General features: G+C 61.7%; 55 protein-coding genes (1 of these 55 cut by a window edge). 23 read left to right on the forward strand and 32 right to left on the reverse strand.

What is annotated here, in order from left to right:
- The coding region (locus DBR46_RS30425; RefSeq protein WP_218569330.1) for an AlgP family protein at window positions 1-482 on the reverse strand (482 nt) is incomplete at its 3' end.
- Between the two features lie 192 nt (window positions 483-674).
- On the opposite strand from DBR46_RS30425, the gene DBR46_RS15340 reads away from it, so the two are divergent.
- Entirely contained in the window at window positions 675-1,352 is a 678-nt protein-coding gene (locus DBR46_RS15340; protein WP_124526879.1) for an FKBP-type peptidyl-prolyl cis-trans isomerase, read from the forward strand.
- A gap of 54 nt (window positions 1,353-1,406) precedes the next feature.
- On the opposite strand, the gene DBR46_RS15345 is transcribed toward DBR46_RS15340, so the two are convergent.
- The 7 genes from DBR46_RS15345 to DBR46_RS15370 form a co-directional block, all read right to left on the reverse strand.
- Entirely contained in the window at window positions 1,407-1,865 is a 459-nt protein-coding gene (locus tag DBR46_RS15345; protein WP_017736974.1) for an Rsd/AlgQ family anti-sigma factor, read from the reverse strand.
- A 215-nt stretch (window positions 1,866-2,080) separates the two neighbouring features.
- The gene (locus DBR46_RS15350) at window positions 2,081-2,596 is read right to left on the reverse strand and encodes a disulfide bond formation protein B (RefSeq protein ID WP_124526880.1); all 516 of its coding nucleotides are present in this window, start codon (window positions 2,594-2,596) and stop codon (window positions 2,081-2,083) included.
- A 237-nt stretch (window positions 2,597-2,833) separates the two neighbouring features.
- Window positions 2,834-4,075, reverse strand: a complete 1,242-nt coding sequence (locus DBR46_RS15355; protein ID WP_124526881.1) for a heme biosynthesis protein HemY — start codon at window positions 4,073-4,075, stop codon at window positions 2,834-2,836.
- A 5-nt stretch (window positions 4,076-4,080) separates the two neighbouring features.
- Window positions 4,081-5,196, reverse strand: a complete 1,116-nt coding sequence (locus DBR46_RS30555) for a uroporphyrinogen-III C-methyltransferase (protein ID WP_256659311.1) — start codon at window positions 5,194-5,196, stop codon at window positions 4,081-4,083.
- Between the two features lie 18 nt (window positions 5,197-5,214).
- Entirely contained in the window at window positions 5,215-5,973 is a 759-nt protein-coding gene (locus DBR46_RS30560) for a uroporphyrinogen-III synthase (protein WP_256659312.1), read from the reverse strand.
- Window positions 5,970-6,911, reverse strand: coding sequence for a hydroxymethylbilane synthase (gene hemC / locus DBR46_RS15365; protein ID WP_017736979.1), 942 nt, complete (start codon window positions 6,909-6,911; stop codon window positions 5,970-5,972). The genes DBR46_RS30560 and hemC overlap by 4 nt, the downstream gene beginning before the upstream one ends.
- A 138-nt stretch (window positions 6,912-7,049) precedes the next feature.
- Entirely contained in the window at window positions 7,050-7,796 is a 747-nt protein-coding gene (locus DBR46_RS15370) for a LytTR family DNA-binding domain-containing protein (RefSeq protein ID WP_124526882.1), read from the reverse strand.
- A gap of 502 nt (window positions 7,797-8,298) precedes the next feature.
- On the opposite strand from DBR46_RS15370, the gene argH reads away from it, so the two are divergent.
- A complete protein-coding gene (gene argH / locus DBR46_RS15375) occupies window positions 8,299-9,693 on the forward strand; it encodes an argininosuccinate lyase (RefSeq protein ID WP_124526883.1) in 1,395 nt (464 codons plus the stop codon).
- 110 nt (window positions 9,694-9,803) lie between these two features.
- Here argH and DBR46_RS15380 read toward each other — a convergent pair whose 3' ends face one another.
- Window positions 9,804-10,463, reverse strand: coding sequence for a glutathione S-transferase family protein (locus DBR46_RS15380; RefSeq protein WP_124527118.1), 660 nt, complete (start codon window positions 10,461-10,463; stop codon window positions 9,804-9,806).
- Between the two features lie 127 nt (window positions 10,464-10,590).
- Here DBR46_RS15380 and DBR46_RS15385 point away from each other — a divergent pair, with 127 nt between their 5' ends.
- The 3 genes from DBR46_RS15385 (at window position 10,591) to DBR46_RS15395 (ending at window position 14,236) form a co-directional block, all read left to right on the forward strand.
- Entirely contained in the window at window positions 10,591-10,875 is a 285-nt protein-coding gene (locus DBR46_RS15385; RefSeq protein WP_010207441.1) for a hypothetical protein, read from the forward strand.
- Between the two features lie 96 nt (window positions 10,876-10,971).
- Complete coding sequence (locus tag DBR46_RS15390; RefSeq protein WP_003195403.1) at window positions 10,972-11,226, forward strand: TIGR02647 family protein; 255 nt, start codon at window positions 10,972-10,974, stop codon at window positions 11,224-11,226.
- A 169-nt stretch (window positions 11,227-11,395) separates the two neighbouring features.
- Window positions 11,396-14,236: a class I adenylate cyclase gene (locus DBR46_RS15395; protein ID WP_124526884.1), complete on the forward strand. Its 2,841-nt coding sequence runs from the start codon at window positions 11,396-11,398 to the stop codon at window positions 14,234-14,236.
- On the opposite strand, the gene rnk is transcribed toward DBR46_RS15395, so the two are convergent.
- The 3 genes from rnk to cyaY form a co-directional block, all read right to left on the reverse strand.
- Window positions 14,233-14,646, reverse strand: a complete 414-nt coding sequence (gene rnk / locus DBR46_RS15400; RefSeq protein WP_124526885.1) for a nucleoside diphosphate kinase regulator — start codon at window positions 14,644-14,646, stop codon at window positions 14,233-14,235. The genes DBR46_RS15395 and rnk overlap by 4 nt on opposite strands.
- Before the next feature lie 131 nt (window positions 14,647-14,777).
- The gene (locus tag DBR46_RS15405; RefSeq protein WP_124526886.1) at window positions 14,778-14,996 is read right to left on the reverse strand and encodes a DUF1289 domain-containing protein; all 219 of its coding nucleotides are present in this window, start codon (window positions 14,994-14,996) and stop codon (window positions 14,778-14,780) included.
- Window positions 14,997-14,998: 2 nt separating this feature from the next.
- Entirely contained in the window at window positions 14,999-15,331 is a 333-nt protein-coding gene (gene cyaY, locus DBR46_RS15410) for an iron donor protein CyaY (RefSeq protein ID WP_124526887.1), read from the reverse strand.
- Between the two features lie 238 nt (window positions 15,332-15,569).
- On the opposite strand from cyaY, the gene DBR46_RS15415 reads away from it, so the two are divergent.
- From DBR46_RS15415 to DBR46_RS15440, 6 genes are read left to right on the forward strand one after another with little or no spacing between them, the layout of a single operon-like run.
- Window positions 15,570-15,737 carry a lipoprotein gene (locus DBR46_RS15415; RefSeq protein ID WP_017845169.1) on the forward strand — a complete coding sequence of 56 codons (168 nt, stop codon included), beginning with the start codon at window positions 15,570-15,572 and terminating at the stop codon, window positions 15,735-15,737.
- Between the two features lie 9 nt (window positions 15,738-15,746).
- Entirely contained in the window at window positions 15,747-16,994 is a 1,248-nt protein-coding gene (gene lysA, locus DBR46_RS15420) for a diaminopimelate decarboxylase (RefSeq protein ID WP_124526888.1), read from the forward strand.
- Window positions 16,995-16,997: 3 nt separating this feature from the next.
- On the forward strand, window positions 16,998-17,828 hold the full coding sequence (gene dapF / locus DBR46_RS15425; protein ID WP_124526889.1) for a diaminopimelate epimerase: 831 nt from the start codon (window positions 16,998-17,000) through the stop codon (window positions 17,826-17,828).
- A gap of 13 nt (window positions 17,829-17,841) precedes the next feature.
- Complete coding sequence (locus tag DBR46_RS15430) at window positions 17,842-18,558, forward strand: DUF484 family protein (protein WP_124526890.1); 717 nt, start codon at window positions 17,842-17,844, stop codon at window positions 18,556-18,558.
- A 2-nt stretch (window positions 18,559-18,560) separates the two neighbouring features.
- Window positions 18,561-19,460: a tyrosine recombinase XerC gene (xerC, locus tag DBR46_RS15435; RefSeq protein WP_124526891.1), complete on the forward strand. Its 900-nt coding sequence runs from the start codon at window positions 18,561-18,563 to the stop codon at window positions 19,458-19,460.
- On the forward strand, window positions 19,457-20,152 hold the full coding sequence (locus tag DBR46_RS15440) for an HAD family hydrolase (protein WP_124526892.1): 696 nt from the start codon (window positions 19,457-19,459) through the stop codon (window positions 20,150-20,152). Before xerC ends, DBR46_RS15440 begins: the two co-directional genes overlap by 4 nt.
- 195 nt (window positions 20,153-20,347) lie before the next feature.
- Here the strand turns inward: DBR46_RS15440 and sutA are convergent, their stop codons facing one another.
- The 3 genes from sutA to glnK form a co-directional block, all read right to left on the reverse strand.
- The gene (gene sutA / locus DBR46_RS15445) at window positions 20,348-20,683 is read right to left on the reverse strand and encodes a transcriptional regulator SutA (RefSeq protein ID WP_017736991.1); all 336 of its coding nucleotides are present in this window, start codon (window positions 20,681-20,683) and stop codon (window positions 20,348-20,350) included.
- Between the two features lie 348 nt (window positions 20,684-21,031).
- On the reverse strand, window positions 21,032-22,369 hold the full coding sequence (locus DBR46_RS15450; protein WP_017736993.1) for an ammonium transporter: 1,338 nt from the start codon (window positions 22,367-22,369) through the stop codon (window positions 21,032-21,034).
- Window positions 22,370-22,403: 34 nt separating this feature from the next.
- Window positions 22,404-22,742, reverse strand: a complete 339-nt coding sequence (gene glnK, locus DBR46_RS15455; RefSeq protein WP_002555808.1) for a P-II family nitrogen regulator — start codon at window positions 22,740-22,742, stop codon at window positions 22,404-22,406.
- A 422-nt stretch (window positions 22,743-23,164) separates the two neighbouring features.
- On the opposite strand from glnK, the gene DBR46_RS15460 reads away from it, so the two are divergent.
- Window positions 23,165-23,428: an accessory factor UbiK family protein gene (locus DBR46_RS15460; protein WP_124526893.1), complete on the forward strand. Its 264-nt coding sequence runs from the start codon at window positions 23,165-23,167 to the stop codon at window positions 23,426-23,428.
- A gap of 218 nt (window positions 23,429-23,646) precedes the next feature.
- On the forward strand, window positions 23,647-25,155 hold the full coding sequence (locus tag DBR46_RS15465) for a YifB family Mg chelatase-like AAA ATPase (RefSeq protein ID WP_124526894.1): 1,509 nt from the start codon (window positions 23,647-23,649) through the stop codon (window positions 25,153-25,155).
- 10 nt (window positions 25,156-25,165) lie between these two features.
- Here DBR46_RS15465 and DBR46_RS15470 read toward each other — a convergent pair whose 3' ends face one another.
- On the reverse strand, window positions 25,166-26,395 hold the full coding sequence (locus tag DBR46_RS15470) for a benzoate/H(+) symporter BenE family transporter (RefSeq protein WP_124526895.1): 1,230 nt from the start codon (window positions 26,393-26,395) through the stop codon (window positions 25,166-25,168).
- Between the two features lie 105 nt (window positions 26,396-26,500).
- On the opposite strand from DBR46_RS15470, the gene DBR46_RS15475 reads away from it, so the two are divergent.
- Window positions 26,501-28,000 carry a PLP-dependent aminotransferase family protein gene (locus DBR46_RS15475; protein ID WP_124526896.1) on the forward strand — a complete coding sequence of 500 codons (1,500 nt, stop codon included), beginning with the start codon at window positions 26,501-26,503 and terminating at the stop codon, window positions 27,998-28,000.
- A 41-nt stretch (window positions 28,001-28,041) separates the two neighbouring features.
- Here DBR46_RS15475 and DBR46_RS15480 read toward each other — a convergent pair whose 3' ends face one another.
- Window positions 28,042-30,018, reverse strand: coding sequence for a methyl-accepting chemotaxis protein (locus DBR46_RS15480; RefSeq protein ID WP_124526897.1), 1,977 nt, complete (start codon window positions 30,016-30,018; stop codon window positions 28,042-28,044).
- Between the two features lie 180 nt (window positions 30,019-30,198).
- On the reverse strand, window positions 30,199-31,116 hold the full coding sequence (locus tag DBR46_RS15485) for a LysR substrate-binding domain-containing protein (protein ID WP_124526898.1): 918 nt from the start codon (window positions 31,114-31,116) through the stop codon (window positions 30,199-30,201).
- Window positions 31,117-31,268: 152 nt separating this feature from the next.
- On the opposite strand from DBR46_RS15485, the gene DBR46_RS15490 reads away from it, so the two are divergent.
- Entirely contained in the window at window positions 31,269-32,672 is a 1,404-nt protein-coding gene (locus DBR46_RS15490; RefSeq protein ID WP_124526899.1) for a NorM family multidrug efflux MATE transporter, read from the forward strand.
- 138 nt (window positions 32,673-32,810) lie between these two features.
- Here the strand turns inward: DBR46_RS15490 and DBR46_RS15495 are convergent, their stop codons facing one another.
- The gene (locus DBR46_RS15495) at window positions 32,811-34,475 is read right to left on the reverse strand and encodes a bifunctional diguanylate cyclase/phosphodiesterase (RefSeq protein ID WP_124526900.1); all 1,665 of its coding nucleotides are present in this window, start codon (window positions 34,473-34,475) and stop codon (window positions 32,811-32,813) included.
- Between the two features lie 255 nt (window positions 34,476-34,730).
- Here DBR46_RS15495 and rep point away from each other — a divergent pair, with 255 nt between their 5' ends.
- Entirely contained in the window at window positions 34,731-36,740 is a 2,010-nt protein-coding gene (rep, locus tag DBR46_RS15500) for a DNA helicase Rep (RefSeq protein ID WP_124526901.1), read from the forward strand.
- Between the two features lie 57 nt (window positions 36,741-36,797).
- Window positions 36,798-37,370, forward strand: a complete 573-nt coding sequence (locus DBR46_RS15505) for a xanthine phosphoribosyltransferase (RefSeq protein ID WP_124526902.1) — start codon at window positions 36,798-36,800, stop codon at window positions 37,368-37,370.
- 123 nt (window positions 37,371-37,493) lie between these two features.
- On the opposite strand, the gene DBR46_RS15510 is transcribed toward DBR46_RS15505, so the two are convergent.
- From DBR46_RS15510 to dadA, 6 genes are all read right to left on the reverse strand, one after another.
- Window positions 37,494-39,416, reverse strand: coding sequence for an acetyl-CoA hydrolase/transferase C-terminal domain-containing protein (locus DBR46_RS15510; protein WP_124526903.1), 1,923 nt, complete (start codon window positions 39,414-39,416; stop codon window positions 37,494-37,496).
- 137 nt (window positions 39,417-39,553) lie between these two features.
- Window positions 39,554-39,964 (reverse strand): cytochrome c5 family protein, encoded by a 411-nt coding sequence (locus DBR46_RS15515; protein ID WP_026136673.1) that lies wholly within the window; start codon window positions 39,962-39,964, stop codon window positions 39,554-39,556.
- Window positions 39,965-40,145: 181 nt separating this feature from the next.
- Window positions 40,146-40,694, reverse strand: a complete 549-nt coding sequence (locus DBR46_RS15520) for a cupin domain-containing protein (protein ID WP_003176893.1) — start codon at window positions 40,692-40,694, stop codon at window positions 40,146-40,148.
- A gap of 116 nt (window positions 40,695-40,810) precedes the next feature.
- Window positions 40,811-41,884, reverse strand: a complete 1,074-nt coding sequence (gene alr, locus DBR46_RS15525) for an alanine racemase (protein WP_124526904.1) — start codon at window positions 41,882-41,884, stop codon at window positions 40,811-40,813.
- Window positions 41,885-41,960: 76 nt separating this feature from the next.
- Window positions 41,961-42,314, reverse strand: a complete 354-nt coding sequence (locus DBR46_RS15530; RefSeq protein WP_017135862.1) for a RidA family protein — start codon at window positions 42,312-42,314, stop codon at window positions 41,961-41,963.
- Window positions 42,286-43,587, reverse strand: a complete 1,302-nt coding sequence (gene dadA / locus DBR46_RS15535) for a D-amino acid dehydrogenase (RefSeq protein WP_124526905.1) — start codon at window positions 43,585-43,587, stop codon at window positions 42,286-42,288. Before dadA ends, DBR46_RS15530 begins: the two co-directional genes overlap by 29 nt.
- Window positions 43,588-43,742: 155 nt before the next feature.
- Between dadA and DBR46_RS15540 the strand changes: the two genes are divergently transcribed.
- Window positions 43,743-44,231 carry an Lrp/AsnC ligand binding domain-containing protein gene (locus DBR46_RS15540; RefSeq protein WP_003176896.1) on the forward strand — a complete coding sequence of 163 codons (489 nt, stop codon included), beginning with the start codon at window positions 43,743-43,745 and terminating at the stop codon, window positions 44,229-44,231.
- A 144-nt stretch (window positions 44,232-44,375) separates the two neighbouring features.
- Here DBR46_RS15540 and DBR46_RS15545 read toward each other — a convergent pair whose 3' ends face one another.
- Window positions 44,376-44,729 (reverse strand): YkgJ family cysteine cluster protein, encoded by a 354-nt coding sequence (locus DBR46_RS15545; RefSeq protein WP_016975913.1) that lies wholly within the window; start codon window positions 44,727-44,729, stop codon window positions 44,376-44,378.
- Window positions 44,730-44,844: 115 nt separating this feature from the next.
- Between DBR46_RS15545 and DBR46_RS15550 the strand changes: the two genes are divergently transcribed.
- Window positions 44,845-46,137, forward strand: coding sequence for an FAD-binding oxidoreductase (locus tag DBR46_RS15550; protein WP_124526906.1), 1,293 nt, complete (start codon window positions 44,845-44,847; stop codon window positions 46,135-46,137).
- Here the strand turns inward: DBR46_RS15550 and DBR46_RS15555 are convergent, their stop codons facing one another.
- Window positions 46,138-46,362 (reverse strand): DUF1127 domain-containing protein, encoded by a 225-nt coding sequence (locus tag DBR46_RS15555; RefSeq protein ID WP_124526907.1) that lies wholly within the window; start codon window positions 46,360-46,362, stop codon window positions 46,138-46,140.
- Window positions 46,363-46,528: 166 nt separating this feature from the next.
- Here DBR46_RS15555 and DBR46_RS15560 point away from each other — a divergent pair, with 166 nt between their 5' ends.
- Together DBR46_RS15560 and DBR46_RS15565 are read left to right on the forward strand one after the other, a co-directional pair.
- Window positions 46,529-47,953 carry a PLP-dependent aminotransferase family protein gene (locus DBR46_RS15560; RefSeq protein WP_124526908.1) on the forward strand — a complete coding sequence of 475 codons (1,425 nt, stop codon included), beginning with the start codon at window positions 46,529-46,531 and terminating at the stop codon, window positions 47,951-47,953.
- Between the two features lie 62 nt (window positions 47,954-48,015).
- Window positions 48,016-49,575 carry a phospholipase D family protein gene (locus tag DBR46_RS15565; protein WP_124526909.1) on the forward strand — a complete coding sequence of 520 codons (1,560 nt, stop codon included), beginning with the start codon at window positions 48,016-48,018 and terminating at the stop codon, window positions 49,573-49,575.
- Window positions 49,576-49,700: 125 nt separating this feature from the next.
- Here DBR46_RS15565 and DBR46_RS15570 read toward each other — a convergent pair whose 3' ends face one another.
- Window positions 49,701-50,843, reverse strand: a complete 1,143-nt coding sequence (locus DBR46_RS15570) for an MFS transporter (protein WP_124526910.1) — start codon at window positions 50,841-50,843, stop codon at window positions 49,701-49,703.
- A 157-nt stretch (window positions 50,844-51,000) separates the two neighbouring features.
- A complete protein-coding gene (locus DBR46_RS15575; protein ID WP_124526911.1) occupies window positions 51,001-52,494 on the reverse strand; it encodes an aldehyde dehydrogenase in 1,494 nt (497 codons plus the stop codon).
- 230 nt (window positions 52,495-52,724) lie between these two features.
- On the opposite strand from DBR46_RS15575, the gene DBR46_RS15580 reads away from it, so the two are divergent.
- On the forward strand, window positions 52,725-53,087 hold the full coding sequence (locus DBR46_RS15580) for a cupin domain-containing protein (RefSeq protein WP_124526912.1): 363 nt from the start codon (window positions 52,725-52,727) through the stop codon (window positions 53,085-53,087).
- A 71-nt stretch (window positions 53,088-53,158) separates the two neighbouring features.
- On the opposite strand, the gene rpmG is transcribed toward DBR46_RS15580, so the two are convergent.
- A complete protein-coding gene (rpmG, locus tag DBR46_RS15585; RefSeq protein ID WP_003176906.1) occupies window positions 53,159-53,314 on the reverse strand; it encodes a 50S ribosomal protein L33 in 156 nt (51 codons plus the stop codon).
- An 11-nt stretch (window positions 53,315-53,325) separates the two neighbouring features.
- Window positions 53,326-53,559, reverse strand: a complete 234-nt coding sequence (gene rpmB, locus DBR46_RS15590) for a 50S ribosomal protein L28 (RefSeq protein WP_019410280.1) — start codon at window positions 53,557-53,559, stop codon at window positions 53,326-53,328.
- Window positions 53,560-54,017: 458 nt separating this feature from the next.
- Here rpmB and DBR46_RS15595 point away from each other — a divergent pair, with 458 nt between their 5' ends.
- Window positions 54,018-55,610 carry an ABC transporter substrate-binding protein gene (locus DBR46_RS15595; protein ID WP_124526913.1) on the forward strand — a complete coding sequence of 531 codons (1,593 nt, stop codon included), beginning with the start codon at window positions 54,018-54,020 and terminating at the stop codon, window positions 55,608-55,610.
- A 28-nt stretch (window positions 55,611-55,638) separates the two neighbouring features.
- Here the strand turns inward: DBR46_RS15595 and radC are convergent, their stop codons facing one another.
- A protein-coding gene (gene radC, locus DBR46_RS15600) for a DNA repair protein RadC (RefSeq protein WP_124526914.1) crosses the window boundary here: on the reverse strand, window positions 55,639-56,190 show its 3' portion. It continues 123 nt past the right edge of the window; the window shows 552 of its 675 coding nt (coding positions 124-675); its start codon lies off the right edge, out of view; the stop codon is at window positions 55,639-55,641.

A 56,190-nucleotide genomic window follows, 5' to 3' on the forward strand; every position in this document is an offset into this window, starting at 1 on the left:
GCTGGTTTTGCAGCAGCAGTTTTGGCAGCTGGCTTGGCAGCAACTTTAGCTGGCGCCTTTGCCGCAACGGCTTTTGCAGGTGTACGAGCACCCAATACTTTCGCCACGGCTTCCTTCACACGACCAACGCCCTGGGCCAGTTTCAGGCTTTCTTGAGCGTCTTTTTTGAGTTGGGAAATGTAGCCGCGAGTTTCAGCTTGGCGATCCTTGAGGGCGTCCAGCAGGTCCTCGAGTTCTTTGACAGCGTCTTTGGCTTTGGCTTGTGCCTTGGCCTTGCCGGCAGTGGCGGCGTCTTGCAGTTTGGTGCGGGATTTGTGCAGCTTTTCTTGCGCTTTACCGCGTTGTTTTTCCAGCTTGGCGAGCAGTTTTTCTGCATCGGCCAGGGCTTGGGAACAAGCGCTTTCCAGATGTTCGAGCAAGCTGCCCGACAGTTGTTGGAGTAAATGCAACGGGGTATTTACAGGCTTCTGTTTGGCCGACATGGTTTACCTCCTGGCTGACGTGGGTGCGGCTCATACTAGCCCTCTGCTCTTACCGCCGCTAGGGCATGTTGACAGTATCGTTTGCCTGGCGTTGCACCGTGCGAAAATTCTTATCGTTATAACGAAAATACGCGGCACTTTTTACCCACTCACACTGGCATAATCCGTCGCACTTTCGGCGGGAGGATGCCCATGTCGCGTTACCTTTTTCTTGTGCTTGGCCTGGCGATTTCGGTGGCCAATGCGAGCGAACAATCGCCGCCCAAAACCCCTGACCAGAACAGACACGACCTCGCCTACAGCTTGGGCGCCAGCCTCGGTGAACGCTTGCGCCAGGAAGTCCCCGACCTGCAGATCCAGGCTTTGATCGACGGCCTCAAGCAAGCCTACCAAGGCAAGCCGCTGGCGCTCGACAACGCACGCATCGAACAGCTTCTCGCCCAGCATGAAGCTCAGAGTGAAGCCGATGCACAGGCGCCGCAAAGTGAAAAAGCACTTGCCGCAGAACAGCAATTTTTAGCCAAGGAAAAAACCGCCAGCGGCGTACGCGAATTAGCCGATGGCATCCTGCTCACAGAGCTGGCACCCGGCAGTGGCGCCAAGCCGCTGGCAACGGATGAGGTGCAAGTGAAGTATGTGGGACGGCTGCCCGATGGGACGGTGTTCGATCAGAGCGCGCAGCCCCAATGGTTTCGCCTGGACAGCGTGATCAGTGGCTGGTCCAGCGCACTGCAACAAATGCCTACCGGCGCAAAATGGCGGCTGGTCATCCCTTCGGCCCAGGCCTATGGCGCCGACGGTGCCGGCGAGTTGATCGCGCCTTACACACCCCTGGTCTTCGAGATCGAACTGCTCGCCACCCGCCATTGAGCCAATAAAAAACGGTGCGCCATGCGCACCGTTTTTTTGTCTCGCCATCCGGGATCAAGCCTGGGTAGCAGGCTCTTCCTTGTGGGCGTTGTGCAGCACTTCGATCAGGCAGTCTTCCAGTTCGAAACGCTCGTGAAGCAGGCCGCCCAACTCTTTGAATTTCTCGGCCACGCAGTTGCCGGCATCACACAGGTCGGTGAACACCAAGAGCTTCTCGGTGATCACATCGATGCGTGGGTAGATCGTTTCAGCGAGATCCAGGCCACGCTGATCGTCGAAGGCTTCCGCCTCCTTGGTCAGTTGCTCGTAGACGCCGAAATGGCCGGCGGACACGTAGTCCACCAACACACCACAAAAGTCCTGCAACGGTTCGCGGTTCTCAGCCAGCGCCTCGGGCTTGGCACCAAGCGCATCAAAGGCCCGAACCAGTTCATGACGTGCCTTCAACCAGCTGTCGATCAGCTTGTGCACCCCACCCCAGCGTTCCTGAGCATTCTGACAACTTTCCAGCATGATGATCTCTCTTCCCTATAGGGGCGCTGCCGCCTGGTGCCCGCGCAACACTTCAAGGATAAAGCCGCAGCCGGACAAGGCCGCATCGGACAAACGGTTTCGATAATGCGTGCGGGCCAGATTATGCCCGCATGACTATGGCTTCAAGGTACGCAGGAGAGAAAGTTCATACAAGTGTTTAATCCCGTCCTACAACCATTGAACTGATTCAGGTGCTAGCCCTGCCGCAAATGCAGGCTGGGCAATAGCCGCGAAAATGGCATTAAACCCAGGATAAGCATCACGATAAAGAACAACAGGCTCCACTCCGGGAGGCTCAAATCGAACAGCGTCCAGTTGATTTCCACGCAATCGACTGTGCCATTGAAAATAGCCTGGACTGCCTCCCACATGGACAGCCGCTCCAACATGGCCTGCAGGCTCGGCCAACACGCTGGAGCCGCGCCCGACGGACTACTTTGCAGCAACACCTGGCGCGCAGCAGTGAAGGCCCCCAGCAAGGCGCAGCCCATGCCCGCCAACCCGTAAAGTCCAGCCCCGGAGCGTTTGGGGTTGTGGATGGCTGCGATCAAGTTGATCAGCATGAACGTGGCAAGAAACACCCGCTGTACCTGGCACAGGAAGCAGGGGCGCAGCAGCGCACCATATTCCAGGTAAAAAGACACACCCAACGTCAGCGCGCCAGCGATGAACGCCAGGAAAAACAAGGTGCGTGAGGGGGCCAAAGACATTACTTATCCGTACCGCAGAAGATAGGTCGCTACGGTAGAGGAAAGGCCTGACCCCTTTCAATACGCACTAGAGCAGACGATTCCGCGAAAGCGTGAAGACATTCCGCCAGAGCGTGGAGGACATAACGAAGTGCCACGTAGGAGTTTGTTACGAATCCCGCTGCGCCGAGGAATTACGCTGGTTTGAAGGGTTGGCTGTCAGAAGCATCTGCGCCAACCCTTACATCCGTTCCTACATCAGACCCGAGCAGGTACGGGCAGCGGCGAGGCCAGCAAGCGATTGTCCAAAAGGCCCAGGCCTTCCTGGAACAGCTGGTTGCTGCGCTCGGTGTCACCCAGTTGGGCCAACAGGCGCGCGAGCTCGGCACAGGCTTCGGGATTGCGCTGCACCTGCAGACTGCTTTCCAGATAGTCGCGCGCCTTGCCCCACAAGCTGTTTTGCAGACACAGGCGGCCCAGGGTCAGCAGCAGGCTGGCATCGCCCGGATGGTCTTTGAGCCAGCCTTCGGCAAACTTCAGTTGCCGCGCCGGGTCGCTGCCACGCAGCAAGCCATAGAGCCGGATCAGGTGGCTGTCGTAACCGCGCTTGATCGCGCCACGCAACGCTTCTTCGGCCTTGGCATCGGCGCCCAACTGACGCAGTTGCTCGGCATAGGCCAGCACCAACTGCGGCTCCTGGCGCTGGGCGGAGGTCAATTGCTGCCAGGCTCGCTCAAGGGATTGCAAGCCAGCTTCGCCCTGCTCTTCACGCTGGGCTGCCAGGCTGAGGTTCTCACCCCAGGCACGACGCTCCAGCTCGGCCAGTTCGGCGGCAGGCAACACTTTGTCCTTGCGCAACTCAGGTAGCAGGCGGATCACCGACGACCAATCGCCACGCTGCTGATGCAAGCGCTGCAACTGACGCAGCACCTGGGCATTGTGCGGGTGACGCTCGTGCATGGCCTGCAAGGTGACGAGGGCGCCCTCGGTGTCGCCACGGTCCAGTTGCAATTGCGCATGGCTCAAGGCGACGGCCAGTTCGGCCTGGGGCTGGCGCTCCAGGGCGCGCTCCAGCAAGCCGTCGGCCTCTTCATAGCGGCCCTGCTCGTTTGCCGCACGCGCGGCACCCACGTAATAGAGCAATGGTTGGCGTTCCGCTTCGGCAGCACGGTGCAAGTGGCGCTCGGCACTGGCCCAACGGCCTTCGGCGAGGTCCATCTGGCCTTGCTCGATGGCGATCTGCACACGGCGGCTGCGGTTACGGCGCGACCATGGGTTGACCACGCCACCGGAGGTGGTCACCAGACTCAACAGCAGGCGCACCAGGTAGATCGCCAGGCCGATGACAAATACCGCCACCAAGGTCGCCCACAGGCTCGATTCGTAATGCAGCACGTGGGGATAGGTAATCAACACGTAGCCGGTGTGTTTCGAGATGCCCACCGCCAGTGCCAGGGCGATTGCAATCGCCAGCACGAGGACCACATAGAAACGCTTCATCGGCTTTACTCCTGGGTGGCCGGTTTGCCTGCCGACGCCTTGGCTTCGTCAGCAGACAAGTGGCGACGCTCAAGGTAAGCCTGCACCGCTGCCAGGCTCGCCGCCAGGTCGGGTGTCACCACCGACACGGCCTTGGGCTCAAGCTCGGCGATACGCGCCAGCATCGCTTTGCTTTGCGGGTTGTCCTGGTTGAAGTTGTCTTGCAGCACGCTGCGCGCCTCACCCAGCGAGCGGCTGTAGACCGCCGTCTCGCCGTTGAGCGCAGCCCATTGCGCCTGCTCCAGCGCCAGGCTCAGGGCCAGGCGGACCTGGTTCAAGCCTTGGCCGGTCAGCAATGGGCGGATGTTGTCGTCAGGGTTGAAGTCGATGCGGAAGTAGCGCGAGATCTGCTCCCACCATTGGCTCCAGCGGCTTTCGGTATCGGTGGTCGGACGCCCTTGGGAGGCCGGCTCGGTGAGCTGGTATTCCGGTGCAATCGCGGCCAATTGCACCACTTGGTCGCGCAGTGCCGCCAGTTGCAGGTACAACCCGGTGCGATCCGGCTGCTCGGTGCTGCGCAGTGCCGCAAGGCTCTTGGCCAACTGTTCACGCGCGGCGTAGGAGCCCGGATCACTCTGCTCGCGCAGGATCTCGTCGGCACCCTGGACCAGCGACTGGGCACTGTTGATGTCCTGCAAGGCCGACAAGCGCAAGCTGGCCAGGCGGATCAGGTGCTCGGCTTCCGCCAGGCGCCAATCCTGGCGGCTGGCGCCCAGGACGGTTTCCAGGCGCTGGCTGAGGCGCTGCTGATCGCCCTGCAACTGGGCCACCAGGCGGCGGCGCTCTTCAAGCTCCTCCGCGCCAGGCAACTGCGCCAGGCGTGCGGCCAACTGTTGCTGGCTCTGCTTGAGGGATTGGGCCTGGTCATCCAGCGTGCGCACCTGGCTCAGCTGTTGCTGGCTGCTGGCTTGCAGGGCGCGGACCTGCCAGATCCCCCAGCCACCAGCGGCCACCCCGGCGGCGCCGAGCAACAAGGCCACGATCGCCAGGCCATTGCCACGGCGTGGCGCGGTGGCCGCTGACTCAACCGGCGCATCAACTGCGGGTTGGGTTTCTTCTTTGGGCAAGGCTGTTTCGCTCACGTATCCGTCCTTTGCGTATCAGAGAGTGGTCGCGCGATGGCTGCGCAGTGCCACTAACAAAGCCGCGGCGCTCGCACCGCGACAATCCACAACTTTTTCTGCGCCGGCAACCCGCGCCATCTCATAGACTCGCGGGCTCGGCACGAACAACGGTAACTGTGCCACCTCTGGCCAATCGGTACCGGCCAGGGCTTGCAGGTGCAAAAAACCCTGCCCACTGCTGACCACCAGGCCGTTCAAGCGTTCCAACTGGATGCGTTGCATCAGCGTCCCGGCGGCATAGCTCGGCAGGAAGCGACGGTACAACTCCAGATAGACGACACTAGCACCTTGCTCGCGCAAACGCTCAGCGAGCAACTCGCGACCGCCTTCGCCGCGCAGGATCAGCACGCGGGCATCGGGCCGTGCAACAGCCTCGCGCAAGGCCGGCAGTGCAAGCAAGGCCTCACTGTCGTCGCCGGTTTCGGGATAGTGAACGTTGAGCCCGTGATCGGCCAGTACCTGGCCCGTGGCCGCGCCGACGCTGAACCACGGCAACTGCGGCCAGGCTTGGCCCAGCTGTTGCACCGCCAGGCGTGCAGCGGGCTTGCTGACTACGATCACCGCGCAAAAGCGGCCCAGGTCACGAAAGATCGCCTGTTGCTCAGCGCTAACGGGTAACGCCTCAATGTCCAGCAGCGGCAGGCTGCTGCTGAAGATACCCGCCTGGGACAACGAGGCCGCCAGGGCCATCGACTCCTCGGCAGGCCGCGTCAGCAGCACACGCCAGTCGGTCACTGCGGGCCGGCCTCGCCGTAGACTTTTTCGAGGATGGCGCCGGCGCCTTTGTCCAGCAGCGCTTCGGCGACCTGAATACCCAGCGCCGCCGCGTCACGTTGCGGGCCACGCACCTCGGCGGTCAGCAAGGTGCCGCCATCCGGGTCGCCCACCAGGCCGCGCAGCCACAGGTTTTCCCCTTCGAGCACGGCGTAGCAGGCGATGGGCACCTGGCAGCCGCCATTGAGGTGCTTGTTCAAGGCACGTTCGGCGGTGACGCGCACTTCGGTATCGTGATGATCAAGGGGCTTGAGCAGTGCGTGAATCTCACTGTCGGCGGTGCGGCATTCAATGCCCACAGCACCCTGGCCACCGGCTGGCAAGCTGTCTTCGACGCTGATGGCCGAGGTGATGCGGTCTTCGAAGCCCAGGCGGATCAGCCCGGCGGCGGCCAGGATGATCGCGTCATATTCGCCGGCATCCAGCTTGGCCAGGCGCGTGTTGACGTTGCCGCGCAGGAAGCGGATCTGCAGGTCCGGGCGACGGGTCAGCAACTGCGCCTGGCGACGCAGGCTGGAGGTGCCGACGATGCTGCCCAGGGGCAATTCATCCAGGGATGCGTAAGTATTGGAAACGAAGGCATCGCGCGGATCTTCGCGCTCGCAGATACAAAAAAGGCCCAGGCCTTCGGGGAAGTCCATGGGCACATCTTTCATCGAATGCACGGCGATGTCGGCTTCGTTTTCCAGCAGCGCGGTTTCCAGTTCCTTGACGAACAGGCCCTTGCCACCGATCTTCGACAGCGGCGAGTCGAGCAGCTTGTCGCCGCGACTGACCATGGGCACCAGGGACACCACGAGGCCTGGGTGGGCCTGCTCAAGGCGTGCTTTGACGTATTCGGCCTGCCACAAGGCCAGGGCACTTTTACGGGTGGCGATGCGGATTTCGCGAGAGGACATGGATCAATCCGTACTGAATAGATACGGCAGATAATAACAGCTCAGGCAAATACGCTTTGATTTGAATCAGCAAGTGCGGGGCCTCCCTGGCCGCGTCGCACCGGGATATGGGATGCAGGCAGCGCCAAAGCCCTTGGGCTAAAGCTGCTGCATCATCTTGCGCACGCCGGCGACATGGCGTCGGCTGACGATCAAGGCATCGCCATTGAGCCCCTTCAGGAACAACTGAAAGTGCCCAAGCGGCGTGCGTTGCAGCCGCTCGATACGGTCACGGGCGACCAGCGCGTTGCGGTGGATACGCACAAAGCGGTCACCAAACTCATCTTCCAGGGCCTTGAGCGGCTCATCGAGCAGCACCTCACCGGCCTCGTGACGCAGGGTCACGTACTTATGGTCGGCAATGAAGTACACCACCTGATCCAGGGGAATGAGTTCGATGCCTTTGCGGGTACGTGCACTGATATGGCTGCGCGGCCCGTTGCCGCTTTGGGCGGCAGGCTGGGTCAAGGCGGTGAGTTGGCTGCGGTTGGGGCGCTCGGCCTTTTTCAGGGCCTTGAGCAGGGCGCCTGCTTCGACCGGCTTGGCCAGGAAGCTGACACCACTGGCTTCCAGGGTCTGCGCGGGGAAATCTTCTGGCGCCGCGCACAACACCAACGCCGGCGGCGACTCGCGTTCGCTCAGGCGGGCGGCGACTTGCAGGCCATCGAGGCCCGGCAGGCGAATATCGAGCAAGACCACATCTGGCTTGAGGCTGTCGATCAGCGTCAACGCTTCTTCGCCCGTGGTGGCGCTCGGTTCAAGGACTGTATAACCCTCGAGTTCACTGACCAAACGGCTCAGTCGCTCGCGGGCTTGGGGTTCGTCTTCAACGATCAGGACATTCATATTGCGCTGGATTCCTGCGTGAGTCTCGCACAAGGATAGCGTAGACAGGTGCGGTGACTTGCGTCACAGCGATCCACGCTAAGACTAGCGCGAGCGGCAAAAAGTGCCCTGAGAGTGGCACCCATATTTACCCGGACCTGTTCAATTGCGCCCAAGACCTTCTGACTTCGGGCATCGTCGTAGGGTTTGCTGATACACAATCCGAATACCCCCCTTCTGAATGAATAGCCTGGGCTCTGACCGCATCACCCGGCTTTGGTGCATTCACGCTCTATCAGTGCAACTGTAGACGCTCACTGCGACGACATTGCTCTATCGTCAAATATCGTTTCAATAAACACCCGAGTCCAGTCTCTTCCCGGACGCGTCCGGCGGCAAGGCACTTTGCCATCCTTCGTGCAAATAAAAATGCCGACCACCCGTAGCACCGCCTCCACGGGCAACCCTGTTATTATCGCCGGCACACCTCCAAGCCTCTTTAAAGCAGATCACGAGCGAATCCATGAGCACCGACAAGACCAACCAGTCCTGGGGCGGCCGCTTCAGTGAACCCGTCGACGCCTTCGTCGCGCGCTTCACCGCCTCCGTCACCTTCGACCAGCGCCTGTACCGCCACGACATCATGGGCTCGATCGCCCACGCCACGATGCTGGCCAAGGTCGGCGTGCTGACCGACGCCGAGCGCGACAGCATCATCGATGGCCTGACCACCATCCGCGGTGAAATCGAAGCCGGTACGTTCGACTGGCGCGTCGACCTGGAAGACGTGCACATGAATATCGAGGCCCGCCTCACCGACCGTATCGGTGTGACCGGCAAGAAACTGCACACCGGCCGTAGCCGCAACGACCAGGTCGCGACCGATATCCGCCTGTGGATTCGTGATGAGATCGACCTGATCCTGGCCGAGATCACCCGCCTGCAAAAAGGCCTGCTGGAACAGGCCGAGCGTGAGTCCGGCACCATCATGCCCGGCTTCACCCACCTGCAAACCGCACAGCCCGTGACCTTCGGCCACCACCTGCTGGCCTGGTTCGAAATGCTCAGCCGCGACTATGAGCGCCTGGTGGATTGCCGCAAGCGCGCCAACCGCATGCCGCTCGGCAGCGCCGCACTGGCCGGCACCACGTACCCGATCGACCGCGAATACACCGCGCAACTGCTGGGCTTCGACGCCGTGGGCGGCAACTCCCTGGACGGCGTGTCCGACCGTGACTTCGCCATCGAATTCTGCGCTGCCGCCAGCATCGCGATGATGCACCTGTCGCGCTTCTCCGAAGAGCTGGTGCTGTGGACCAGCGCGCAATTCCAGTTCATCGACCTGCCGGACCGCTTCTGCACCGGCAGCTCGATCATGCCGCAAAAGAAAAACCCCGACGTACCTGAGCTGGTACGTGGCAAGAGCGGTCGCGTCTTCGGCGCGCTGATGGGCCTGCTGACCCTGATGAAAGGCCAACCCCTGGCCTATAACAAGGACAACCAGGAAGACAAAGAGCCGCTGTTCGACGCCGCCGACACCCTGCGCGACTCGCTGCGCGTGTTTGCCGACATGATCCCGGCGATCAAGCCCAAGCACGCGATCATGCGTGAAGCGGCGCTGCGCGGGTTCTCCACCGCGACCGACCTGGCGGACTACCTGGTGCGCCGTGGCCTGCCGTTCCGCGACTGCCACGAAATCGTTGGCCACGCTGTGAAATACGGCGTGGACACCGGTAAGGACCTGGCGGAAATGAGCCTGGAAGAACTGCGCCAGTTCAGCGACCAGATCGAGCAAGACGTGTTTGCCGTGCTGACCCTGGAAGGTTCGGTGAATGCGCGTGACCATATCGGCGGGACTGCGCCGGCGCAGGTGAAGGCTGCCGTTGTGCGCGGTCAGGCTTTGCTCGCCAGCCGCTAAAAGCTTCGCAGGCAAGCCCGCTCCCACATTCGACTGCATTCCAAGGATGGAACTCGGTCAACTGTGGGAGCGGGCTTGCTCGCGAATGCGGCACATCAGGCGCCTACTCTTTATCTCTTGGCAGCAATCATCGCCATAAACGCCGGCATCGCCGCCTCCCTGTCCGCCGCAACCTTCTGGGCATTGGGCAGTGCATGCAGCTTGTCCAGCAACGCCTTGGCCGCCGGCATATCAGCCAGCAAATCCAGGCCAAACAGCTTCTCGCCCACCCCGCAGGCGAGATTCACGCTGTACATGAAATACAGATCCGCAATCGTGAAGCTCTCCCCCGCCACATAAGGCGCGAACTTGCCGTGCCGACCTAAAGCCCCCATCCCCAGCAACAGCTCGGCCTTGGATTTGTCCTTGATCGCCTCCGGTACCGGCATGCCAAAAAACGCCTCGGCGAAACACGCACGGGCGGGCAACTCGATGTACAGCTCGATTTCCCGGCACAGCGCCAGCACCTGGGCACGCTGGAACGGGTCCGCCGGCAGCAGCGCCGGGCCTTCCTGGGTTTGTTCGATGTATTCGAGGATCACACTGGTCTCGTTGACAAAGCCCTGCTTGACCCCCAGCACGGGCACCTTGCCTCGGGGGCTCACGGCCAGTGCTTCAGGCGTCTGGCCCGCGTAGAAAGGCACCTCTTCAAAAGCCAGGCCTTTCTCCAAGAGCGCCAGCTTGACCATGTTGTAGTAGTTGCTGACCGAAAATCCGTAGAGCTTGAGCATTGCGACTGCCTCCAGGCCGAGTGTGGGGGTTGGCTGCATGAGTTATAGATCCGAAGGCCCCACCTGACCAGCAGCATCACCCGCCTGAATGGGGGTAGACTGATGCCCTTTCCTTGAGGAGCCTGCCATGAGCGAGCCGACCGATATCGACAACGACGAAGAAGAATTCGCCGAAACCACCCTGATCGAAGCCATCGAGAACCAGATCGAAAGCGAAAACCCACCCGCGGCCAAGGCCACCTTCAACAAGCTGACCCTGGTCGGCTACGAGCGTGAAGAAATCCTGCAACTGATGGCCCACGTGCTTGCCGTCGAGATTGATGCACTGCTGGAAGAGGACCGCGCCTTCAATACCGAATGGTATGAAACTGCGCTGCGCGCTCTGCCGGAACTGCCGCCCGAAAAGCAATAAATCCAACACGCGGCAACACACTGGACAGTTCGGCAAAGTGCGTTCACCTTATGGCCTGCTAGCCTCTAATAAATTCTTAGAAAGTCTGGAGTCCGTATGTCGTATACCCCTGAGTTGGTTGCCGAACTGGAAATCCTTGTACTCTTCCCATTAGACAGCACCAAGGAAGGTCTGAAAGTCCACCAGACCGCCGCCCCCACTGCTATCGCCGCTGCCAAGCGCCTCCACGCGAAAGGTCTTATCGACCAGCCGGACGGCGGCTACCTGACCAGCCTTGGTCGTGACGCTGCGGAGCAGGCCCAAACCCTGCTGACCATCCTCACCACTGCCAGCACCAAAGAAGCCGCCTGACACCTGATCCCGCCCATGGAGTCCGCCCAACGCGGATTCCGGGGGCGTTGCTGTGAAATGGTTAAAGTTCTGACGCCAAAAACCGATTACCTTCTAAACCTCCTACGCTACTGGCTGTAAACTCCAACACGGCCGCCCACGTCGGGCCCTGCGCGCCACCGAGTCCGACATGACCCGCACCCACGAAATCCGCCCAGACCTGGACGAAGGCATCGACCGCAAGGTGCTGGCCCAACTGCGCGCGCGTTTCATGGCCCTCAACGCAGGCCGCATGACCCGGGCCGTCGAAGGGCTGACCCCACGCCAACAAAGCGTATTGACCCTGCTGCCGCTGTTCTTTCACGTCAATCACCCGCTGTTGCCCGGCTATGTCTCCGGCAGCACACCCGCCGGGCTGTCGAATTTCGAACCCGACGCCCAGGCCCTGACCGAAGCCCAGCGCCTGACCCGCTCGTTTTCCTACAAGCCGCGCCACGGCAACCCACCGCAACCGATCCACGGCCTGTTCCTGATGGGCAGCCTCGGCACCCTGGCCCAGGCCGACCAGAGCGATATGGACGTGTGGGTGTGCCACGCGCCGGACCTCGGCGAACACGAACTGGCCGAGCTGCGCAAGAAATGCCAGTTGCTGGAAACCTGGGCCCTGAGCATGGGGGCCGAGGCGCATTTTTTCCTGATCGAGCCGACCCGCTTTGTGCTCGGGGAACGCGACGCCCAGCTCAGTTCCGACGACTGCGGCACCACCCAGCACTACCTGCTGCTGGACGAGTTCTACCGTACCGCCATCTGGCTTGCCGGGCGCACGCCGATCTGGTGGCTGGTGCCGGTGTACGAAGAAGCCCGCTACGCCGAGTTCACCCACACGTTGATCTCCAAGCGGTTTATCCGTGCCGATGAAACCCTCGACCTCGGCCACCTGGCGCGCATTCCCCCAGGAGAATTCATCGGCGCCGGGCTGTGGCAACTGTTCAAGGGCATCGAATCGCCCTACAAGTCCGTGCTCAAGCTGCTGTTGACCGAGGTCTACGCCAGCGAACACCCCCGCGTGCACTGCCTGAGCCTGCGCTTCAAGCGGGCGGTGTTCGCCAACCAGATGGACCTGGATGAGCTCGACCCGTACATCGTGGTCTACCGCCGCATCGAGGAATACCTCAAGTCGCGCAACGAACCCGAGCGCCTGGAACTGGTCCGCCGCGCCCTCTACCTCAAGGTCAACCGCAAGCTCAGCGCCGGCCAGCGCACCACCAGTTGGCAACGCCTGCTGCTGGAGCGCCTGGCCCAGGAATGGGGCTGGGACCAGCGCCAACTGGCCCTGCTGGACAGCCGCAGCCAATGGAAAGTGCGCCAGGTCGCCTCCGAGCGCCGCGCCCTGGTCAGCGAGCTGAACTACAGCTACCGCTTCCTCACCCAGTTCGCCCGCACCGAACAAACCGCCAGCCTGGTCAACAAACGCGACCTCAATGTGCTGGGCCGCCGCCTGTACGCGGCCTTTGAGCGCAAGGCCGGCAAAGTCGAGTTCATCAACCCCGGCATCGCCCCGGACCTGGCCGAAGACACCCTGACCCTGGTGCAATCGCCCAACCGCAAGGAACCCGGCCAGCACTATTGGGGCCTGTACAACGGCAACCTGACGGCCCAGGAGTCGGAACACTTCGCGCCGATCAAGCGCAGCCGCGACCTGCTGGAAATGCTCACCTGGTGCCATCGCAACGGCGTCATCGACAGCAGCACCCGCCTGGCCCTGCACCCAGGCACCAGCGACATGACCGAATTCGAGCTGTTCAACCTGCTGGGCAGCCTGCAACAGAGCATCGCCCTGCCCCTGGCCAGCGTCGATGAAGAACGCCTGCTGCGCTCGGCAGTACCGGAAGAAGTGTTGTTGCTGATCAACGTCGGCGTCGACCCGCTCAAGCATCACCGTGACTTGAATATCCTCATGACCACCGAGCGCACCGACTCCTTGAGCTACGCCGGGGTGCGCGACAACCTGGTACTGACCCTGGACCAAGTCACGCTCAATAGCTGGAACGAAGTGCTGGTCAGCCGCTACGACGGCCCCCACGCCCTGCTCGATTGCCTGCGCGACTACCTCAATCAACTGCCACCGGACCACCTGCCGCGCCTGCGGGTGCGTTGTTTCTGTCACAACCGTGCGCAGTTCATTGCCCAGCGCGTCGAAGAAATCTTCGACACCGCACAGAACCTGCTGCTCGGCCAGGGCAACCACCGCTACCTGTTGCAGGTTCAGCAGCACTACCACGTGATGGAGCTGGTCCCCGGCCAGGCCACTCACGTATCGCTGCCGACCCAGGACGCGCTGATCACCTACCTCAGCGAAGAGTTGGCTAGCTACAGCCCGCTGCACCTGGACGCCATGGCCCTGCAAGACCACGACCTGGCCTTGCTGCTGCCCATGGGCATGGCCGATTGCGTGCAAGTGTTCTACCGGATCAACGAAGGCGTGGCCGAGTTGTATGTGCTGGATGAGTTCAATGCGCTCTGGCAGCAGCGCTTGCCGTTCCATGATGAGCAGAGCCTGCTGGCGCCGTTGCAGCGTTTCCTGCAATCGATCCTCTTCCGCCGCGAAGCACTGGCGCCGCTGGACACCCAACAACCCTTGGGTGAAGTGCAGGTCTTGTACTACCAACTGTTGCCGTCGGGCAGCAACCGCGCGCGCACCGTCGAGCCCCGGCCGGCACCGCAGAACTCGGCGAACAAACCGTTCTATGACGTGCAGGCAATTATCGGCAAGGCCGCACCCGGCCAGGTGGGCGTGACCCTGTACTGCAATCAGCGGGAGTTTTGTGAACTGGAATTTGGCGACCAGCTGTTTGCGGTGGTCGCCCAGGAGATCATCGGGCAGCGCCGGGAAACCGAGCGCTACCGCTGCTACATCACGGATCTGGACCTGTCAGGCCTGCTCGGCGATGGGCAAAGCCCGAGCAACCTGTACCTGCGCTACAAGGCCGAGTTGGAGCTGTCGCTCAACGCGGCGCTGAACCAGGTTTAGAGCGGGAAAGGGCCGCCGTCTTTAGGCTGGCCTTCAACGCTGAGCAATTCCAGCTTGAGGGTCTTGCCACCCGGTGCCGGCCAATCGATGTGCTGGCCCACTTGCAGGCCGAGCAACGCGCTGCCCACCGGCGCGAGGATCGAGATCTTGCCTTCATCGGCATTCGCGTGTTTCGGGTAGACCAGGGTCAGGTGGTAGTCCTTGCCGCTGCCTTGCTCACGGCAATGCACGCTGGAGTTCATGGTCACGACACCCGCAGGCACTTCATCGTGGCCAACCACGTCTTCGGCGCGGTCGAGTTCGGCTTGCAACGCGGCGACGCCAGGAGACTCGTCGCCCAGGCGGTCGATCAGTTGCTCCAGACGCTGCACGTCAAGACGGGTGAGGATGATGGACGGTGCGGTGGTCATGATTCAGGCAGACTCCTTTTTTCTGCACAAAAAAGCAAAACCCCGCCAGAAAAAGGCGGGGTTCTCACGGGCCTCGATGAGTTGAGGCGTAGCCGGACACTACCACAGCGTCACAAATAAACAAGACGACCTCAGGCGCTGGCCCTGCGCTGCTCGGCCTGGGCGCAGATCACCCGGCGCCGGGCATCGTCGGCAGAGCGCCATTCACGGATGTCTTCGACGTGGCGGAAGCAGCCGCGGCAGACTTTTTCCTCGTCCAGGCGACACAAACTGATACAAGGTGACGGCACCGCCGGGCTGACATTACTGAACAGCGGCTTGGGCGGGCGTACGGGTGTGGGCTGCGTCACGATCAAATCTCGTCGAAATCCAGGTCAGCGCCGGTATATTCGCTGACCAGCCGCGCAAGCATTTCGCCCAACAGCTCTTCGCTCTTGTCGCACTGCCATTTGCCGCTTTCTTCGTCGTAGTCGAAGTGCACGCCACCGGAACGCGCGGCCAACCACAGTTGGCGCAGAGGCTCCTGGCGGCTGAAGATCAGCTGTTGGCCGCTCTCGAATTTGACGGTCAGCACGCCCGCCGAGTTTTCCAGGTCCACGTCCAGGCCGCTGTCGTCGAAAATATCTTCCAGCGCCTGCTGGGTAGCATCCACCAAGTCGTGAAAACGGGCTTCGGTCAAACTCATTGTGGCAACCTCAAAAGTGTCTGGTTTTGCTCAAGCGCCGCACGATACGGGCGAGCCCCGCCGATTGCAAAGGATACCGATCCCATCGCGATTGGCGGTATGAAATATCCCCAGCCAGCGTAGCCCGCTTCACAACCATCTCGGCAAACCCCCGTCGGACGGGTATTTCAGCGCATAGGCAAGCTGGCAGGTGGTCGGTATACTCGGGCGCAATTAATGCATATTCAAGGATTTCGCCATGAAGCGCCTGATCTCTTCCCTTGCTGCGCTCGTCGCGGTCGCTTGCCTCGTTAGTGCCTGTGGTCAAAAAGGCCCGCTGTACCTGCCCGATGACAGCAAAGACCCGAATGAACAGGCGCAATCGTCGCAAAAGCCTGCCAAAGCGCATAAGCACGACACCTACTAAGGGAAATCCATGGACGCTTTTAACTACCGGGACGGCGAGCTGTTCGCGGAAGGCGTGGCGCTGTCCGCGATTGCCGAACGTTTTGGCACCCCGACCTACGTGTACTCCCGTGCGCACATCGAAGCCCAATACCGCAGCTTTGCCGACGCGCTGGAAGGCACGCCGAGCCTGGTGTGCTACGCGGTCAAGGCCAACTCCAACCTGGGTGTACTGAATGTCCTGGCGCGTCTGGGCGCTGGTTTCGACATCGTCTCCCGTGGCGAGCTGGAGCGTGTACTGGCCGCCGGCGGCCAGGCTGACAAGATCGTATTCTCCGGCGTCGGCAAGAGCCGCGAAGACATGCGTCGCGCCCTCGAAGTCGGCGTGCATTGCTTCAACGTCGAGTCCACCGACGAACTGGAGCGCCTGCAAGTAGTTGCCGCCGAGATGGGCGTTCGCGCGCCAATCTCCCTGCGCGTCAACCCGGACGTCGATGCCGGCACCCACCCGTACATTTCCACCGGTCTCAAAGAGAACAAGTTCGGCATCGCCATTGCCGACGCCGAGGACGTGTACATCCGCGCCGCCCAACTGCCGAACCTGGAAGTACTGGGCGTCGACTGCCATATCGGCTCGCAATTGACCACCCTGCCACCGTTCATCGACGCCCTCGACCGCCTGTTGGCGCTGGTCGATCGTCTCGGCGAATGCGGCATCTACCTGCACCACATCGACCTCGGTGGCGGCGTGGGCGTGCGTTATCGCGACGAAGAGCCGCCGCTGATCGCCGACTACATCCAGGCCGTACGCGAGCGCATCGAAGGCCGCGGCCTGACGCTGATGTTCGAGCCAGGCCGCTATATCGTCGCCAATGCCGGCGTACTGCTGACCCAGGTCGAGTACCTCAAGCACACCGAGCACAAGGATTTCGCTATCGTCGATGCGGCGATGAACGACCTGATCCGCCCGGCGCTGTACCAGGCCTGGATGAATGTCACCGCCGTGGCGCCGCGCGACAGCGCAGCCCGCGCCTACGACATCGTCGGCCCGATCTGCGAGACCGGCGACTTCCTGGCCAAGGATCGTCAGCTGGCCCTGGAAGAAGGCGACCTGCTGGCCGTGCATTCGGCCGGTGCCTACGGGTTTGTCATGAGCTCCAACTACAACACCCGCGGTCGTACCGCCGAGGTGCTGGTGGACGGTGATCAAGCGTTTGAAGTGCGTCGCCGCGAGACGGTAGCCGAGTTGTATGCTGGCGAAAGCCTGCTGCCGGAGTAAGCCATGCTGCTGCGTTTTACCAAGATGCACGGGCTGGGCAATGACTTCATGGTCCTCGACCTGGTCAGCCAGCACGCGCACATCCTGCCCAAGCACGCCAAACAGTGGGGCGACCGACATACCGGCATTGGTTTCGACCAGTTGCTGATCGTTGAAGCGCCGAGCAACCCGGAGGTGGATTTCCGTTATCGGATCTTCAACTCCGACGGTTCCGAGGTGGAACAGTGCGGCAACGGTGCGCGCTGCTTCGCCCGCTTTGTGCTGGACAAGCGCCTGACCGCCAAACGCCAGATCCGCGTCGAGACCAAGAGCGGCGTGATCGAGCTGGACATCCGCAGCGACGGCCAGATCAGCGTCAACATGGGCGCGCCACGCCTGGTGCCGGCGGACATTCCGTTCCAGGCCACCGAGCAGGCTGCCAGCTACGCACTGGACGTTGATGGCAAGACCGTCGATATCGCCGCCGTGTCCATGGGCAACCCCCATGCGGTGCTGCGGGTCAACGACATCAATAACGCGCCCGTGCATGAATTGGGGCCGAAGATCGAACACCACCCGCGCTTTCCCGCGCGGGTCAACGTAGGCTTCCTACAGGTGATCGACCGTTCCCGCGCGCAATTGCGCGTCTGGGAGCGCGGCGCCGGCGAAACCCAGGCTTGCGGCACCGGTGCTTGCGCCGCGGCCGTAGCCGCGATCAGCCAGGGGTGGATGGATTCACCGCTGCTGATCGACCTGCCCGGTGGACGTTTGTCCATCGAATGGGCAGGCCCAGGCCACCCGGTGCTGATGACCGGGCCGGCCTCGCGTGTATACGAAGGACAGGTCCGTCTATGAGTGAGCCCAGCAAATGACCGATAAGCCTCAAGTACCCGCACAAGCATCCCCGAGCGACAGTCTGGAGGCCGCTGCCGTCGCGGCGTACCTTGAGGCTAACCCGGACTTCTTCGTCCAGCACGAAGAACTGCTGCCGGCCCTGCGCATCCCCCACCAGCGCGGCGACACCGTGTCGCTGGTGGAGCGACAGATGAAGATCCTGCGCGAGCGCAATATCGAAATGCGCCACAAGCTCTCGCACTTGATGGACGTGGCCCGCGACAACGACCGCCTGTTCGAGAAAACCCGTCGCCTGATCCTCGCGTTGATGGACGCCACCAGCCTGGAAGAAACGGTGATCGCCGTGGAAGACAGCCTGCGCCAGGATTTCCAGGTGCCCTTTGTCAGCCTGATCCTGTTCAGCGACAACCCCATGCCGGTGGGCCGTTGGGTCAGCGGCAGCGATGCGCAAACCGCGATTGGTGGCCTGCTGTCCGAAGGCAAGACCATCAGCGGTACCTTGCGCGAGCATGAGCTGGACTTCCTCTTCGGCGCCGAACAGCGCCAGCAGATCGGCTCCACCGCCGTCGTCGCCCTCAGCCATCAAGGCCTGCATGGCGTGCTGGCCATCGCCAGCCGTGATCCGGCGCACTACAAAAGCTCGGTGGGCACGTTGTTCCTGACCTACATCGCCGAAGTGCTGGGCCGCGTCCTGCCACGTTTCACCAGCGCCCTGCGCGCGGTGCGCTAGCCATGGAACGGCAACTGGACGCTTATTGCGCTCACCTGCGCAACGAGCGCCAGGTGTCGCCCCATACGCTGGAAGCCTACCGACGGGACTTGAACAAGGTCCTGGCGTTCTGCGAAAAACAACAGATCAGCAGCTGGAAAGCCCTGGATATCCAGAGCCTGCGCAGCCTGATTGCACGCCTGCACCAGGCCGGCCAATCGTCTCCCAGCCTGTCGCGCCTGCTGTCGGCGGTGCGCGGTCTCTATCACTACCTCAATCGCGAAGGCTTGTGCGACCACGACCCGGCCAACGGCCTGTCGCCGCCCAAGGGCGAACGGCGCCTGCCCAAGACCCTCGACACCGACCGCGCCCTGCAATTGCTTGATGGTGCGGTCGAAGACGACTTCCTCGCCCATCGCGACCAGGCGATCCTGGAGCTGTTCTATTCCTCTGGCCTGCGCCTGTCGGAGCTGACCGGCCTGAACCTGGATCAACTGGATCTGGCGGACGGCCTGGTGCAGGTACTCGGCAAGGGCAGCAAGACCCGCGTGCTGCCGGTGGGCCGCAAAGCCCGGGAAGCCTTGCAGCTGTGGCTGCCCTTGCGTCTGCTGACCAACCCGGCCGACGATGCAGTGTTTGTCAGCCAGCAGGGCCGGCGCCTGGGGCCGCGCGCCATCCAGTTGCGCGTCAAGGCCGCCGGCGAGCGCGAGCTGGGGCAGAACCTGCACCCGCACATGCTGCGGCACTCGTTTGCCAGCCACATGCTCGAATCGTCCCAGGACCTGCGCGCCGTGCAGGAACTGCTCGGTCACGCCGACATCAAGACCACGCAGATCTACACCCATCTGGATTTCCAACACCTGGCAACGGTGTACGACAGCGCCCATCCACGGGCCAAACGCATCAAGGGCGGCGACTCATGAGTATCAAGCTGATCACCTTCGACCTGGACGACACACTCTGGGACAACGTACCCGTCATCATCAACGCCGAAGCGTCGATGCGCGAATGGCTGGCCACCCATGCGCCCAAGGTCGGCGAGTTGCCGTTGGAGCATTTCGCCAACCTGCGCCAGCAGGTGCTGGCGCGCGATCCCGAGCTGAAACACCGCATCAGCATCCTGCGTCACCGGGTGTTGACCCACGCCTTTGAAGAAGCCGGTTATCCACAGCCCGAGGCCACGCAAATGGCCGATGTGTGCTTTGAAGCGTTCATCCATGCGCGCCATCAGCTCACCCCGTTCCCTGAAGCCGAGCCGATGTTGCAGGCGCTGCGCCAGCACTTCCTGCTGGGAGTGATCACCAACGGCAATGCCGATGTGCAGCGTGTCGGGCTGGCCGATTACTTTCATTTTGCCCTGCGCGCCGAAGACATCGGCATCGCCAAGCCGGATGCGCGACTGTTTCAGGAGGCGATGAAGCGCGGTGGGGTGGAGGCCAGTGCGGCGGTGCATATCGGTGATCATCCGGGGGATGACATTGCCGGGGCGCAACAGGCGGGGCTGCGGGCGGTGTGGTTTAACCCGATGGGCAAGGTGTGGGATGCGGATAAGCGCCCGGATGGCGAGATTCGTAACCTGGCGCAATTGCCAGAGTTGCTGCGCAGCTGGCAGTAACAGCGAAGATCAAAACTGTGGGAGCGGGCTTGCTCGCGAATGCGGTGTATCAGTCGGCACATCAGTGACTGACAGACCGCATTCGCGAGCAAGCCCGCTCCCACATTTGGTATGCGGTGGGCCTTAGGAATTTATCCCGGGCATGAAAAAGCCCGCAGCGACGGCGGGCTTTTTCCTACAAGCAGGTGGCTGACCTCAGATAGGTCGGCTGCCGTACTTGTTATCCGGCTTCTTCGGTGGATCAGCCACCACGTTGGCCTCGACTTCCTGCACTTTGCCGCCTTTAGCGAGGAATTCTTCCATCGCACGGGCCAACGCATCGCGCTCTTTGTTCTTGGCTTCAACGCTCGGCAGTTCGTCTACCGAAACAGCGGCCTTGGCTTTGCCTTTGGCTTTGGGTGCTGCGTCGCCGTCGCCACTGTCCTCGGCTTCGTCGGCACCGTCGTCAACGGCTGCTGCGTCAAGACCTTCATCGGTCTCGTCGTCATCACCTACTTCGAGGTCGTCGTTTTCCAGATCATCGTCGCTCATGTTCTACCTCATGACTTGCGAAAAGCAGATTAGTTATAGCCCAGCTTCATCCCCTGTCGAGGCTGCCGGAAAAAAATCAACATCCACTGGATAACCAGTGGCTTATGCCCCATCACCGTGAAAGGTGGCGAGGACTTCACAAGCAGCGCCATGATCACGCTGCTCGCCCAGATAAATACAGTTTTGCGCCCATCGGCGCGCATTCTAGCGCGCTCTGGGAAAAAACAAAGTGCCGAATACGCCTACATGCCTGTAAGACATTCGCATGCAGGGACGCGCCGTGTGCTCTCTCTCACAAACACCAGACAAAAAAATGCCCGGCAAGCCGGGCATCTTTTTTTCGCGTACTTACAAGTTGTAGCCGCGTTCGTTGTGTTGCGCCAGGTCGAGGCCGACAGCCTCTTCCTCTTCGGTGACCCGCAGGCCCATGACCATGTCCAGCACCTTGAGGATGATGTAGGTCACGATCGCCGTGTAGATCACAGTGAAGCCGACGCCTTTGCACTGGATCCAGACCTGTGCAGCCACGTCAGTCACGGTGCCGAAGCCGCCCAATGCAGGGGCTGCGAACACACCGGTGAGGATCGCACCGACGATACCGCCGATACCGTGCACGCCGAATGCGTCCAGGGAGTCGTCGTAGCCCAGCTTGCGCTTGAGGCTGGTGGCGCAGAAGAAGCAGATCACACCGGCAACCAGGCCGATCACCAGGGCGCCCATCGGGCCAACGGTGCCAGCGGCCGGAGTGATTGCCACCAGGCCGGCTACCACGCCCGAGGCAATGCCCAGTGCGCTTGGCTTACCGTGGGTGATCCACTCGGCGAACATCCAGCCCAGCGCCGCAGCAGCAGTAGCGATCTGGGTGACCAGCATCGCCATGCCGGCGGTGCCGTTGGCCGCAGCGGCGGAACCGGCGTTGAAGCCAAACCAGCCGATCCACAGCATGGCTGCACCGATCAGGGTGTAACCGAGGTTGTGCGGCGCCATTGGGGTGGTCGGGAAGCCTTTACGCTTGCCGAGCACGATGCACGCCACCAAGCCAGCCACACCGGCGTTGATGTGCACCACGGTGCCGCCAGCGAAGTCCAGCACGCCCCAGTCCCACATCAGGCCACCGTTGCCGCTCCAGACCATGTGTGCAATCGGCGCATAGACCAGGGTGAACCAGATAGCCATGAAGATCAGCATCGCGGAGAACTTCATGCGCTCAGCGAAGGCACCGACGATCAGGGCCGGAGTGATGATGGCGAAGGTCATCTGGAAGGTGATGAACACCGCCTCAGGGAACAATGCCGCAGGCCCGGTGATGCTGGCCGGGGTTACGCCCGCCAGGAACGCCTTGCCCATGCCGCCGAAGAAGGAGTTGAAGTTGACCACACCCTGTTCCATACCGGTGGTATCGAACGCGATGCTGTAGCCGTAGACAACCCACAGGATGCTGATCAGGCCAGTGATGGCGAAGCACTGCATCATCACCGACAGAATATTCTTGGAGCGGACCATGCCGCCGTAGAACAGCGCCAGGCCAGGGATAGTCATGAACAGCACCAGTGCGGTGGCGGTCAGCATCCAGGCGGTGTCGCCGGAGTTGAGGACTGGAGCAGCCACTTCGTCTGCCGCCATGGCCAGGCTTGGCATTACGATGGACAACAGGGCTCCGAGCCCTGCGAATTTACGCAGAGTCATATTGTTTTCTCCTGGGGCGTTGGGGTTTGGCGGCTTAGATTGCGTCGGTATCGGTTTCGCCGGTACGGATGCGAATAGCCTGTTCCAGATTGACCACGAAGATCTTGCCGTCACCGATCTTGCCGGTGTTGGCCGCCTTGGTTATCGCCTCGATAACCCGGTCAAGATCCTTGTCGTCAATGGCGACATCAATCTTCACCTTCGGCAGGAAATCGACCACGTATTCCGCGCCGCGATACAGCTCGGTGTGACCCTTCTGCCGACCGAAGCCTTTGACCTCAGTGACGGTAATGCCCTGCACGCCGATCTCGGACAACGACTCGCGTACATCGTCCAACTTGAACGGCTTGATGATGGCAGTGACTAGCTTCATGAAAACTCTCTCCCGAATTGGTGGACTTGCCCCAGGAAAACAAACCCGTCTCAAGTCTAAGCGCAGTGCCTGGCTTTGTAACGCGTCGTCGCGAAGGCAATTGCCTTTGTGACGCCAGCGATCCACTGGTGACGAAACCTGTACCCCTGATCCGTCGGCGCACTGCATTCGTCACAGCGACTGCATCAGTGCATGGGTCATGATCGTCTAAGCAGAAACCTTGCCAGCTCCGTAAAAATCACTGAAATCAGTCCTTTGCCCACGTTTGCCCAGCTGCGGGGTGTTTTGGCGACGGCAATGCGCACAAAAACAGTGCGCCGGTGTACGGCGCGCTGCGCGAAAAGCGTGCGCTTGCGGCGGTAAAAAAGACTATAGACGCCGCGTGATACACTGCCGCCCAACAGTTTCTCGGAATATTTCCCATGCTCGCGCCCAAAGACCTCCTCGACGCCCTGAGCGGCCACGCCTCTCGCCTGTTCAGCGGCGAAACCCCGCTGCCCCGCAACGAAATCGAAAGCCAGTTCAAGGCGCTGCTGCAAAGCGGCTTCAGCAAGCTCGACCTGGTGAGCCGGGAAGAGTTTGACAGCCAGATGGTCGTGCTGGCCCGCACACGTGCGCGGCTGGAGAGCCTGGAAGCGAAAGTCGCCGAACTGGAAGCGCGACTCACACCGCCACCTGCTGAATAAACGCGGTCCATTGTGGGAGCGGGCTTGCTCGCGAATGCGGTGTATCAGAAACACATCCAGTGACTGACCCACCGCATTCGCGAGCAAGCCCGCTCCCACATTTGTTCTGTGCCACTCTTCGGATACGTTCTGTAAAACCTCCCCCGCCTCGCTCTTCCCCACCTCGTCTACCCTTGAAAAACCCGCAGGAAGCGGCCTCTCCATTTCAAGGAACGATCATGTCCCTCGCCATCGTCCACAGCCGCGCCCAGGTCGGCGTCGAAGCCCCGGCGGTCACCGTCGAAGTGCATATGGCCAATGGTTTGCCGTCGCTCACCCTGGTGGGCCTGCCCGAAACCGCCGTCAAGGAAAGCAAGGACCGCGTACGCAGCGCCATCCTCAATAGCGCGCTGCAATACCCTGCCCGCCGCATCACCCTCAACCTCGCGCCCGCTGACCTGCCCAAGGACGGCGGGCGTTTTGACTTGGCGATTGCCCTGGGCATCCTGGCCGCCAGTGTGCAAGTGCCGGCGCTGATGCTCGATGACGTGGAGTGCCTGGGCGAACTGGCGCTGTCCGGCGCGGTACGTGCGGTGAAGGGTGTATTGCCAGCGGCATTGGCGGCACGCAAGGCCGGGCGCACCGTGATAGTGCCCAGGGCGAATGCCGAGGAGGCGTGCCTGGCGTCGGGCTTGAAGGTGATTGCAGTAGATCACCTGTTGCAGGTCGTGGCGCATCTGAACGGGCACCAGCCGATTGAGCCTTACAAGTCCGATGGCTTGCTGTACTTGAACAAGCCCTACCCGGACTTGAGCGAAGTGCAGGGCCAACTCGCGGCCAAGCGCGCCCTGTTGATTGCGGCAGCAGGCGCACACAACCTGCTGTTCAGCGGGCCTCCCGGAACGGGCAAGACCTTGCTCGCCAGCCGCCTGCCCGGTTTGTTGCCGCCACTGAGCGAACAGGAAGCATTGGAAGTGGCGGCGATTCAATCCGTGGTCAGCCTGGCGCCCCTGAGCCATTGGCCGCATCGCCCGTTTCGTCAGCCCCACCATTCGGCGTCAGGGCCGGCCTTGGTCGGCGGCGGATCAAAGCCGCAGCCAGGGGAAATCACCCTGGCGCACCACGGCGTTTTGTTTCTGGACGAGTTACCGGAGTTTGATCGCAAGGTGCTGGAGGTTCTGCGCGAACCTTTGGAGTCGGGGCACATCGTCATCTCCCGCGCCCGCGACCGGGTGAGCTTCCCCGCGCGCTTTCAATTGGTGGCGGCGATGAACCCCTGCCCCTGTGGCTACATGGGCGAACCCAGCGGGCGCTGTCGCTGTACGCCGGAGCAAGTCCAGCGCTATCGCAACAAACTCTCCGGGCCGCTGCTGGACCGGATCGACCTGCACCTGACCGTCGCCCGGGAGACCACCGCGTTGAACCCGGCGCCGCAAACCGGCGACAACACGGCCACCGCATCGGCACTGGTGGCCCAGGCCCGGGAGCGCCAGCACAACCGCCAGGGCTGTGCCAATGCATTCCTGGATTTGCCTGGGCTGCGCCAGCATTGCGCGCTGTCCAAGCCGGATGAAGCCTGGCTGGAAAGCGCGTGCGAACGGCTGACCCTGTCCCTGCGCGCCGCCCACCGGCTGCTGAAAGTCGCGCGCACCCTGGCGGACCTGGAGCGCGTGCAGACTATCGGTCGCCAACACATTGCCGAAGCCCTGCAATACCGGCCAGCAGCGTGCAGCCAGGCTGATCACTGATAGGCGAGCCTTATCGCGTGGAGCCCTTGATCGAAACGTCTGCTGCCGCCTTTCTCCTGGGCAGGTGGCCATTGAGCAGGGCATACGCTGCCAGCCCGATCAACAGCCCCCAAAACGCCCCGCCTATGCCCAACAAGGTGATGTTGGCGGCGCACGCCAGGAAGGTGATCAGCGATGCTTCACGGGATTTGGCATCAGCCATGGCGCTGGCCAGGCTGGCGCCGATGGTACCGAGCAGGGCCAGCCCGGCCAGCGTCGTAATGAAGGTGGCCGGGAACGCCATGAACACCGCGGCCAGCGTCACCCCGAAGACCCCGATGAGGATGTAGAACACGCCTGCGGCAACCCCCGCGACCCAGCGCCTGGACGGGTCCTGCGAGGCTTCCTTGCCGGTACAGATGGCGGCAGTGATGGCCGCCACGTTGAACGCGTGGGAGCCAAAGGGCGCCATTAATAGCGAGCCCAGCCCCGTCACCGTGAGGATCGGGTTGGCGCTGATCTTGAAGCCATCGTTGCGCAGCACCAGCATGCCCGGCATGTACTGCCCCGTCAGTGTGATCAGAAACAACGGCAGTGCCACGCTGAGCAGCGCATTAAGCGAAAATTCAGGCGGGGTGAACACCGGCGCCGCCAATTGCAGCGAAAGCCCCGAAAGATCCACACGCGCCTGCGTCAACAGAAACGCCAGCCCAAGCACCAGAATGCCCACGACGGCATAACGTGCGGTAAACCGCTTGAGCAGGATGTAAACGGCGATCAGCAAGCCGACCAACACCGGGTCGAGGCTCATGCCCGCAAACGCGCCCACACCGAACGGCAGCAGGATACCGGCGAGCAACGCGGCGGCGATGCCGGGCGGAATCAAGCGGATGAGTTTTTCGAAACAGCCCGACAACCCCAGCAACACAAAGGCAGCAGCTGACAGCATGTACGCACCGACCGCCTCGGCGTAGGGCGTCGTGGACAGCGCAACCACCAGAAACGCCGCGGCAGGCGTCGACCACGCGGTAATGATCGGCTGGCGGTTTGCCCAACTCAGATACAGCCCGGTGACGCCAACGCCAATCGACACCGACCACACCCACGACGCCGTCAGCTCAGGGCTGAGTCCCGCGACCCTGGCCGCCTGGAACACCAGGATAAAGGTGCCGCCATAATTGACGAGCACCGAAATGAGCCCGGCAATCACCGGGTGGAACAGGTCGCGCCAGCGCAGCGGCGACGATAGCGAAGAGGACATGGGGCTTTGCTCCTTGCGGTGGATAGGTGATAGCGGCAAGCGTTAAAGTCTACGGAGAGACTGGCCTGCCACTACCGGCCAATTCATCAAGGATGAGCAGACCGCATGGCAAAAACGTTCGAACTGGAAACGCTGCAGATACGGCTCAATGATGCTGAATTCCACCTGCTGGACCTGCACCAGCGTATCCAGCGCGCATTGCGGGCGCTGATCCTCGACGGCGTGCTGGCACCCGGTTTGAAGCTGCCGGCGACGCGGGTGCTGGCCACATCACTGGGGCTTGCCCGCGACACGGTGGAAAACGCCTACGTGCAGTTGCACCGCGATGGTTTCATCGTGCGGCGCGCAGGCTCTGGCAGTTATGTGTGCGATGCCATCGGCACCGAATTGCGCGGAGCCTCACGCCGACGCATCAAAGCCAAGGAAGCCAAAAGCAGCCAGGTGGCAGACGGTGCCGGCTTGAGCCAGCGCGGGCAGATGATCCTCGACAGCGGTGGCGTGAACGATCAACAGGTCATCAAGGCATTTGCCACCGGCCTGCCGGAAACCCGGACGTTTCCGACAGCCGTCTGGGAGCGCCTGCAACGCCAGGTGATGAAGGACCATCGCAGCAACGTGCTGTTGCACGGCGACCCGCAGGGGGCTGAGCCGTTGCGCAAAGCCATCGCCACCTATTTGAACCTGGAGCGTGGGGCGAAATGCTCGCCGGACCAGGTCCTGGTGCTGAGCAGCACGCGCCAGGCGCTGTTCCTTTGCGCACAGCTGCTGGTGGACGTAGGCAAGCCGATCCTGTTGGAAAACCCGGGGTACTTTGGCGCGAAAAAGGCGTTTGAAACCGCCGAGGCCAGGGTTGTGCCGATCGACGTCGATGAACAGGGCATACGCACCGATCTGTTGCACGCCGACCGCAGCGGCGCCCATTGCGTGTATGTGACGCCCTCCCACCAATACCCGACCGGCGCCACGTTGACCCTGGAACGGCGTCTTGAGTTGATCAACTGGGCAGCGGAAAAGGGCAAGTGGATCATCGAGGATGACTATGACAGCGAGTTTCACTACCAAGGCAACCCCACCGCCTGCGTGCAGGGCCTGGACAAGTACCGGCGCACGCTCTACATCGGCACCTTCAGCAAGACCCTTTACCCCGGCCTGCGCATGGGCTACATGGTGCTGCCAACCGAACTGGTCAACGCCTTCACCTACGCCCGCAGCATGATGGACGGCCACACGCCGCAGGTCCTGCAACTGACGCTGGCGCGCTTCATGGAAGACGGGCATTACAACGCCCACGTACGGGCCATGCGCAAACTCTACGGCGCACGCCAAGCGATCATGTTGGAGGCTATCGGCAAGCATCTGCACGGTGTGGTGACAGCCTGTCGCCCGCCGGGCGGGCTGCAAATCCCGTGCTTGTTGCACGAGGGTTGGTCGGAAGAAAAAACCATCCGCCAAGCCGCCAGCGCCGGTGTGCAGTTGCCCGGTCTCAGCCGGTTATATGCCGGCGCTGAAAAAAAGCAGGGCTGGCTGCTGGGCTACTCGTCCTTGAACGCCCATGAAATCGAAACCGCCATGGTGCGCTTGGCCGGTGCGCTGAAAAGACCCTAGGCCGACCCGGTTCCGAGGAACCGGGCGCGCCTTGTTTAGCGTCAACGGAAGCGATCGACCTCTTGGCGCAAGCCTGCCGCCAACGTCTCCAACTCCTTGGCCGTAATCGCCAGGTTCGACACCACTTCACGCTGCTCGCTGTTGGCCAGCGCAATGCTCTGCAAGTTGCTGCTTAGCAACGTCGCCGTGCTGCTCTGCTCCTGGGTTGCCGTGGTAATCGCGGCAAACTGCTGCCCCGCCGAGCGGCTTTGCTCGTCGATGCGTGCCAGGGCCGAGGCCACGTCGGCGTTGCGCGACAGGCCTTCCTGCATCAGCACATTGCCGTGTTCCATGGTGGTGATGGCGTTGCCGGTTTCCTGCTGGATACTCTGGATCATCCCGGAGATTTCGTCGGTGGCCTCGCGGGTGCGCGACGCCAGGTTGCGCACCTCATCGGCGACTACCGCAAACCCACGGCCCTGCTCACCGGCACGTGCGGCTTCGATGGCGGCGTTGAGTGCCAGCAGGTTGGTCTGGTCGGCGATGGAGGTGATCGTGCCGACGATTCCGCCGATCTCCTGGGAACGCTGGCCGAGGGTGTTGATCACCGTGGCCGTGCTGTTCAGCGCGGTGGCGATATGTTCCAGGGACGACGAGGCCTCCTGCATCGAGTTGCGACCGATGCGCGTCTGCTGGGCGTTTTCCTGGGCGAGGCGCTCGGTATTGCCCATGTTGTCGGCAATATTCAGCGAGGTGGCGCTGAACTCTTCCACGGCGCCGGCCATGCTGGTGATCTCGCCAGACTGCTGCTCCATGCCTTCATAGGCACCGCCAGACAACCCGGACAACGCCTGCGCCCGGCTGTTGACCTCTTCGGACGCCTTGCGGATATGCGAAACCATGGTCGACAACGCTTCGCCCATCTGGTTGAAGCTACGCGCCAGTTGGCCGATTTCGTCATGGCTGGACACGTTCAAGCGCGCGCTTAAATCGCCGGCCCCCAAGGCCTCGGCTTGGCGCACCAGGTCGCTCAATGGCTGCAATTTGCTGCGCAACAGCCAGACAGCCGCACCAACCGCCAGCAACATCGCTAGCACGCTGCCGATCACCAGGCGAATCCCCACGGCCCAGGTGACTGCACGGATCTCAGCCTTCGGCATGCTTGCCACCACCGACCACGGACCGCCCTCGAACGGCACCGCAACGCTGTAGAAGTCTTCGTTCTTGTCGCTCCAGAACCGCCCGGCACCCGGCTTTTTCGCAAGATCGAGCACTACCGGGATTGCCTGGTCCAACGCCTGCACGCCCGCCGGTGGCACCAGCCACTTCTTCTGCTCATCGAGCAAGGCCAGGGAGCCGGTCTGGCCGATGCGGAAACGCTTGAGGTTGTCGAACTGGGCGTTCTGCGCGTCGGTGTAGTCGAAGCCCACAAACAACACGGCAATGACCTTGCCTGCGCTGTCGCGGACCGGTGTGTACTGGGTCATGTAGGAGCGTTCGAACAATACCGCACGACCAACGTAGTTCTGCCCGGCCAGCAGGCGTTGATAGGCCGGATGCTGGTGATCCAGCGCAGTACCGATGGCGCGGCTGCCATCCTGTTTGGTCAGGGAGGTGCTGATGCGGATAAAGTCCTCGCCGTTGCGCACAAATACCGTGGCCACGCCGCCCGAAGTGTCCTTGAACTCATCGACTTCGGCGAAATCGTTGTTCAACAGATCGCTGCCCAGGTAGAGGCTCGGGGTCTGTACGCCGGCCACGGTGACCGGCTGGTCGGCACGCACGCTCAAACCGGCGCCGAAGCGCTTTTCGAACAGCCCGCTCAAACGCTGGGTGCTTTCGCGCAAGGTGCTGTGGAAGGTATTGAGTTGGTCGGCGAGCAGGCGCGCTTCGCTGGCCAGGTGCTCCTCGCGGGTGTCGAGGTTGGCGGAGTCGAGGGAACGCAAGGCAAACACGGTACTGCCGCTGATGACGACAGCCAGAATCACGGCGAGCGCGAGGCCTAGCTGGGAGGCAATCCGAGCGCGAGGTTGAGACATGACAGCTCCTGGCCGAGGCCAGGATCATCCTGATCTCATAGCGCTGCTCGGCAATTTATCTAGTGGGAAGCGTTGGGGCACGATGGTTCCAACACACCTACTTCGGCGTGCGCGGGCAATACTTGAGCGATTCACAGGGTTATCGCGCAAACGATTGCATGAACGGTGCGCGACGCGTCATTACAGGCGCTCGACCTGGGGCAGTTCCATGGCCTTGACCTCGCTTTGCAGGAAGTCCGCCAAGCGCCGCAAACGCTCACCGCCGGGGCGGGTTTTCGGCCACACCAGGTAGTAACTTTCCCCACTGGCCACGGCGGTGGGCCACGGCAGGCTCAAGCGCCCCTGGGCCACATCTTCGGCCACCATCAATAAATCCCCCATGGACACGCCGTAGCCCCGCGCGGCGGCGATCATGCCCAGTTCAAGGGTGTCGAACACCTGCCCGCCCTTGAGCGATACCTGCGACGACAAGCCCATGCGCTCCAGCCAACTGCGCCAGTCGCGGCGGTCCGGCGTAGGATGCAACAGCTCGGCTGTCGCCAGGCGTGCCGCGTCCCACGGCCCGTCGTCCAGCAAGTTCGGGGCGCCGACCGGAATCAGCAACTCCGGGTACAGGTAGCACGCGTCCCAATCCGCCGGGAAATGCCCGTAGCTCAACAGCACCGCACAGTCGAAGGGCTCCTGGTTGAAATCCACCTCATCCACGTTCATCCACGCGCTGGTCAACTGCACTTCGTTGCCCGGCTGCAAGGCGCGGAAACGACTGAGCCGCGCCAGTAACCAGCGCATGGTCAGGGTGGAAGGCGCCTTCATGCGCAGGATGTCATCTTCGGCGTTCAAGGTATGGCAGGCGCGCTCCAGTGCCGCAAACCCCTCGCGCACGCCAGGCAACAACAGGCGTGCGGCTTCAGTGAGCTGCAAGGTGCGGCCGCTGCGCTGGAACAGCCGGCAGGCGAAGTGATCCTCAAGGGTGCGGATATGCCGGCTCACCGCACTTTGCGTAATCGACAGTTCTTCCGCCGCGCGGGTGAAGGAGTTGTGCCGGGACGCGGCTTCAAAGGCCCGCAAGGCGTAAAGAGGAGGAAGACGACGAGACATTGGGAAATCTCCGACAGCAGGATAGCGAAACCCTACCAGAATCAATCAAGCATGAGTTTTAATCATGTGAATCATCGCTTTTTTCCCTTTGTGCAATCGGCCGAGAGCGCCGAGAATCAACCCTTCCACAACCCTCTGACTCTTTGAGCGTGATGATCATGCAGCATCCAGCACGTACCGAACTCTGGGCCATTCTGCGGCTGTCGGGGCCGTTGATTGCCTCACAGTTGGCGCACATGCTGATGGTGCTGACCGACACCCTGATGATGGCCCGCCTGAGCCCCGAAGCCCTGGCCGGCGGCGGCCTGGGGGCGGCCAGCTATTCGTTCGTGGCGATTTTCTGCATCGGCGTGATTGCCGCCGTGGGCACCCTGGTGGCGATCCGTCACGGCGCGGGCGATATCGAAGGCGCCACCCGCCTGACCCAGGCCGGGTTGTGGCTCGCCGTGCTGATGGCCCTGGCGGCGGCGTTGCTGCTGTGGAACCTCAAGCCGGTGCTGCTGATGTTTGGCCAGACCGAAACCAACGTGCAGGCGGCGGGGCAATTCCTCACGATCCTGCCCTTCGCCCTGCCCGGCTACCTGAGTTTCATGGCCTTGCGCGGCTTCACCAGCGCCATCGGCAAAGCCACGCCGGTGATGGTTATCAGCCTGTGTGGCACGGTCATCAACTACCTGCTCAACCATGCCTTGATCGAGGGCATGTTTGGCCTGCCGAAACTGGGCTTGATGGGCATCGGCCTGGTCACGGCCATTGTCGCCAACGGCATGGCCCTGGCGCTGATGTGGTACATCCGCAGCAACCGTGCCTATGCCGCTTACCCGCTGGGCACGGGCCTGCTGCGCCTCAATACCACCTACCTGCGCGAGCTGTGGCGCCTGGGCCTGCCGATTGGCGGCACCTATGCGGTAGAGGTCGGTTTGTTCGCCTTCGCGGCGCTGTGCATGGGCACCATGGGCAGCACACAGTTGGCGGCGCATCAGATCGCCCTGCAGATTGTCTCGGTGGCGTTCATGGTGCCGGCGGGGATGTCCTACGCGGTGACCATGCGCATCGGCCAGCACTACGGCGCCGGGCAGTTGCTGCAAGCACGCCTGGCTGGCCGGGTCGGCATCGGTTTTGGGGCGACGGTAATGCTTGGGTTTGCCGCCGTGTTCTGGTTGTTGTCCGACCCGCTGATCGGGCTGTTCCTTGACCACAATGACCCGGCGTTCCACGACGTGATCGTGCTGGCCGTCAGCCTGTTGGCCGTGGCGGCGTGGTTTGAGTTGTTCGACGGTGTGCAGACCATCGCCATGGGCTGTATCCGTGGGCTGAAGGACGCCAAGACCACGTTCCTGGTGGGCCTGGGTTGCTACTGGCTGATCGGTGCGCCAGCGGCGTGGCTGATGGCGTTCACCCTTGGCTGGGGGCCGACCGGGGTGTGGTGGGGCCTGGCGCTGGGGCTGGCGTGTGCGGCGCTGGGGCTGACGTGGGCGTTTGAGGCGAAGATGAAGCGGATGATTCGGCGGGAGCCGCAGGTTCATCCGCAATTCCAGGCTGCGCTTCCGGACTAGAAAATGTACGCGGTCAATGTGGGAGCTGGCTTGCCTGCGATGCTGACAACTCGGTCGTCCAGCAAAACCGAGGTGATTCAATCGCAGGCAAGCCAGCTCCCACACAAGCCAGCTGCCACAGTTAACCGGGTTTGCAATTCAGCCAAGCAGTGCTTCCCGGCCCTTGCCAAAGGTGAGGTATTCCACCAACTCCGGCAACGGCAACGGCTTGCTGATCAAATACCCCTGGGCCTGGTCACACCCAAACAACCGCAACAACGCCAGTTGCTCAGGGGTTTCCACACCCTCGGCCACCACTTCCAGGTTGAGGTTGTGGGCCAGGTTGATCATCGCGTGCACCAGCTTGCGGTTCTCTTCGCGCTCTTCCATGCCGCCGACAAAGCTCTTGTCGATCTTCAACAAGGCAATCGGCAGGCTGTTCAGGTGCACGAACGATGAGAAACCGGTACCGAAGTCATCCAGGGAAAAGCGCACGCCGAGGCGGCCGAGGGCGTCCATGGTCTGCTTGACCAGATCGCTGCGGCGCATCACCGCGGTTTCGGTCAGTTCGAATTCCAGCCATTGCGCTTCCACGCCACGTTCGGCAATCAACCGGCTGAGGGTGGAAAGCAATTGGCTGTCCTGGAACTGGCGGAACGACAGGTTGACCGCCATGTGCAGCGGCGGCAGGCCGCGTTCGCGCAGGTCCTGCATGTCGCGCAGGGCGCGGGAAATCACCCAGTAGCCCAACGGTACGATCAGGCCGCTTTGCTCGGCCAGGGGCACGAATTCGCTGGGCGGCAACAGGCCACGTTCGCCGTGACGCCAGCGCACCAGGGCTTCCAGGCCGACGATATGCCCGTCGTCCAGGTCCAGGCGCGGCTGGTAGTGCAACTCCAGTTCGTCACGGCGCAAGGCCCGGCGCAGTTCACTTTCCAGGTCGGCCAGGCTGCGCGCATTGCGGTTGATGCGTTCGTTGAAGATATGAAAGGTGCAGCCTTGGGTGCTTTTGGCTTGCTGCATGGCGATATGCGCGTGCCACATCAGCGGGTCGGCCCCGGCGCTGGCACGGGCATGCGCCACGCCCAGGCTGCAACCGATCAACAGGCTTTCGCCATCGACCCAATAGGGTTCGGCCATGACTTCGGTGATGCGCTCGGCCATCCACTCGGCGCGCTGGGGCGCACGGCGGGTGTCGATCAGCAAGGCGAATTCATCGCTACCCAGGCGCGCCAGTTGGTCGCCGGCCTCCAGTTGGCTCTTGAGCCGCGAGACCACTTGCAGGATCAACCGGTCGCCGGCCTGGTGGCCGAGGGCGTCGTTGGCATGGCGGAAGTTGTCGAGGTCCAGGTGACCGAGGGCCAGGCCGCGGCCTTCGTTCTCGGCCAGCCGCGCCGCCAGCAGGGTCTGGAAACCCTGGCGGTTGGCGATGCCGGTGAGCGGGTCCTGTTCGGCCAGGCGCTGCAGGGTGGTCTCCAGCACGCCGCGTTCGCGAACGTGGCGCAGACAGCGGCGCAGGGTGTCGGCGTCCAAGGCGGTCTGCACCAGCCAGTCGCTGACCCCCAGCGGTGAAACCAGCGGTTCCTGCTCCAGCAGCAATACGCAGGGCAAGCTGCATCGGCCGGGGCCAGGTTGCAGGCCTGGCGTGGTCAATAGCACGGCACCGTGGTCGTCATCGAACAGACGACTTACGGAATCCCAATTTGGCGCGCTGATCAGCACAGCCCCATCGCCCATCGGCGCCAGGCACTCGCGCAACAACGCTGCCCACGCGGGCTCATCGGCCAGCAGCAGCAAACGCAAGGGTTCGACAGGCGTAGACAAGCTAGCTCCCTAGACTCTGCAAGAATTCGTTGGCGGCGGGCATTATGACGTGCGGCCTGATAATCACCAATGATAGGGGTTATCAAACACGCAGGTTGTAAACATTAGTCTCAATTGCCCTGACATCCTGCGGCAAAGTATCAAAACCGGCAAATTTAGATCGAGTGGTACGTCACACTGTCGTTCTGACAGAGCAGAATCCTGCCAGCCTGTTAAAATGCCCGCCCTTTTGAATAACGACTCCTGAAATTCTGTATGTCCCGACTCAATCCCCGGCAGCAAGAAGCCGTGAACTACGTCGGCGGCCCTCTATTGGTGCTCGCCGGTGCTGGCTCCGGCAAGACCAGCGTGATCACCCGCAAGATTGCGCACTTGATCCAGAACTGCGGCATCCGCGCCCAGTACATTGTCGCCATGACCTTTACCAACAAGGCGGCACGGGAAATGAAAGAGCGCGTCGGCACCCTGCTCAAGGGTGGCGAAGGCCGTGGCCTCACCGTGTGTACCTTCCACAACCTGGGCCTCAACATCATCCGCAAGGAACACGTGCGGCTGGGCTACAAGCCAGGCTTCTCGATCTTTGACGAGACCGATGTGAAGTCGCTGATGACCGACATCATGCAGAAGGAATACGCAGGCGACGACGGCGTGGACGAGATCAAGAACATGATCGGCGCCTGGAAAAACGACCTGATCCTGCCGCCCCAGGCCCTGGAAAACGCACGCAATCCCAAGGAACAGACCGCCGCCATCGTCTACACCCACTATCAGCGCACGCTCAAGGCGTTCAACGCGGTGGACTTCGACGACCTGATCCTGCTGCCCGTGAAGCTGTTCGAAGAGCACGCCGACATTCTGGAGAAGTGGCAGAACAAGGTGCGCTACCTGCTGGTGGACGAATACCAGGACACCAACGCCAGCCAGTACCTGCTGGTGAAAATGCTCATCGGCAAACGCAACCAGTTCACCGTGGTGGGCGACGACGACCAGTCGATCTACGCCTGGCGCGGTGCGCGCCCGGAAAACCTGATGTTGCTCAAGGACGACTACCCGTCCCTGAAAGTGGTGATGCTGGAGCAGAACTACCGCTCCACCAGCCGCATCCTGCGCTGCGCCAACGTGCTGATCTCGAACAACCCCCACGAGTTTGAAAAACAACTGTGGAGTGAGATGGGCCACGGCGACGAGATCCGTGTGATCCGCTGCCGTAACGAAGATGCCGAAGCCGAACGCGTGGCCGTCGAGTTGTTGACCTTGCACCTGCGTACCGACCGGCCCTACAGCGACTTTGCGATCCTGTATCGCGGGAATTACCAGGCCAAGTTGATCGAGCTGAAGCTGCAGCATCACCAGATTCCGTATCGCCTGTCGGGCGGCAATAGCTTTTTCGGACGCCAGGAAGTGAAAGACCTGATGGCCTACTTCCGGTTGATCGTGAACCCGGACGACGACAACGCCTTCCTGCGCGTGATCAACGTACCGCGCCGCGAAATCGGTTCCACCACCCTGGAAAAGCTCGGCAACTATGCGACCGAGCGCAAGATCTCGATGTACGCCGCCACCGACGAAATCGGCCTCGGCGAACACCTGGACACCCGTTTCACCGACCGCCTGTCGCGCTTCAAGCGCTTCATGGACAAGGTCCGCGAGCAGTGCGCCGGCGAAGACCCGATCAGCGCCCTGCGCAGCATGGTCATGGACATCGACTATGAAAACTGGCTGCGCACCAACAGTTCCAGCGACAAGGCCGCGGATTACCGCATGGGCAACGTCTGGTTCCTGATCGAAGCGCTGAAGAACACCCTGGAAAAAGACGAAGACGGCGAGATGACCGTCGAAGACGCCATCGGCAAGCTGGTGCTGCGCGACATGCTGGAGCGCCAGCAGGAAGAGGAAGACGGCGCCGAAGGTGTGCAGATGATGACCTTGCATGCCTCCAAGGGCCTGGAATTTCCCTACGTGTTCATCATGGGCATGGAAGAGGAAATCCTCCCACACCGCTCCAGTATCGAAGCTGACACCATCGAAGAAGAACGCCGACTGGCCTACGTGGGCATCACCCGCGCCCGCCAGACCCTGGCCTTCACATTTGCCGCCAAGCGCAAGCAATACGGCGAGATCATCGATTGTGCCCCCAGCCGGTTCCTCGACGAACTGCCGCCGGACGACCTGGCCTGGGAAGGCAATGACGACACCCCGACCGAGGTGAAAGCCGTTCGCGGCAACACCGCCTTGGCGGACATACGCGCGATGTTAAAGCGCTAGAATCGACTACTTTTTAATCTACTTTCGGCGCGTATTGCGTCAACAGAGGAAGCTTTCGTGGAAGCACTGCACAAGAAAATTCGCGAAGAAGGCATCGTGCTTTCCGATCAGGTACTCAAGGTCGACGCCTTTCTGAACCACCAGATCGATCCGGCGCTGATGAAACTGATCGGCGACGAATTCGCTGCGCTGTTCAAGGACTCGGGCATCACCAAGATCGTCACCATCGAAGCCTCGGGCATTGCGCCGGCGATCATGACCGGCCTGAACCTGGGCGTACCGGTGATTTTCGCGCGCAAGCACCAGTCCCTGACCCTGACTGAAAACCTGCTGTCGGCGACCGTTTACTCGTTCACCAAGCAGGTGGAAAGCACCGTGGCGATCTCCCCGCGCCACCTCACCAGCAGCGACCGCGTGCTGGTAATCGATGACTTTTTGGCCAACGGCAAGGCGTCCCAGGCGCTGATTTCGATCATCAAGCAGGCCGGCGCCACCGTCGCCGGCTTGGGGATCGTGATCGAGAAGTCGTTCCAGGGTGGCCGTGCGGAGCTGGATGCGCAGGGTTATCGGGTTGAATCGCTGGCGCGGGTGAAGTCGCTGGCGGGTGGTGTGGTGACCTTCATCGAGTAAGGGCACGGTTAAAAATGTGGGAGCTGGCTTGCCTGCGATAGCGGAGTGTCAGGCGACATCAATGTCGCTGTACCACCGCTATCGCAGGCAAGCCAGCTCCCACAGTTGGTTTTGTGGTGTTTGTTAAGTTGCGGTGGCCTGTAGACCGGCGAGCAAGAGCCGCTGGTACAAATCCTCTTTGAGCCCTTCCGGCTTATCCAACCCCATCCGCTTCAAATGCCCGGGAAACACCTCCGGCTCCGGCGCATCCAACGCCGCCTTGCCCAACTCCAAAATCTCCGTCAGCTTGAATTTGCTCTTGAGCCAGTTCAACGCGCGCAACAGATCCCGCTCTTCATCGCTGAAATCGCTGCCCAGCGGATATTCCGGGAACAACCGCGAATGCCGCGCCTGAATCGCCTTGAGGCGCTCCGGCGTGTTGTCGGCAAAGCGCACATCCAACTGGAAATCCTTGGGCAACTTGCCGGCCTTTTGCGCTTGCTCGATCAAATCGCCCTGGAAACGTGAGTCGGTGATATTGAGCAACGCCTCGATCACCTTGGCATCGGTCTGACCGCGCAAATCGGCGATGCCGTACTCGGTGATGACAATATCCCGCAGGTGTCGGGGAATAGTGCAGTGGCCGTAGTCCCAGACGATATTGGAACTGACCTCCCCCGCCGATTCGCGCCAGCTGCGCAGGATCAGGATCGACCGCGCACCTTCCAGCGCATGGCCCTGGGCGACGAAGTTGTATTGCCCGCCGACACCGCTGAGCACGCGGCCATCTTCCAACTGGTCAGCCACACCGGCGCCGAGCAAGGTCACCATGATCGCGCTGTTGATAAACCGCGCATCCAGGCGTTGCAGGCGCTTGAGTTGTTCCTGGCCGTACAACTCGTTGATGTAGCTGATGCGGGTCATGTTGAATTCAAGGCGTTTGCTGTGGGTCATTTCCTGCAGGCGCTGGTAAAAACTGCGCGGGCCGAGAAAGAAACCGCCGTGGATCGAGACACCATCAGATTGTGCCGCCTCATCGAGCAGGCCAGCATTGGCCTGCTCCTGGGTCGCCACATCCGGGTAGACCTTACGCCGCACAATCCCGGCATCCGCCAACACCAACAGGCCGTTGACGAACATTTCGCTGCAACCATAGAGGCCACGGGCGAAGGGATCGACGCCGCCTTCATGGCTGATCAATGGCGCCCACTGATACACATCGAGGTCGCTCAGCAGCAAGCGATAAGCTTCGTTGTCGGCCTGACGCGCCAACAGCGCAGCAGTCAGCGCATCGCCCATGGAGCCGATGCCGATCTGCAAGGTGCCGCCATCGCGCACCAGGGTGCTGGCGTGCAGGCCGATGAAGTGATCCTGAAAGCCCACCGGCATATTCGGCGTGGAGAACAGTGTGGTGCTGTCTTTTTCGTCGATCAGGTAATCAAACGCGTCCATGCCCAGCTCGGCATCGCCGGGCATGTAGGGCAAATCGGTATGGACCTGGCCGACGATCAGAATGGTTTCGCCGGCGTCGCGGCGCTTGGCGATCATCGGCAGCAGGTCGAGGGTGATGTCCGGGTTGCAGCTCAGGCTCAACCGGTCGGGATGTTCACTGCTGCTGGCCACCAGTTGCGCCACCAGGTTCAGGCCGGCGGCATTGATATCGCGGGCGGCGTGGCTGTAGTTGCTGCTCACGTAATCCTGCTGGGCCGAGGCGCTGTGGAGCAGGCTGCCGGGCTGCATGAAGAACTGCTGCACGTGGATGTTTTTGGGCAGGCTGTCTTTACGCAGGTCGGCGAGGAAATCCAGCTCGGGATAATCACCAAACACCCGCTCGATAAAGGGTTCGAGAAAACGCTTCTGCAAGCCGTCGCCCAGCGGTGGGCGGCCCAGGCTGAGTGCGGTGTAGATCGTCAGCGCCCGCTCCGGCAGCTTGGCGATGCGCCGGTACAGCGCATTGACGAACAGGTTGGGTTTGCCCAGCCCCAAGGGCATGCCCATGTGAATATGCGCCGGCAAGCGCGTCAGTACGTCGTCAACTGCCTGCTCGATTGAACACAACTGCACCATCCGACCCTCCTGAACATTCCGTGATTAGGGGTTGGACAGAGAGTGGCGGGTGTTTGCTGCAAAGAACAGCCCTGAAACAAAAATCGCGAGCACAAAAAAGCCGCTCGTAAGCGGCATTTTTGGCGAAGATCGGTGGATTAGAGCCCGGACATCTTCTTGATGGCACCTTTAAGGTCGTCATCCGAGCAATCCGCACAGGTGCCTTTTGGCGGCATGGCGTTGATACCGGTGATCGCCTTGGCCAGGATGCCGTCGAGGCCGCCCTGGTGATCGGCGCGCTCTTTCCAGGCAGCGGTATCACCGATTTTCGGCGCGCCCAACAGGCCAGTGCTGTGGCAGGCATTGCAGTGCTTGGCGATGATCTCGTCCGGGGTTTTTGCCCCGCCGCCGCCAGCGACAACAGCGACTTCCATCCCCTTGCATTCCTGGCCCTGGACGCACACCTGGCCGACAGGCTCCAGGCGCTTGGCAATGTCGTCATTGGTCGCAGCTTGAGCGCTGACAGCCCATAGGGCCAGTACGGTTGCTGGTGCAGCCAGCATTTTCATAATTAGGTTCACGCGTTCACCCTCAATGGTGGCTATTCACGCCTGCGGCCACGGTTTCGCAGGCGGCGAAAGTATAACGGTTAGCCCGCCTGGCCGAAACAACCCTATTAAATAAAGGGAGATTCGGCTTCACGGATACAGCTGTGGGTGTGTCTGCAACGCTGGCAGCACGCCTCTTTTCTTAAAAGTTCGCGGGTGTGGCTGCGCTGATTAGTCGCGCCGGCACGTCGAACGGATTGCGAAAACGATGGGGCTTGGTGCTTTCAAAGTAGTAGCTATCGCCCGCTTCGAGCACAAAAGTTTCAAGACCGACCACCAATTCCAGGCGACCCTCCACCAGAATCCCGGTTTCTTCGCCTTCATGGGTGAGCATTTCTTCGCCCGTGTCAGCGCCCGGCGGGTAGATTTCGTTGAGAAACGCAATCGCCCGGCTTGGGTGCGCCCGGCCTACCAGTTTCATGGTCACGGCGCCGTCAGAGATGTCGATCAGCTCATTGGCTTTATAGACGATCTGCGTCGGTATTTCCTGGAGGATCTCCTCGGAAAAGAACTCGACCATGGACATGGGGATGCCGCCCAGCACCTTGCGCAAGGAGCTGATCGAGGGGCTGACGCTGTTTTTTTCGATCATCGAAATGGTGCTGTTGGTGACACCCGCGCGCTTGGCGAGCTCGCGCTGGGAAAGACCCTTCAGTTTACGGATGGATTGCAGTCGTTCGCCGACGTCCAATGCAGGAGCCTCCTAGGATTCAGGCTTTGTTGTAATTGAGCGTTATCATGGCGACAGCGTTCAGTATTTACAACACTTGGGCCTAAATCCCGGATAGCGACGTTCGTGCCTGGCGCTCAGTCGCCGGAATAGAGCCTTGGCACCCGGCGCAGGTTGCAGAAGATCTGGTAGGGAATGGTGTCAGCCGCGACGGCGATATCACTGGCGAGAATGTTTTTGCCCCACAGCTCCACCGTTGAGCCGAGGCCGGCCTGGGGCACGTCCGTCAGATCGACGCACAGCATGTCCATGGACACGCGACCCAGCAATTGGCTGCGCTGCCCGGCCACCAACACCGGCGTACCGGTCGGCGCATGACGCGGGTAGCCGTCGGCATAACCCATGGCCACCACACCGATGCGCATCGGCTTGGGCGTGATGAACCGCGCGCCGTAACCCACCGGCTCGCCGGCCGGCAGTTCGCGTACGCAGATCACTTTCGATTCCAGGGTCATCACCGGCTGCAAACGTGCGGCCACGGCCTGGTCTTCGCCAAACGGCGTGGCGCCGTACAGCATGATGCCGGGGCGTACCCAGTCGCTGGTCACGTTCGGCCAGCCCATCACCGACGGCGAGTTGCGCAGGCTGACCTCAGCGGACAAACCCTGACGAGCCGCTTCAAATACGGCCACTTGCTCATCGCTGCGCACGCAATCGAGCTCATCGGCGCGGGCGAAGTGGCTCATCAATACGATCTTGGCGACTTTGCCGCTGGCCAGCAGGCGTTGGTACGCCTCGTGGTAGTCCTTGGGATGTAGGCCGACGCGATGCATGCCCGAATCCAGCTTGAGCCAGATGGTCAACGGCTTGCTCAGCCGGGCCTGTTCGATCGCGTCCAACTGCCACAGCGAATGCACCACACACCACAGATCATGCTCGTTGATCAGCGGCAGCTCACTGGCTTCGAAAAAACCCTCCAGCAGCAACACCGGCGCACGAATGCCGGCGGCGCGCAGTTCCAGCGCTTCTTCGATGCACGCCACGGCAAAGCCGTCGGCCTCGGCTTCCAGCGCCTGGGCCACGCGCACGGCGCCATGGCCGTAGGCATCGGCCTTGACCACGGCAAGGGCCTTGGCCCCCGTGACTTCACGGGCCAATTGGTAGTTATGGCGCAGGGCTTGGAGATCGATCAGGGCACGGGCAGGACGCATGGCGGCAGGCTTCTAGGCAGCAGAGTGAAAAAACCGGTGCCGCCCAATATCGTCGGCACCGGGAGAGGATCTGGGTTTACGGCAGCGCAGCCACGACGGACAGCTCTACCAGAATTTCCGGTTCGCACAGTTTGGCCTCAACCGTGGCGCGGGCCGGGGCGACGCCTTTGGGCAACCACTTGTCCCACACCGCGTTCATGCCGGCGAAATCGGCATCGATGTCCTTCAAGTAGATCGTCACCGACAACAACTTGGTCTTGTCGGTGCCGGCCAGGTCCAGCAACCGCTCGATATTGGCCAGGGTTTCACGGGTCTGCTGTTCAATCCCGGCATTCATGTCGTCGCCGACTTGCCCGGCCAGATACACGGTACCGCTGTGGACAACGATCTGGCTCATGCGCTCATTGGTGAGCTGGCGCTGGATTGACATGTTTTGCGGACTCCTGGTGGTTGCCGTAACGGGAAATATCGAGGCCTGCGGCGCTGATCTGTGGGGTTTTCTTCGCCATCAGGTCGGCCAGCAAGCGGCCCGAGCCGCAGGCCATGGTCCAACCGAGGGTTCCGTGACCGGTGTTCAGGAACAGGTTCTTGAACGGCGTGGCACCGACAATCGGCGTACCGTCGGGTGTGGTCGGGCGCAGGCCGGTCCAGAAGGTGGCCTCGCTCAAATCGCCGCCCTGAGGATAAAGGTCGTTGACGATCATCTCCAGGGTTTCGCGCCGGCGCGGGTTCAGCGACAGGTCAAAACCGGCGATTTCCGCCATGCCGCCGACGCGGATGCGGTTGTCGAAACGGGTGATCGCGACCTTGTAGGTCTCGTCGAGAATGGTCGATGTCGGCGCCATCGCCGGGTTGGTGATCGGCACAGTCAGCGAGTAACCCTTGAGCGGGTACACCGGCGCCTTGATCCCCAGCGGCTTGAGCAGCTTCGGCGAGTAGCTGCCGAGGGCCAGCACATAGCGATCGGCGGTTTCCAGCTTACCGTCGATCCACACGCCGTTGATGCGTTCGCCAGCGTAGTCGAGGCGTTGGATGTCCTGTTCGAAACGGAATTCCACGCCCAGTTGCTTGCACATCTCGGCCAGGCGCGTGGTGAACATCTGGCAGTCGCCGGTCTGGTCATTCGGCAGGCGCAGGGCACCGGCGAGGATATCGGTGACACTGGCCAGGGCTGGCTCTACACGGGCGATGCCGGCGCGGTCGAGCAGTTCGAACGGCACGCCAGACTCTTTCAGCACGGCGATGTCTTTGGCGGCGCCATCCAGCTGGGCCTGGGTGCGGAACAGCTGGGTAGTCCCCAGGCTGCGGCCTTCGTAGGCAATACCGGTTTCGGCGCGCAGTTCGTCGAGGCAGTCACGGCTGTACTCGGACAGGCGCACCATACGCTCTTTGTTCACGGCATAGCGGCTGGCGGTGCAGTTGCGCAGCATCTGCGCCATCCACAGGTATTGATCAATATCGGCGGTGGCCTTGATCGCCAGCGGCGCGTGGCGCTGCAACAACCACTTGATGGCCTTGAGCGGCACACCCGGCGCGGCCCATGGTGAGGCGTAGCCTGGGGACACCTGGCCGGCGTTGGCGAAACTGGTTTCCATCGCAGCGGCGGGCTGACGGTCGACCACGACCACTTCAAAGCCGGCCCGCGCCAAATAGTAGGCACTGGTCACCCCAATGACGCCGCTACCCAAGACCAGAACGCGCATTTTTATATCCTCATCGCGGCTTGACCGCCGACGTGTGTTATTCGAGCAATGATGAGCGCAGTGTAAAAAACTATTGCCAGTGCATTTCACTATATAACCGCCTATATTTGGCGACAATTCTCGGCAAAAACCCTTTTCACAGAGGCGTATCCCCTATGCGTACCAACACCCAGACCAAGCGGGAGCTGGACAAGATCGACCGCAACATCCTGCGCATCCTGCAAACCGACGGGCGCATTTCGTTCACGGAGCTGGGGGAAAAGGTCGGGCTGTCGACCACGCCGTGCACCGAGCGCGTGCGTCGGCTGGAGCGTGAGGGGATCATCATGGGCTACAACGCGCGGCTCAATCCCCAGCATTTGAAGGGGAGTTTGCTGGTATTTGTCGAGATCAGCCTGGATTACAAGTCCGGCGACACCTTTGAGGAATTCCGCCGCGCGGTGCTGAAACTGCCCCACGTGCTGGAGTGCCATTTGGTGTCAGGGGACTTCGACTACCTGGTAAAAGCGCGGATTTCCGAGATGGCCTCGTACCGCAAATTGTTGGGCGATATCTTGCTCAAGCTGCCCCATGTGCGGGAGTCCAAGAGCTATATCGTGATGGAAGAGGTGAAAGAGAGCCTGAACCTGCCGATCCCCGATTAACCAGATAAAACTCGGTCAACTGTGGGAGCTGGCTTGTGTGGGAGCGGGCTTGCTCGCGAAAGCGGTGTGCCAGTCACTGAATGTGTTTCTGACACACCGCATTCGCGAGCAAGCCCGCTCCCACATTTAATCCGAGTACACCAGTCAGACCAGCACCTGCCGCGTGCTCGCCATGTATTCATGGATCTGCTTCTCCACCCGCGGGTGAATCAACTCCACCGGCCGCCGCCCATTGGGGCACGGCAAGGTCTTGGTGGTGCCAAACAACCGGCAGATCAACGGTCGCTCGTCATACACCGTGCAGCCGTTGGGCCCCAGGTGCACACAGTTCAGCTCGTCCATGGCCGCATCCTGCTCGGCTGCGGTCTTGCGCGGCAGGCGCGACATTTCCTCGGGCGAGGTGGTCACTGGCCCACAGCAATCGTGGCAACCGGGGACGCACTCGAACGAAGGAATCTGCCGGCGCAGCGCACTGATTTTCTGACTGTTGCAACTCATCGAAACACGTACCGAACGGCGAATAGACGTGGATTCTGCCGCAAAACGCCCTGCGCAGACAGCTTCGTCCGACCGCTGTATCCTGCGTCAAATTTTCCAAACAGGGATGCTCCCCATGACCGCCAGCGCCCGGCACACCACGTCCTACTACGCCGCCAGCAGCGTGCCGCAACCCGATTACCCGGCGTTGACCGGCGAAGTCACGGCCGATGTATGCGTGGTCGGCGGTGGGTTTTCCGGGTTGAACACCGCCCTGGAACTGGCCGAACGGGGTTTCAGCGTGGTACTGCTGGAAGCACGCAAGATCGCCTGGGGCGCCAGCGGGCGCAACGGTGGGCAGTTGATCCGTGGCGTCGGCCACGGCCTGGACCAGTTCGCCAACGTGATCGGCACCGACGGCGTGCGCCAAATGAAACTGATGGGCCTGGAAGCCGTGGAGATCGTGCGCGAGCGCATCGAGCGCTTCCAGATCCCCTGCGATTTGACCTGGGGCTACTGCGACCTCGCCAACAAGCCCCGCGACCTGCACGGCCTGGCCGAAGACGCCGAAGAATTGCGCAGCCTGGGCTATCGCCACGAAGTACGCCTGCTGAGCGCTGGCGAGATGAGCAGCGTGATCGGCTCCGAGCGTTATGTGGGCGGCATGATCGATATGGGCTCGGGCCACCTGCACCCGCTGAACCTGGCGCTGGGTGAAGCCGCCGCCGCGCAGCAACTGGGCGCGCAGTTGTTTGAGCAATCCGCAGTGACGCGTATCGACTACGGCCCCGAGGTCAACGTACACACTGCCCAGGGCAACGTGCGCGCCAAGACCCTGGTGCTGGCCTGCAACGCCTATCTGAATGGCTTGAACCCGCAACTTAGTGGCAAAGTGCTGCCGGCCGGCAGCTACATCATCGCCACCGAACCGTTGAGCGAAGCCCAGGCCGCCCAGCTGTTGCCACAGAACATGGCCGTGTGCGACCAGCGGGTGACAGTGGACTACTTTCGCCTGTCCGCCGACCGACGCTTGCTGTTCGGCGGTGCCTGCCACTACTCCGGCCGCGATCCGCAGGACATCGGCGCCTATATGCGTCCGAAAATGCTCAAGGTGTTCCCGCAACTGGCCGAGGTGAAGATCGACTACCAGTGGGGCGGCATGATCGGCATCGGCGCCAACCGCCTGCCGCAGATCGGCCGGCTGCCCGACCACCCCAACGTGTATTACGCCCAGGCCTATGCCGGCCACGGCCTCAACACCACGCACCTGGCGGGCAAACTGCTGGCCGAGGCCATCAGCGGCCAGCAACAGGGGCGCTTCGACCTGTTCGCCCAGGTGCCGCACATCACCTTCCCCGGCGGCAAGCATTTGCGCTCGCCGCTGCTGGCATTGGGCATGCTCTGGCACCGGTTCAAAGAGCTGGTGTGATCACCCGCGCCAGAACGGTTTGACCCCTTCCTGGCGCGCTTGCTCTGCGCTGAGGCCAATGTCCTGCAACTGCTCGGCGGTCAGCTCCAGCAAGGCCTTGCGCGTATGGCGGCGATGCCAGAACAGACTCCAGCGGCTGCTGGCCGGCGCCGCCAGCGTGCGCCCCTGCCCCGCTTCCAATTCCTGGCCGTGTAACGCCAACCGCACATCGCTCATGCCGCTCATTGTGTTGCCCCTCATTTGCCTGTTGCCATGAGTGACTAGGATGGGCGTGCAGGCAAAACCATTACAGATTCAATCAATTTATATTAAATCCATACAGACACTGCCTATAGGGCGCTGAATCCTGTATTTTCGCTGCATCTGTACCGGTCTCTTGGGAGCGACCACCATGACCCTCTACGTGAACCTCGCCGAACTGCTGGGTGCCCGCATCGAACAAGGCTTCTATCGCCCCGGCGATCGCTTGCCTTCCGTACGGGCCTTGAGCGTGGAACACGGGGTCAGCCTGAGCACCGTGCAACAGGCCTATCGCTTGCTGGAAGACAATGGCATGGCGATGCCCAAGCCCAAGTCAGGTTACTTTGTGCCGGTCGGCCGCGAGCTACCGGCCCTGCCGGAGATCGGGCGCCCGGCCCAACGCCCGGTGGATATTTCCCAATGGGATCAGGTGCTGGAACTGATTCGCGCCGTCCCGCGCAAAGATGTCATACAGATGGGCCGGGGCATGCCGGATGTATTGTCACCGACCCTCAAGCCCCTGCTGCGCAGCCTGGCCCGCGTGAGCCGTCGCCAGGATCTGCCAGGGCTGTATTACGACAACATCATGGGCTGTATGGCGTTGCGCGAGCAGATCGCCCGACTGTCATTGGATTCCGGTTGCCAACTGAACGCCGACGATATCGTGATCACCACCGGTTGCCATGAGGCACTGTCCGCCAGCATCCACGCCATTTGTGAGCCCGGGGATATTGTCGCGGTGGACTCTCCCAGCTTTCACGGCGCCATGCAGACCCTCAAGGGCCTGGGCATGAAAGCCCTGGAAATCCCCACCGACCCGATCACCGGCATCAGCCTCGAAGCTCTGGAACTGGCCCTGGAACAGTGGCCGATCAAGGTCATCCAGCTGACCCCCAACTGCAACAACCCCCTGGGCTACATCATGCCGGAGGCACGCAAGCGGGCACTGCTGACCCTGGCCCAGCGCTTTGACGTGGCGATCATCGAAGACGATGTGTATGGCGAATTGGCCTACAGCTACCCGCGCCCGCGCACGATCAAATCCTTCGACGAAGATGGCCGCGTGCTGCTGTGCAGTTCGTTCTCGAAAACCCTGGCCCCGGGCCTGCGCATTGGTTGGGTAGCACCGGGGCGTTACTTGGAACGGGTGCTGCACATGAAATACATCAGCACCGGCTCCACCGCGACCCAACCGCAGATTGCCATTGCCGAGTTTCTCAAAAGCGGTCATTTCGAACCGCATTTGCGGCGGATGCGTACCCAATATCAGCGCAATCGCGACTTGATGCTCGATTGGGTCAGCCGTTACTTCCCCGTGGGCACACGGGCCAGCCGCCCCCAGGGCAGCTTTATGCTGTGGATCGAGCTGCCAGACGGCTTTGACACGCTGAAACTCAACCGGGTCCTGATGGAACAAGGCGTACAGGTGGCCGTGGGCAGTATCTTCTCGGCTTCCGGCAAGTACCGGAACTGCCTGCGCATGAACTACGCTGCCAAGCCAACCGCGCAGATTGAAGAAGCGGTGCGCAAGGTCGGCGCCGCCGCGATCAAGCTGCTGGCCGACACGGTGGACTGACCTTTCGCGGGAAATGGCCGTCATATGCCTACAACCGCCCTGACCCGGAAGCGACTCCCTTGATGATTCGACGGCTACTCCCGCTTCTCCTGCTGGGCGCCCTGGGCGGCTGCGCCACGGTGACGACACCGCGCATCCCCAGCGACGCCCTGCCCGCCGCGCAATCGTCATTCGGCCGCTCGATCCAGGCCCAGGCCGCGCCTTATCAGGGCCGCTCCGGGTTTCGCCTGCTGCCCAACAGCAGCGAAGCCTTCATGGCCCGCGCGGAATTGATCCGCAATGCCCAGACCAGCCTCGATTTGCAGTATTACATCGTCCACGACGGCATCAGCACGCGCATGCTCGTGGATGAGCTGCTCAAGGCTGCCGACCGTGGCGTACGCATTCGCATCCTGCTGGACGACACCACCAGCGACGGCCTCGACCAGATCATCGCCACCCTCGCCGCCCACCCCAAGATCGAAATTCGCCTGTTCAACCCGCTGCACCTGGGGCGCAGCACCGGCGTGACGCGGGCGATGGGGCGCCTGTTCAACTTGTCGCTGCAACACCGGCGCATGCACAACAAGCTGTGGCTGGCCGACAACAGTGTCGCCATCGTCGGCGGGCGCAATTTGGGTGATGAGTATTTCGACGCCGAACCCAACCTGAACTTCACCGACATCGACATGCTCAGCGTGGGCCCGGTGGCCGAACAGCTCGGGCACAGCTTCGACCAGTACTGGAACAGCGCCCTGAGCAAGCCGATTGATGACTTTGTCTCCATCAGCCCGTCCAAAGGCGACCTGACCGCCGTGCGCGAGCGCCTGCAAGCGTCGCTGGCCGAATCACGCCAGCAGAACCACGCGCTGTACAACCGTCTGCGCACCTACCAGACCCAGCCACGCATGGACATCTGGCGGCGCGAGCTGATCTGGGCCTGGAACCAGGCGCTGTGGGATGCGCCGAGTAAAGTATTGGCCACCGCCGAGCCCGACCCTCGATTGCTGCTGACCACCCAACTGGCGCCGGAACTGGAAGGGGTCAGCCACGAGCTGATGATGATCTCAGCGTACTTTGTGCCGGGCGAACCTGGGCTGGTGTACCTGACCGGTCGCGCGGACGCGGGGGTGTCAGTGAGCCTGCTGACCAACGCCCTGGAAGCCACCGACGTACCGGCCGTGCACGGCGGCTATGCGCCGTACCGCAAGGCGCTGCTGGAACATGGGGTAAAGCTCTATGAGTTGCGCCGCCAACCGGGTGATGGCGGCGGCAGCGGCCCACACCTGTTTCGGCGCGGCACCTACCGTGGTTCGGATTCAAGCCTGCACAGCAAGGCGATGATCTTTGATCGGGAGAAATCCTTCATCGGCTCGTTCAATTTCGACCCGCGCTCGGTGTTGTGGAACACCGAAGTCGGTGTGCTGGTGGACAGCCCCGAGTTGGCAGAGCACGTGCGCAACCTGGCCTTGCAGGGCATGGCGCCGGCGTTGAGTTATGAGGCGAAGTTGCAGGATGGCCAGGTGGTGTGGGTGACGGAGGATGACGGCCAATTGCACACCCTGACCCGGGAGCCAGGGAGTTGGTGGCGGCGGTTCAACGCATGGTTTGCCACATCCGTCGGCCTGGAACGCATGCTCTAAAAACAGGGAGGATCCAATGTGGGAGCGGGCTTGCTCGCGAATGCGGAGTGTCAGTCACTGAATGTGCTTCTGAAACACCGCATTCGCGAGCAAGCCCGCTCCCACATTTTTGACCGCATTTCAAATCAGGCTGGCTGCGTGACCCCGAACGCCCCTTGGCGCAGCAGCAACACCACCAAACCCAACGCACCCGCCGCCATCAACCACGGCAACGCATGCCCGCTGATCCACTGGCTCCCCGCACCCGCGACCAACGGCCCGATCAGGCAACCGATGCCCCACAACTGCGCCACATGGGCATTCGCGCGCACCAGCGCATCGTCGCGGTAGCGTTCGCCGATCAGGATCAGCGACAAGGTAAACAAGCCGCCCGCACTGGCACCGAACACCACCCACACCGGCCAGATCAGCGGCGTGTGCAGCAGCAGCGGAATGGCCAGGCTCGACACCAGCAACAGCACCGCGCACGCCAGGAACAGCGAGCGTCGCGGCAGGTAGTCGGCCAGCGCGCCGATGGGCAATTGCAGCAACGCATCACCCACCACCACTGTGCTGACCATCGCCAGGGCGATCTCGGCAGTGAAGCCCTGCTGCAGGCAATATACCGGCAGCAGCGTCAGAATCATTGCCTCGAACGCAGCGAACAGTGCCACCGCCCAGGCAATCGCCGGCAGGCTCCGGCAGAAGCGCCACAGGTCGGCGAACGTCACGCTGAACGACTCGGCAGTAGGTGCGCCGGAGCGCCCCAGCAACAGCACGGGCGCGACCACCAGCAGGCCAACGCCGACCCAGAAACCGTAATCATGGTCAGTGCCGATCACACCCAACAGCAACGGCCCGGACAGCTGGCTCAGGGCATAACTGCAGCCATACAACGCCACCAGCCGGCCACGCCACTGCTCCACCACCAGTTGGTTGATCCAGCTTTCGCCGAGGATAAACACGATGGTCAAGATCACCCCGATCATCAGCCGCAGCACCAGCCACACCGGGTAGCTGGGCAAAATCGCCAGCAAGCCGATGGACACCGCACCGGCCCACAGGCACAGGCGCATCAGGTTGGCAGCGCCCAGCCAGGAGGCCATGCGGCTGGAAATCTTCGCGCCCAGCAGTACGCCGAAGGCCGGCATCGCGGCCATCACACCGATGGCGAAGCTGCCGTAGCCCCAGCCTTCCAAGCGCAGGGACACCAGCGGCATGCTGACACCCAACGCCAGGCCGACACTGAGTACCGACGCCAGGACGGCGAAATAAGTCGCCCAACGCATTTCCACGCTCCTGTGGATAATTCTAAAGAACACCTAAAACACTGTGGGAGCGGGCTTGCTCGCGAATGCGGTGGGTCAGCCAGCTCATCTGGTACTGATACACCGTATTCGCGAGCAAGCCCGCTCCCACATTTTTACCTGCGGTGAGCCCTGAAAGTTACAGCTTGATCCAGGTCGATTTCAGCTCGGTGTATTTGTCGAACGCGTGCAGCGACTTATCGCGGCCATTACCCGACTGTTTGAAGCCACCAAACGGTGCGGTCATGTCGCCGCCGTCGTATTGGTTGACCCACACGCTACCGGCGCGCAGGGCCTTGGCGGTCAGGTGCGCCTTGGAAATATCCGCTGTCCACACCGCTGCGGCCAGGCCGTAGATGGTGTCGTTGGCGATGGCGATGGCCTCTTCGGCACTGTCGAAGGTGATCACCGACAGGACTGGCCCGAAGATCTCTTCCTTGGCGATCTTCATCGCGTTGGTCACACCGTCGAAAATCGTCGGCTCGACGTAGGTGCCGCCCGTCTCCTCCAGGGTGCGCTTGCCGCCCGCAACCAGTTTGGCGCCGTCAGCGTGGCCGGCTTCGATGTAGGACAGCACGGTATTCATCTGCTGGGTGTCCACCAGCGCGCCGACATTGGTGGCCGGATCCAGCGGATTGCCTGGCTTCCAGCCCTTGAGGGCTTCGATCACCAGAGGCAGGAATTTATCCTTGATGGAGCGCTCGACGAGCAGGCGCGAACCGGCGGTGCAGACTTCGCCCTGGTTGAAGGCGATAGCACCTGCGGCGGATTCGGCGGCGGCTTGCAGGTCCGGGGCGTCGGCGAACACGATGTTCGGGCTCTTGCCGCCGGCTTCCAGCCACACGCGCTTCATGTTCGATTCGCCGGAGCGGATCAACAGTTGCTTGGCGATCTTGGTCGAACCGGTGAACACCAGGGTGTCGACATCCATGTGCAGCGCCAACGCGTTGCCCACGGTGTGGCCGTAACCCGGCAGTACGTTGAATACGCCTTTTGGAATCCCCGCTTCAACGGCCAGGGCAGCGATGCGGATGGCGGTCAGTGGGGATTTTTCGGATGGCTTGAGGATCACCGAGTTACCGGTGGACAGCGCCGGGCCGAGCTTCCAGCAGGCCATCATCAATGGGAAGTTCCACGGTACGATAGCGGCGACAACGCCGACTGGCTCGCGGGTCACTAGGCCCAGTTGGTCGTGAGGGGTGGCCGCGACTTCATCGTAGATCTTGTCGATGGCCTCGCCGCTCCAGCTCAACGCGTTGGCGGCGCCGGGCACATCGATGTTCAGGGAGTCACTGATCGGTTTGCCCATGTCCAGGGTTTCGAGCAGCGCCAGCTCTTCGGCATTGGCCTTGAGCAGCGCGGCGAAACGGATCATGGTGGCTTTGCGCTTGGCCGGCGCGAGGCGCGACCAGACACCGGAATTGAAGGTGGCGCGGGCATTTTCCACGGCGCGCTGGGCGTCAGTGGCGTCACAGCTGGCAACAGTGGCCAGCAGGCGGCCATCGACCGGGCTGATGCATTCGAAGGTGTCGCCGGAAACAGCGTTGGTGTACTCGCCATTGAGGTAGGCGCGGCCTTCGATCTTCAGGTCCTTGGCGCGTTGTTCCCAGTCGGCACGGGTCAGGGTGGTCATGCGAGTGTCCTCCTCTTATTGAATACAAGGGCCAGGCGATGTCCCCCGGCAGCCTCAAAGAATTCTTGCCCGGCCAGCCTGCTGTTCGGCTCAAGGCAGCTGCCACCCTAAACCAGCGGCTGGGGATGTTTCAATATATTTGACATAACGCCGGCAAACGCCCTTGCGATGTTCATTTTAATAAACATAGACTTTGGACTCCCCAACCGCAGGCCAGACGGGACACGCACATGAACATCCAGGACATCGTCGACTTCAGCCAAGCCAAGACCCCCGCCGACCGTTACCGCCCCGCCGCCGAGAAAATCCTCAAGGGCGATCCCGAGCAAACGCTCTACAACCACTACAACAGCCCATGCGGCCAGATGAGCGCAGGCGTCTGGGAAGGTGAAGTCGGGCAGTGGAAGGTCAACTACACCGAGCACGAATACTGCGAGATTGTGCAGGGCGTTTCGGTACTGCGCGATGGAGACGGCAACGCCAAGACCTTGCGCAGCGGCGATCGCTTCGTGATCCCGGCCGGTTTCAGCGGCACCTGGGAAGTGCTGGAGCCGTGCCGCAAGATCTACGTGGTGTTCGAACAGAAGGCCTGATCAACAAATCCCAGGCAAAAAAAAGCCCGCATCGTGAGATACGGGCTTTTTTTCACAAGGAAGAAAATCAATTACTTGATTTTGCCTTCTTTGTAGATCACGTGCTTGCGAACGCGCGGGTCGAACATTTTCTTTTCGAGCTTGTCCGGGGTAGTACGCTTGTTCTTGTCGGTAGTGTAGAAGTGACCAGTACCGGCGCTAGAGATCATTCGAATCAATTCACGCATGATAGAGCTCCTTAGATCTTGCCAGCGCGGCGGATTTCGGCCAGCACGACAGTGATGCCACGCTTGTCGATGATGCGCATGCCTTTAGCAGATACGCGCAGACGAACAAAACGTTTCTCTTCTTCAACCCAGAAGCGGTGATGCTGCAGGTTTGGCAGGAAACGACGACGGGTTTTGTTATTTGCGTGGGAAATGTTATTCCCAGTCACCGGACCCTTACCGGTAACTTGACATACTCTCGACATGCCTCAGCCCTCTAAAACCACATGCCCAACCCGGCATGGGTTGGCCGCTTAATCTCTCAGTCATTTGGCGCCAGGCGCCGCGTTTCTTTAGGGTCTTACCGGCTACACCTACAAGCGAAGGAACCGGGCCCCTAGAAAAGAGCGCTGCTTTATACCAGAAAGACCCTAGTGCAACAACAGCCCGTGTGTTTTTACCGGCGTAAATCTAGGCAAAACACACCTGAACCGTTGCCAGGAGGGGCCGCTGTCACAGCCGACCGCTCGTCGCACCGAATGATTTACAGCGCCCACGCGCACGGCAAAGTGCGCAGCGGAACGCGCTGAGGCGCCATGAAAACAGCATTTGAAGCAAAAGCACAGGCAAAAATGGGCTAGTCATTTATCAATCAGACCTCTACGGTAGGACTTTTCCAGACTGCACTCGCAGATGGGCCTTCGATCTGCAAAGGAAACCGAACATGCGCCTCGCTGCCCTACCGCTATTGCTAGCCCCTCTCTTTATCGCCCCGCTGGCCTCTGCCGCCAGCAACCTGAGCGTCTGCACCGAGGCCAGCCCCGAAGGGTTCGATGTGGTGCAATACAACTCATTGACCACCACCAACGCCTCGGCCGACGCGCTGATGAACCGCCTGGTGGACTACGACGCAGCGAGCGGCAAGCTGGTGCCCAGCCTCGCGGACAGCTGGGAAGTGTCGCCAGATGGCCTGACCTACACCTTCAAGCTGCACCCGGACGTGAAGTTCCACCGCACCGAGTACTTTACCCCCAGCCGCACCCTGACCGCCGAAGACGTGCGCTTCAGCTTCGAACGCATGCTCGACCCAGCCAACCCATGGCACAAGATCGCCCAGAGCGGCTTCCCCCATGCGCAGTCGCTGCAACTGCCGACGCTGGTGAAGAAGATCGACGCCCTCGACCCGCTGACCGTGCGCTTCACCCTGGATCACGCCGACTCCACGTTCCTCGCTGCCCTGAGCATGGGTTTTGCCTCAATCTATCCAGCCGAATACGCCGACAAGCTGCTCAAGGCCGGCACCCCGGAGAAACTCAACAGCCAACCGATTGGTACCGGGCCGTTCATCTTCAGCCGCTTCCAGAAAGACGCCGTGGTGCGCTACAAGGCCAACCCGGATTACTTCGCCGGCAAACCGTCTGTGGATAACTTGATCTTCGCCATCACCCCGGACGCCAACGTACGCCTGCAGAAACTGCACCGCGACGAATGCCAGATCGCCCTGTCGCCCAAGCCCCTGGACGTGGGCGAGGCCGAAAAGGACCCCGCCCTCAAGGTCGAGAAAACCCCGGCCTTCATGACGGCCTTTGTCGCCATCAACAGCCAGCATCCGCCGCTGGACAAGCCCGAAGTGCGTCAGGCGATCAACCTGGCCTTCGACAAGGCCAGCTACCTCAAGGCCGTATTTGAAGGCACCGCGGAAGCCGCCAACGGCCCATACCCGCCCAACACCTGGGGCTATGCCAAGGATCTGCCGGGTTATCCACAGGACCTCGCCAAAGCCAAGGCCTTGCTGGAGCGTGCCGGGCTCAGGGACGGCTTCAAGACCACCATCTGGACGCGCCCTACCGGCAGCCTGCTGAACCCCAACCCCAACCTCGGCGCACAATTGTTGCAAGCCGACCTGGCCAAGGTCGGCATCCAGGCCGAGATCCGCGTGATCGAATGGGGCGAGCTGATTCGCCGCGCCAAGGCTGGTGAGCACGACCTGCTGTTCATGGGCTGGGCCGGCGACAACGGCGACCCGGATAACTTCCTGACGCCGCAGTTCTCCTGCGCGGCGGTGAAATCCGGCACCAACTTCGCCCGCTACTGCGACCCGGCCCTGGACAAGCTGATCAGCGCCGGCAAGACCACCAACGAACAAGGTGTGCGCAGCAAGCTGTACCAGCAGGCCCAGGCGCAGATCCAGCAGCAGGCGTTGTGGTTGCCGCTGGCGCACCCGACGGCGTTTGCCCTCGCACGCAAAGCCGTCGAGGGCTACCAAGTAAGCCCATTCGGCCGCCAGGATTTCTCGAAGGTCAGCGTCAAGCCTTGAGCACTCGCCCCGCCCTACTAGGGCGGGGTTACATCCAGCCGTACTCCGCCATCGACAACGGGTCCCCATCCCCGACGATGATGTGATCCAGCACCCGCACATCCACAACTTCCAAGGCCTTTTGCAGCAACTTGGTCAATTTTCGATCAGCGGCACTGGGCTCAAGGCTGCCGGAAGGGTGGTTGTGGCACAGAATCAACGCCGCGGCGTTGTAGGCCAGGGCACGCTTGACCACCTGCCGAGGGTAAACCACGGCGGTATCGATAGTGCCTTGGGACAACGCCTCAAACCCCAGCACCCGATGCTTCGAATCGAGAAACAGGCAGCCGAAGACCTCATGGGGCTCGTGACGCAATAACGCCTTGAGGTAATCACGTACGGCTACCGGGCTTTCCAGCACCGATTCACTGCGCAAGCGCTCTGCCATATGCCGTCGAGCCATCTCCAGCACGGCCTGCAACTGTGCAAACTTCGCAGGGCCCAAGCCAAGATGCTGGCTGAATAACGTCTGGCTGGCCTCCAAAAGCGGGCGTAAACCGCCAAATTGCGCCAACAGATGCCGCGCCAGGTCCACCGCGCT

The sequence above is a fragment of the Pseudomonas sp. KBW05 genome (assembly GCF_003852405.1).
Taxonomy (GTDB): domain Bacteria; phylum Pseudomonadota; class Gammaproteobacteria; order Pseudomonadales; family Pseudomonadaceae; genus Aquipseudomonas.

Bases quoted from the DNA above. Each gene is read 5' to 3' on its own strand.
- hemC (WP_017736979.1), bottom strand. From the start codon at position 6,911: ATGTCCTCTCGCGAAATCCGCATCGCCACCCGTAAAAGTGCCCTGGCC.
- DBR46_RS15380 (WP_124527118.1), bottom strand. From the start codon at position 10,463: ATGCTCAAGCTCTACGGATTTTCGGTCAGCAACTACTACAACATGGTC.
- lysA (WP_124526888.1), top strand. From the start codon at position 15,747: ATGGACGCTTTTAACTACCGGGACGGCGAGCTGTTCGCGGAAGGCGTG.
- DBR46_RS15475 (WP_124526896.1), top strand. From the start codon at position 26,501: ATGGCAAAAACGTTCGAACTGGAAACGCTGCAGATACGGCTCAATGAT.
- rep (WP_124526901.1), top strand. From the start codon at position 34,731: ATGTCCCGACTCAATCCCCGGCAGCAAGAAGCCGTGAACTACGTCGGC.
- DBR46_RS15570 (WP_124526910.1), bottom strand. From the start codon at position 50,843: ATGCGTTGGGCGACTTATTTCGCCGTCCTGGCGTCGGTACTCAGTGTC.
- xerC (WP_124526891.1), top strand. From the start codon at position 18,561: ATGGAACGGCAACTGGACGCTTATTGCGCTCACCTGCGCAACGAGCGC.
- dadA (WP_124526905.1), bottom strand. From the start codon at position 43,587: ATGCGCGTTCTGGTCTTGGGTAGCGGCGTCATTGGGGTGACCAGTGCC.
- DBR46_RS15350 (WP_124526880.1), bottom strand. From the start codon at position 2,596: ATGTCTTTGGCCCCCTCACGCACCTTGTTTTTCCTGGCGTTCATCGCT.
- alr (WP_124526904.1), bottom strand. From the start codon at position 41,884: ATGCGTCCTGCCCGTGCCCTGATCGATCTCCAAGCCCTGCGCCATAAC.
- glnK (WP_002555808.1), bottom strand. From the start codon at position 22,742: ATGAAGCTAGTCACTGCCATCATCAAGCCGTTCAAGTTGGACGATGTA.
- sutA (WP_017736991.1), bottom strand. From the start codon at position 20,683: ATGAGCGACGATGATCTGGAAAACGACGACCTCGAAGTAGGTGATGAC.
- DBR46_RS15565 (WP_124526909.1), top strand. From the start codon at position 48,016: ATGATTCGACGGCTACTCCCGCTTCTCCTGCTGGGCGCCCTGGGCGGC.
- DBR46_RS15370 (WP_124526882.1), bottom strand. From the start codon at position 7,796: ATGAATGTCCTGATCGTTGAAGACGAACCCCAAGCCCGCGAGCGACTG.
- DBR46_RS15450 (WP_017736993.1), bottom strand. From the start codon at position 22,369: ATGACTCTGCGTAAATTCGCAGGGCTCGGAGCCCTGTTGTCCATCGTA.
- DBR46_RS15485 (WP_124526898.1), bottom strand. From the start codon at position 31,116: ATGTCTCGTCGTCTTCCTCCTCTTTACGCCTTGCGGGCCTTTGAAGCC.
- DBR46_RS15545 (WP_016975913.1), bottom strand. From the start codon at position 44,729: ATGAGTTGCAACAGTCAGAAAATCAGTGCGCTGCGCCGGCAGATTCCT.
- DBR46_RS15510 (WP_124526903.1), bottom strand. From the start codon at position 39,416: ATGGTGCAGTTGTGTTCAATCGAGCAGGCAGTTGACGACGTACTGACG.
- rpmG (WP_003176906.1), bottom strand. From the start codon at position 53,314: ATGCGTGAATTGATTCGAATGATCTCTAGCGCCGGTACTGGTCACTTC.
- DBR46_RS15555 (WP_124526907.1), bottom strand. From the start codon at position 46,362: ATGAGCGGCATGAGCGATGTGCGGTTGGCGTTACACGGCCAGGAATTG.
- DBR46_RS15395 (WP_124526884.1), top strand. From the start codon at position 11,396: ATGACCCGCACCCACGAAATCCGCCCAGACCTGGACGAAGGCATCGAC.
- DBR46_RS15345 (WP_017736974.1), bottom strand. From the start codon at position 1,865: ATGCTGGAAAGTTGTCAGAATGCTCAGGAACGCTGGGGTGGGGTGCAC.
- rnk (WP_124526885.1), bottom strand. From the start codon at position 14,646: ATGACCACCGCACCGTCCATCATCCTCACCCGTCTTGACGTGCAGCGT.
- DBR46_RS15480 (WP_124526897.1), bottom strand. From the start codon at position 30,018: ATGTCTCAACCTCGCGCTCGGATTGCCTCCCAGCTAGGCCTCGCGCTC.
- DBR46_RS15595 (WP_124526913.1), top strand. From the start codon at position 54,018: ATGCGCCTCGCTGCCCTACCGCTATTGCTAGCCCCTCTCTTTATCGCC.
- cyaY (WP_124526887.1), bottom strand. From the start codon at position 15,331: ATGAGTTTGACCGAAGCCCGTTTTCACGACTTGGTGGATGCTACCCAG.
- DBR46_RS15530 (WP_017135862.1), bottom strand. From the start codon at position 42,314: ATGTCAATCCAGCGCCAGCTCACCAATGAGCGCATGAGCCAGATCGTT.
- DBR46_RS15430 (WP_124526890.1), top strand. From the start codon at position 17,842: ATGACCGATAAGCCTCAAGTACCCGCACAAGCATCCCCGAGCGACAGT.
- DBR46_RS15355 (WP_124526881.1), bottom strand. From the start codon at position 4,075: ATGAAGCGTTTCTATGTGGTCCTCGTGCTGGCGATTGCAATCGCCCTG.
- DBR46_RS15580 (WP_124526912.1), top strand. From the start codon at position 52,725: ATGAACATCCAGGACATCGTCGACTTCAGCCAAGCCAAGACCCCCGCC.
- DBR46_RS15490 (WP_124526899.1), top strand. From the start codon at position 31,269: ATGATCATGCAGCATCCAGCACGTACCGAACTCTGGGCCATTCTGCGG.
- DBR46_RS15440 (WP_124526892.1), top strand. From the start codon at position 19,457: ATGAGTATCAAGCTGATCACCTTCGACCTGGACGACACACTCTGGGAC.
- DBR46_RS15470 (WP_124526895.1), bottom strand. From the start codon at position 26,395: ATGTCCTCTTCGCTATCGTCGCCGCTGCGCTGGCGCGACCTGTTCCAC.
- rpmB (WP_019410280.1), bottom strand. From the start codon at position 53,559: ATGTCGAGAGTATGTCAAGTTACCGGTAAGGGTCCGGTGACTGGGAAT.
- DBR46_RS15550 (WP_124526906.1), top strand. From the start codon at position 44,845: ATGACCGCCAGCGCCCGGCACACCACGTCCTACTACGCCGCCAGCAGC.
- DBR46_RS15340 (WP_124526879.1), top strand. From the start codon at position 675: ATGTCGCGTTACCTTTTTCTTGTGCTTGGCCTGGCGATTTCGGTGGCC.
- argH (WP_124526883.1), top strand. From the start codon at position 8,299: ATGAGCACCGACAAGACCAACCAGTCCTGGGGCGGCCGCTTCAGTGAA.
- DBR46_RS15385 (WP_010207441.1), top strand. From the start codon at position 10,591: ATGAGCGAGCCGACCGATATCGACAACGACGAAGAAGAATTCGCCGAA.
- DBR46_RS15515 (WP_026136673.1), bottom strand. From the start codon at position 39,964: ATGAAAATGCTGGCTGCACCAGCAACCGTACTGGCCCTATGGGCTGTC.
- DBR46_RS15560 (WP_124526908.1), top strand. From the start codon at position 46,529: ATGACCCTCTACGTGAACCTCGCCGAACTGCTGGGTGCCCGCATCGAA.
- DBR46_RS15575 (WP_124526911.1), bottom strand. From the start codon at position 52,494: ATGACCACCCTGACCCGTGCCGACTGGGAACAACGCGCCAAGGACCTG.
- DBR46_RS15390 (WP_003195403.1), top strand. From the start codon at position 10,972: ATGTCGTATACCCCTGAGTTGGTTGCCGAACTGGAAATCCTTGTACTC.
- DBR46_RS15415 (WP_017845169.1), top strand. From the start codon at position 15,570: ATGAAGCGCCTGATCTCTTCCCTTGCTGCGCTCGTCGCGGTCGCTTGC.
- DBR46_RS15465 (WP_124526894.1), top strand. From the start codon at position 23,647: ATGTCCCTCGCCATCGTCCACAGCCGCGCCCAGGTCGGCGTCGAAGCC.
- DBR46_RS15460 (WP_124526893.1), top strand. From the start codon at position 23,165: ATGCTCGCGCCCAAAGACCTCCTCGACGCCCTGAGCGGCCACGCCTCT.
- DBR46_RS15540 (WP_003176896.1), top strand. From the start codon at position 43,743: ATGCGTACCAACACCCAGACCAAGCGGGAGCTGGACAAGATCGACCGC.
- dapF (WP_124526889.1), top strand. From the start codon at position 16,998: ATGCTGCTGCGTTTTACCAAGATGCACGGGCTGGGCAATGACTTCATG.